Annotated in this window: 38 protein-coding genes, 1 tRNA gene and 2 pseudogenes (2 of these 41 cut by a window edge); 20 read left to right on the forward strand and 21 right to left on the reverse strand. The window is 71.4% G+C overall.

Annotated elements, in window-relative coordinates; all coding sequences use genetic code 11:
- Both katG and QQY66_RS43850 read right to left on the reverse strand, forming a co-directional pair.
- Positions 1–1,328: the 5' portion of a catalase/peroxidase HPI gene (gene katG, locus QQY66_RS43845; protein ID WP_301986026.1), read on the reverse strand. Its footprint begins 889 nt before the window's first position; the window shows 1,328 of its 2,217 coding nt (coding positions 1–1,328); its start codon is at positions 1,326–1,328; the stop codon falls past the left edge of the window.
- Positions 1,329–1,362: 34 nt separating this feature from the next.
- Positions 1,363–1,800, reverse strand: coding sequence for a Fur family transcriptional regulator (locus QQY66_RS43850; RefSeq protein ID WP_301986027.1), 438 nt, complete (start codon positions 1,798–1,800; stop codon positions 1,363–1,365).
- A gap of 148 nt (positions 1,801–1,948) precedes the next feature.
- Between QQY66_RS43850 and QQY66_RS43855 the strand changes: the two genes are divergently transcribed.
- A complete protein-coding gene (locus QQY66_RS43855) occupies positions 1,949–2,749 on the forward strand; it encodes a DUF899 domain-containing protein (protein WP_301986029.1) in 801 nt (266 codons plus the stop codon).
- A 224-nt stretch (positions 2,750–2,973) separates the two neighbouring features.
- Here QQY66_RS43855 and QQY66_RS43860 read toward each other — a convergent pair whose 3' ends face one another.
- The 4 genes from QQY66_RS43860 to QQY66_RS43875 all read right to left on the reverse strand — a co-directional run bounded on the left by QQY66_RS43860 (position 2,974) and on the right by QQY66_RS43875 (position 7,016).
- Positions 2,974–3,510 carry an NUDIX hydrolase family protein gene (locus QQY66_RS43860; RefSeq protein WP_301986030.1) on the reverse strand — a complete coding sequence of 179 codons (537 nt, stop codon included), beginning with the start codon at positions 3,508–3,510 and terminating at the stop codon, positions 2,974–2,976.
- Positions 3,511–3,525: 15 nt separating this feature from the next.
- On the reverse strand, positions 3,526–4,653 hold the full coding sequence (locus QQY66_RS43865; RefSeq protein WP_301986031.1) for an amidohydrolase family protein: 1,128 nt from the start codon (positions 4,651–4,653) through the stop codon (positions 3,526–3,528).
- A 1-nt stretch (position 4,654) separates the two neighbouring features.
- A complete protein-coding gene (locus QQY66_RS43870; RefSeq protein ID WP_301986032.1) occupies positions 4,655–6,040 on the reverse strand; it encodes a glutamine synthetase family protein in 1,386 nt (461 codons plus the stop codon).
- A 133-nt stretch (positions 6,041–6,173) separates the two neighbouring features.
- Positions 6,174–7,016, reverse strand: a complete 843-nt coding sequence (locus QQY66_RS43875) for an SAM-dependent methyltransferase (protein ID WP_301986033.1) — start codon at positions 7,014–7,016, stop codon at positions 6,174–6,176.
- Positions 7,017–7,276: 260 nt separating this feature from the next.
- Between QQY66_RS43875 and QQY66_RS43880 the strand changes: the two genes are divergently transcribed.
- Positions 7,277–8,692, forward strand: coding sequence for a cytochrome P450 (locus QQY66_RS43880; protein ID WP_301986034.1), 1,416 nt, complete (start codon positions 7,277–7,279; stop codon positions 8,690–8,692).
- Positions 8,693–8,698: 6 nt separating this feature from the next.
- Here the strand turns inward: QQY66_RS43880 and QQY66_RS43885 are convergent.
- A pseudogene (locus tag QQY66_RS43885) lies at positions 8,699–8,902 on the reverse strand (response regulator transcription factor); the annotation flags it as partial.
- Between the two features lie 180 nt (positions 8,903–9,082).
- On the opposite strand from QQY66_RS43885, the gene QQY66_RS43890 reads away from it, so the two are divergent.
- Genes QQY66_RS43890 through QQY66_RS43920 form a run of 7 tightly spaced genes read left to right on the forward strand, consistent with a single transcriptional unit; the run spans position 9,083 to position 16,002 of the window.
- Positions 9,083–9,721, forward strand: coding sequence for a helix-turn-helix domain-containing protein (locus QQY66_RS43890; RefSeq protein ID WP_301986035.1), 639 nt, complete (start codon positions 9,083–9,085; stop codon positions 9,719–9,721).
- 45 nt (positions 9,722–9,766) lie between these two features.
- A complete protein-coding gene (locus tag QQY66_RS43895; protein ID WP_301986036.1) occupies positions 9,767–11,104 on the forward strand; it encodes a Xaa-Pro peptidase family protein in 1,338 nt (445 codons plus the stop codon).
- A complete protein-coding gene (locus tag QQY66_RS43900; protein ID WP_301986037.1) occupies positions 11,091–12,068 on the forward strand; it encodes a thiamine pyrophosphate-dependent dehydrogenase E1 component subunit alpha in 978 nt (325 codons plus the stop codon). The genes QQY66_RS43895 and QQY66_RS43900 overlap by 14 nt, the downstream gene beginning before the upstream one ends.
- The gene (locus QQY66_RS43905) at positions 12,056–13,066 is read left to right on the forward strand and encodes an alpha-ketoacid dehydrogenase subunit beta (RefSeq protein ID WP_301986039.1); all 1,011 of its coding nucleotides are present in this window, start codon (positions 12,056–12,058) and stop codon (positions 13,064–13,066) included. Before QQY66_RS43900 ends, QQY66_RS43905 begins: the two co-directional genes overlap by 13 nt.
- A gap of 22 nt (positions 13,067–13,088) precedes the next feature.
- Positions 13,089–14,441, forward strand: coding sequence for an amidohydrolase family protein (locus QQY66_RS43910; RefSeq protein WP_301986040.1), 1,353 nt, complete (start codon positions 13,089–13,091; stop codon positions 14,439–14,441).
- A complete protein-coding gene (locus tag QQY66_RS43915; protein WP_301986041.1) occupies positions 14,438–15,313 on the forward strand; it encodes a cupin domain-containing protein in 876 nt (291 codons plus the stop codon). The genes QQY66_RS43910 and QQY66_RS43915 overlap by 4 nt, the downstream gene beginning before the upstream one ends.
- Positions 15,310–16,002: an SDR family oxidoreductase gene (locus QQY66_RS43920; protein ID WP_301986042.1), complete on the forward strand. Its 693-nt coding sequence runs from the start codon at positions 15,310–15,312 to the stop codon at positions 16,000–16,002. The genes QQY66_RS43915 and QQY66_RS43920 overlap by 4 nt, the downstream gene beginning before the upstream one ends.
- Before the next feature lie 6 nt (positions 16,003–16,008).
- Here QQY66_RS43920 and QQY66_RS43925 read toward each other — a convergent pair whose 3' ends face one another.
- Genes QQY66_RS43925 through QQY66_RS43935 form a run of 3 tightly spaced genes read right to left on the reverse strand, consistent with a single transcriptional unit; the run spans position 16,009 to position 17,106 of the window.
- Positions 16,009–16,341, reverse strand: coding sequence for a DUF3140 domain-containing protein (locus QQY66_RS43925; RefSeq protein ID WP_301986043.1), 333 nt, complete (start codon positions 16,339–16,341; stop codon positions 16,009–16,011).
- Between the two features lie 31 nt (positions 16,342–16,372).
- Positions 16,373–16,852, reverse strand: a complete 480-nt coding sequence (locus tag QQY66_RS43930; RefSeq protein ID WP_301986044.1) for a Dps family protein — start codon at positions 16,850–16,852, stop codon at positions 16,373–16,375.
- Complete coding sequence (locus QQY66_RS43935; RefSeq protein WP_301987697.1) at positions 16,849–17,106, reverse strand: WhiB family transcriptional regulator; 258 nt, start codon at positions 17,104–17,106, stop codon at positions 16,849–16,851. The genes QQY66_RS43930 and QQY66_RS43935 overlap by 4 nt, the downstream gene beginning before the upstream one ends.
- A 390-nt stretch (positions 17,107–17,496) precedes the next feature.
- Here QQY66_RS43935 and QQY66_RS43940 point away from each other — a divergent pair, with 390 nt between their 5' ends.
- Complete coding sequence (locus tag QQY66_RS43940; protein ID WP_301986045.1) at positions 17,497–18,273, forward strand: sulfite exporter TauE/SafE family protein; 777 nt, start codon at positions 17,497–17,499, stop codon at positions 18,271–18,273.
- Positions 18,274–18,352: 79 nt separating this feature from the next.
- On the opposite strand, the gene QQY66_RS43945 is transcribed toward QQY66_RS43940, so the two are convergent.
- Both QQY66_RS43945 and QQY66_RS43950 read right to left on the reverse strand, forming a co-directional pair.
- Entirely contained in the window at positions 18,353–19,156 is an 804-nt protein-coding gene (locus QQY66_RS43945) for an HAD-IIA family hydrolase (RefSeq protein WP_301986046.1), read from the reverse strand.
- 36 nt (positions 19,157–19,192) lie between these two features.
- Positions 19,193–20,575 (reverse strand): hypothetical protein, encoded by a 1,383-nt coding sequence (locus tag QQY66_RS43950; RefSeq protein ID WP_301987698.1) that lies wholly within the window; start codon positions 20,573–20,575, stop codon positions 19,193–19,195.
- A gap of 231 nt (positions 20,576–20,806) precedes the next feature.
- On the opposite strand from QQY66_RS43950, the gene QQY66_RS43955 reads away from it, so the two are divergent.
- Entirely contained in the window at positions 20,807–21,553 is a 747-nt protein-coding gene (locus tag QQY66_RS43955; RefSeq protein WP_301986047.1) for a cobalt-precorrin-6A reductase, read from the forward strand.
- A 90-nt stretch (positions 21,554–21,643) separates the two neighbouring features.
- Here QQY66_RS43955 and cobF read toward each other — a convergent pair whose 3' ends face one another.
- On the reverse strand, positions 21,644–22,420 hold the full coding sequence (gene cobF, locus QQY66_RS43960) for a precorrin-6A synthase (deacetylating) (protein ID WP_301986049.1): 777 nt from the start codon (positions 22,418–22,420) through the stop codon (positions 21,644–21,646).
- A gap of 69 nt (positions 22,421–22,489) precedes the next feature.
- Positions 22,490–23,011 (reverse strand): DUF309 domain-containing protein, encoded by a 522-nt coding sequence (locus QQY66_RS43965; RefSeq protein ID WP_301986050.1) that lies wholly within the window; start codon positions 23,009–23,011, stop codon positions 22,490–22,492.
- Positions 23,012–23,111: 100 nt separating this feature from the next.
- Between QQY66_RS43965 and QQY66_RS43970 the strand changes: the two genes are divergently transcribed.
- Positions 23,112–23,185, forward strand: a tRNA-Pro gene (locus QQY66_RS43970).
- Positions 23,186–23,426: 241 nt separating this feature from the next.
- On the opposite strand, the gene QQY66_RS43975 is transcribed toward QQY66_RS43970, so the two are convergent.
- A complete protein-coding gene (locus QQY66_RS43975) occupies positions 23,427–25,217 on the reverse strand; it encodes a hypothetical protein (protein ID WP_301986052.1) in 1,791 nt (596 codons plus the stop codon).
- A 555-nt stretch (positions 25,218–25,772) separates the two neighbouring features.
- Positions 25,773–26,360 (reverse strand): TetR/AcrR family transcriptional regulator, encoded by a 588-nt coding sequence (locus QQY66_RS43980; RefSeq protein ID WP_301986054.1) that lies wholly within the window; start codon positions 26,358–26,360, stop codon positions 25,773–25,775.
- 226 nt (positions 26,361–26,586) lie between these two features.
- On the opposite strand from QQY66_RS43980, the gene QQY66_RS43985 reads away from it, so the two are divergent.
- On the forward strand, positions 26,587–27,654 hold the full coding sequence (locus tag QQY66_RS43985; protein WP_301986055.1) for a hypothetical protein: 1,068 nt from the start codon (positions 26,587–26,589) through the stop codon (positions 27,652–27,654).
- A 162-nt stretch (positions 27,655–27,816) separates the two neighbouring features.
- Positions 27,817–28,111: pseudogene (locus tag QQY66_RS43990) on the forward strand (ISAs1 family transposase); the annotation flags it as partial.
- Between the two features lie 416 nt (positions 28,112–28,527).
- On the opposite strand, the gene QQY66_RS43995 reads toward QQY66_RS43990, so the two are convergent.
- Together QQY66_RS43995 and QQY66_RS44000 are read right to left on the reverse strand one after the other, a co-directional pair.
- Entirely contained in the window at positions 28,528–30,828 is a 2,301-nt protein-coding gene (locus QQY66_RS43995; RefSeq protein WP_301986057.1) for an MFS transporter, read from the reverse strand.
- Positions 30,825–31,283, reverse strand: a complete 459-nt coding sequence (locus QQY66_RS44000) for a MarR family winged helix-turn-helix transcriptional regulator (protein WP_301986059.1) — start codon at positions 31,281–31,283, stop codon at positions 30,825–30,827. Before QQY66_RS44000 ends, QQY66_RS43995 begins: the two co-directional genes overlap by 4 nt.
- 300 nt (positions 31,284–31,583) lie before the next feature.
- On the opposite strand from QQY66_RS44000, the gene QQY66_RS44005 reads away from it, so the two are divergent.
- Positions 31,584–34,421 (forward strand): LuxR family transcriptional regulator, encoded by a 2,838-nt coding sequence (locus tag QQY66_RS44005; RefSeq protein ID WP_301986060.1) that lies wholly within the window; start codon positions 31,584–31,586, stop codon positions 34,419–34,421.
- A 90-nt stretch (positions 34,422–34,511) separates the two neighbouring features.
- On the opposite strand, the gene QQY66_RS44010 is transcribed toward QQY66_RS44005, so the two are convergent.
- The 3 genes from QQY66_RS44010 to rfbB are packed head-to-tail and all read right to left on the reverse strand — an operon-like array spanning position 34,512 to position 37,618.
- Positions 34,512–35,744 carry a macrolide family glycosyltransferase gene (locus tag QQY66_RS44010; RefSeq protein ID WP_301986061.1) on the reverse strand — a complete coding sequence of 411 codons (1,233 nt, stop codon included), beginning with the start codon at positions 35,742–35,744 and terminating at the stop codon, positions 34,512–34,514.
- A gap of 15 nt (positions 35,745–35,759) precedes the next feature.
- Positions 35,760–36,629, reverse strand: a complete 870-nt coding sequence (gene rfbA / locus QQY66_RS44015; protein WP_301986062.1) for a glucose-1-phosphate thymidylyltransferase RfbA — start codon at positions 36,627–36,629, stop codon at positions 35,760–35,762.
- 20 nt (positions 36,630–36,649) lie between these two features.
- Positions 36,650–37,618 carry a dTDP-glucose 4,6-dehydratase gene (gene rfbB / locus QQY66_RS44020; protein WP_301986063.1) on the reverse strand — a complete coding sequence of 323 codons (969 nt, stop codon included), beginning with the start codon at positions 37,616–37,618 and terminating at the stop codon, positions 36,650–36,652.
- A gap of 367 nt (positions 37,619–37,985) precedes the next feature.
- Between rfbB and QQY66_RS44025 the strand changes: the two genes are divergently transcribed.
- From QQY66_RS44025 to QQY66_RS44045, 5 genes are all read left to right on the forward strand, one after another.
- The gene (locus QQY66_RS44025) at positions 37,986–39,011 is read left to right on the forward strand and encodes a methyltransferase (protein WP_301986064.1); all 1,026 of its coding nucleotides are present in this window, start codon (positions 37,986–37,988) and stop codon (positions 39,009–39,011) included.
- 10 nt (positions 39,012–39,021) lie between these two features.
- Positions 39,022–39,855 carry a hypothetical protein gene (locus QQY66_RS44030; RefSeq protein WP_301986065.1) on the forward strand — a complete coding sequence of 278 codons (834 nt, stop codon included), beginning with the start codon at positions 39,022–39,024 and terminating at the stop codon, positions 39,853–39,855.
- 184 nt (positions 39,856–40,039) lie between these two features.
- Positions 40,040–42,283, forward strand: coding sequence for a condensation domain-containing protein (locus QQY66_RS44035; RefSeq protein ID WP_301986066.1), 2,244 nt, complete (start codon positions 40,040–40,042; stop codon positions 42,281–42,283).
- Between the two features lie 189 nt (positions 42,284–42,472).
- A complete protein-coding gene (locus tag QQY66_RS44040) occupies positions 42,473–49,063 on the forward strand; it encodes a type I polyketide synthase (protein ID WP_301986067.1) in 6,591 nt (2,196 codons plus the stop codon).
- 44 nt (positions 49,064–49,107) lie between these two features.
- Positions 49,108–57,671 carry the 5' portion of a type I polyketide synthase gene (locus QQY66_RS44045; protein WP_301986068.1) on the forward strand. Its footprint extends 2,176 nt past the window's final position, so only the first 8,564 of its 10,740 coding nucleotides appear in the window; the start codon lies at positions 49,108–49,110; the stop codon falls past the right edge of the window.

Genomic DNA, 57,671 nt, shown 5'->3' on the forward strand with positions numbered 1-57,671 from the left:
AGCGGGTCCTGCCACAGCAGCGTCTCCTGCGGGACCTCCGGGCCGAGGTACAGCGACTTCGGGCCCATGTCGCGGTGGGTCAGCTTGTACCAGGCGCGGGCGAAGGCGTCCGCGAACTGGTCGGGGTTCTCGTGGAAGCGGCGCGAGATCTGCTCGTAGACCGGGTCGAAGCGCAGCGAGAGGTCCGTGGTGAGCATCGTGGGCAGACGCTTCTTCGACGGGTCGTGCGCGTCGGGGATGATCGCTTCGGCGTCCTTGGCCACCCACTGCTTGGCGCCGGCCGGGGACTCGGACAGCTCCCACTCGTAGCCGAAGAGGATGCTGAAGAAGTCGTTGCTCCACTGGGTGGGCTTGGTGGTCCAGGTGACCTCCAGGCCGGAGGTGATGGCGTCGCCGCCCTTGCCCGTGCCGTAGGTGCTCCTCCAGCCCAGGCCCTGCTCCTCCATGGAGGCGGCCTCGGGGTCGTTGCCGACGTGGTCGGCCGGGCCGGCGCCGTGGGTCTTGCCGAAGGTGTGACCACCGGCGATGAGGGCGACGGTCTCCTCGTCGTTCATCGCCATGCGGCGGAACGTCTCGCGGATGTCGCGGGCCGCGGCGATCGGGTCCGGGTTGCCGTTCGGGCCCTCCGGGTTGACGTAGATCAGGCCCATCTGGACCGCGCCGAGCGGGTTCTCCAGCTCACGGTCGCCGGTGTAGCGCTGGTCGTCGAGCCAGGTGGTCTCGGGACCCCAGTAGACGTCCTCCTCCGGCTCCCAGACGTCCTCACGGCCGCCGGCGAAGCCGAAGGTCTTGAAGCCCATCTGCTCCAGGGCGACATTGCCGGTGAGGATCATGAGGTCGGCCCAGGAGATGGACTGGCCGTACTTCTTCTTGACCGGCCACAGCAGACGGCGGGCCTTGTCCAGGTTGCCGTTGTCCGGCCAGCTGTTGAGCGGGGCGAAGCGCTGCTGGCCGGCACCGGCGCCGCCGCGGCCGTCGCTGATGCGGTAGGTGCCGGCGCTGTGCCAGGCCATACGGATCATCAGCGGGCCGTAGTTGCCGAAGTCCGCCGGCCACCAGTCCTGCGAGGTCGTGAGCACCTCGGCGATGTCCCGCTTCACGGCCGCGAGGTCGAGGCTCTGGAAGGCCTCGGCGTAGTCGAACTCCTCGCCGAGCGGGTTCGCCACGGCGGGGTTCTTGGCCAGGATCTTCAGATTGAGCCGGTCCGGCCACCACTGGCGGTTGCCGCCGCCCTGAGTCGGGTGCGCCGCGCGCTGGTGCGCGACCGGGCAGCCACCTACGCCCTCCGCCTTGGGGTCGGTGACGATTGCATCAGGGTTCTCAGCCATGGGAATCCTTCCGGACTTGCTGGATCTTCGGTGCTCAGGAACTGCGTGGGGTGGAACAGTCGGGGCACTGGCCCCAGTAGATGACCTCGGCCTCGTCGATCGAGAAGCCGTGGTCGTCGGACGCGGTCAGGCACGGTGCCTCGCCCATCGCACAGTCGACGTCGGCGACGGCACCGCACGACCGGCAGATGACGTGGTGGTGGTTGTCCCCGACACGTCCCTCGTACCGGGCCGGGCTGCCGGCCGGTTCGATACGCCGGATGAGGCCCGCCCCGGTCAGTGCGTGGAGGCCCTCGTACACGGCTTGAAGGGAGACATGGCCGACGCGGTCACGGACTCCGGAGGCGATCGCCTCGACACCGAGATGGTCGCCGTGCCGGACGGTCTCGAGCAGCGCGGCACGGGCCGCCGTCACCCGCAGGCCGGCACCGCGCAGCTCCTCGGCCGTGGTCGGAGTCTCGGATGCGGTCATGCCGCAGAACCTATCCTCAAGAACACGAACGATTCAAGAAAACGACTGATTCTAATTTCGTGTCGTGTCGGGGCACGGTGGTGGACGGGCTCGCGAGGGACAAGCATGGGGCGGGAGACCCGGCACGACAACAGTGAGGAGAGCCGCGATGACGACGACCGGAAACCTGCCCGAAGTGGTGTCCCGCGAGGAGTGGCTGGCCGCCCGCAAGACGCTGCTGGCCGAGGAGAAGGAGCTGACCAGGGCGCGCGACCGGCTCAACGCCGACCGCCGGCGACTGCCGATGGTCCGCGTCGACAAGCCGTACACCTTCGAGGGCCCGGACGGGACGGTCGGCCTGCTCGACCTGTTCGAGGGCCGGCCGCAGCTGGTCATGCATCACTTCATGTGGATCTACGACATCGACGCCGACGGCACGGAGCACCCCCGTGACCACGGCTGCTCCAGCTGCTCCTCCGCCGCCGACCAGATCCCCGCCCGGCTGCGTCAGCTGCACGTCCGGAACACCACGCTGGTCGCGGTGTCCAGGGCGCCGTACGCCAAGATCGCCGCGTACCGCGACCGGATGGGCTGGACGTTCCCCTGGTACTCCTCGGCGGGCAGCGACTTCAACTACGACTTCCACACCACCCTCGACGAGCGCGTGGCGCCGGTGCTGCTCGGCTACCGCACCGAGGCCGAGCTCGCCGCCGTGGGAATGCCGTGGGAGGCGAGCTGGCGGGGCGACTATCCGGGCATCAGCGCGTTCCTCCGCGTCGACGACGAGGTCTTCCACACCTACTCCACCTTCGGCCGCGGCATCGAGGAGTTCCACAACTGCGACAACTACCTCGACCTCACCCCGCTCGGCCGCCAGGAACCCTGGGAGGAGCCGAAGGGCCGCGCGGTCCCACTCGGCCTGGAGGTCGGGGGCCCGGCGATGCGGCTCCCGGACGAGTACGACGTCTGACTCACCGTGGTGATCGAGGTCCCGGCGCCAGTCCCCCCGCGACCAGGCGCCCGACTGTGGGCGCGCCCCGAAGGGGCGCGGGGCTGTATCGATTTGCGGCTCCGCCGCGTGGGCGCGACCAGCCACGACGAGCCCGCAGACAGCCAACGGCCCATCGCGGCAATTCCGGCGGCGCGCGCCGCACGCACCACCCCCGCGCCGACGATGACGACGGACACGACCGCTCAGCTCACGCAGCCCACATGTGCCAGTGCCTGCTTCAGGAGGACCCCCTGCCCGCCCGGCATGTCGTTCTGCACTGCCGGTGACAGGGCCTCCTGGGGGCTGAACCAGACGAGGTCGAGGGCGTCCTGGCGGGGGCGGCAGTCGCCGGTGACCGGGACGACGTAGGCGAGGGACACCGCGTGCTGACGGGGGTCGTGGTAGGGCGTGATGCCCTGGGTGGGGAAGTACTCGGCGACCGTGAAGGGCTGGAGGGACGTCGGGACGCGGGGCAGCGCCACCGGGCCGAGGTCCTTCTCCAGGTGGCGCAGAAGGGCGTCCCGGACCCGCTCGTGGTGCAGGACACGGCCGGAGACCAGCGACCGGCTGACCGTTCCGTCGGGTCCGATGCGCAGCAGCAGGCCGATGCTGCTGACTTCGCCGCTGTCGTCGACGCGCACGGGCACGGCCTCGACGTACAGGATCGGCATGCGGGCGCGCGCCATCTCGAGCTCATCGGCGGACAGCCAACCGGGCGTGGTTTCGGTCATGTCAGACATTGCTTGATCATACTTTCAGGAGTTGGCGGAAAACCGGTAGACCCGGCGGGCGTTGTCCCGCCCGGCCCAACGGGCGGCACGCAGCGCGTCCGGCAGACTCAGCTCGTCGGCGTCCACCCGGTCCTGCAGCAGCCCGGCCAGCCCCTGCCGGAAGGCCACCGCGCCGAGCAGGTAGAACTCGGCCAGACCATAGGCGTCGGAGCTGTACAGCAGCTTGCGGTACGGAGTGATTTCCAGGGCCTCCTCCAGGACCGCCCGGGCCCGGACCGGCCCGACGTGGTGCAGGGTCAGCCCCACATCGAGGTACACCTGCTCGAACACCGCGGCCAGATAGGCGGCCTGCCGCTGGTACGGCCAGCAGTGCAGCAGGAGGACGGGGATCGTGCCCTTCGTCAGGTGCAGCCAGTCGGTCAGGAGGGCAGGGTCCGCCCGATGCAGACGGATGTCGTCGTCGCCGAAGCCCGTGTGCAGTTGGAGCGGCAGCCCCAGCTCCACGGCAGTCCACAGCAGATGCCGTACGAGAGCGGGGTGCGCGAGTCGGCCACCTGCGCCGAGCCATTGACGGGCCGCCTCGGTGACCTCCGCGTCCGTGGGGCGGGCCGGATTCAGGTCGAAGCCGGTGCGATAGGCGGCGACAGACTTCACGGCCACCACGCCCGGACGTCGTACCGCCGACTCCGCCGCCGCTCGGAACATGCGCGCGTACTCGTCCGGTTCCACCCCCTCGGCCGCGACCGCCTCAGCGACGGATTCCAGTCGTACGACCTCGAAGGCGTCCGCGTCCGCCGCCTCCGCCAGCTCCGCCGGAGTGGTCAGCCGGGCCGGGGTGTAGCCGGTGTCGACACAGAACACCTCCGTCCGCGCGGCCGTGAGGAAGCGGCGGTTCACGTCGCACGCGCCCAGCTCCGTGCGCCGGGCCAGGTACGCGTCGGCGGGTGCGTGCCGGGGCAGGTCGAGGAGGGGAGCGCAGTGGCGGCGGACGGCCGTGCCGACGGGTGTGTCGAATGTCGAGATGCCCGGCCAGGTGTCGCCTTCGGTGAGCAGGGACTCGAAGCTCTCGCGATCGAGATCGGCCGTGGTGACGCCGTGGCAGTGATGGTCGAACAGGGGCAGCGCGGCCAACTCGTCCTGGACGGCGCCCATGTCAGTACTTCCAGCGGTACGCCGCCGCGATCCGCTCGTCGTCCAGTCCGGCGACGGCCGCGATCTCCCCGAGGCGTACGGCGGTCACCGCGTCGGCGAGGACCGGGCCCAGGGCGGTGCGCAGCCGTTCGTCCTCGCGGAACTCCTCGACCGACTCCGCCAGCGAGGTGGGCAGCCGGCGCACCGCCTCGCCCAGGCGTGCCGGGTCGCCGGTGATCTCCTCGGGCAGGGGCGCCGACGACGTCACTCCGTCCAGTCCGGCCGCGATCAGGCAGCCGAGGGCGAGATACGGGTTGGCGGCCAGGTCGACCGGCTTGACCTCGAGGTTCGCCGCCTGGTCGCGCAGGCCTGCCGTACCGGTGACGACGCGTACCGCCGCCTCGCGGGTCTCGTGGCCCCAGGTGGTGAACACCCCGGCCCACTGGGAGGGTTTGAGCCGCAGATGGCTCGCCGGGCTCGGGGCGGTGACGGCCGTGAGGGCGGGCAGGTGGGTGAGGATCCCGGCCGCGAAGGACTCCGCCTCGGCCGTCATGCCGTACCGGCCCGCGCCGCCGGAGTGCAGGTTCGCGCCGTCGCGCCAGCCGGAGAGGTGGATGTGGCCGCCGTTGCCGACGCCCTGCGCGGACACGGCCGGGGCGAAGGAGACGACCAGCCCGTGGCGCTGCGCCACCGCCCGGACGGTCTGCCGCACCAGCACACTGCGGTCGGCCGCCGCCACCGGGTCGAGCGCGCCCACCGAGATCTCGAACTGCCCTGCCGCGTACTCGGGATGGAGCTGCTCGACGTCCACGCCCTGCGCCGCGCACGCCGCCAGCAGGTCGGCCGTGTAGTCGCTCAACTCCACCTGCCGGACCGCCCCGTACGCCGGACCGGACACCGCGGGCACGAACTCCCCGTCCGCCGTGGGCCCCCGGCCCACCGCCCACTCGATCTCGACCGCCGCCCGGAAGGTGATGCCGTGCCGCTCGGCCGCGTCGGCGACGATCCGGCGCAGGAAGGTGCGGCTGCATGCGGGATGCCGCTCGCCGTCCTGGGTGATCCGGTCGACCGGCGCCCACGCCCAGCCGGGCTGTCCGGCCAGGGCGACCAGTTGGTCCAGGTCGGGGTAGAGACGCAGATCGCCGTCGGGCGAGCCGAGGACGTCGGTGGAGACGATGGAGTCGTCGGCCAGGAACGTGTCGAAGACCGGCGACATGCCGACGCCCCAGGCCGCCGCGGAGGCGAGCTTGGCGGTGGGGACTGCCTTCACCCGCCCGATGCCCGCCGTGTCGACGTAGGCCAGGACGACGCCGTGCACACCCCGGCCGGACAGCTCACCGCTCAGCGCGGTGGCCCGTTCGACATCCCCGGGACGCCCTCCGGGGACGGGGTCGGCAAGGGTGGTCATACGTCCTCCTCGGCGGACTCGGCGGCTAAACGCTCCGCTGAAGGCCGGTGCGTCACGTGCGGGTCCGGTTGTGGCTGGTCGCGCCCACGCGGCGGAGCCGCATATTGATACAGCCCCGCGCCCCTTCGGGGCGCTACCGAACTTCGCTAGACCGGTCTTGGGGCAGGGGTTTCACGGCCACCGCGCCGAACTGCGGTACCGCGGCGGGCAGGCCGGGCCCTGCGCGCCACTGGGAGCACGGCACCATGCCCGGGTCGAGCAGTTCCAGTCCGTCCAGGAAGGCGGCTATGTCTGCGCGGCTGCGGGCCGTGATCGGCGGGGTGGCGTTCTCGTTCCAGAACTTCATCGCCGGGATCTGGCCCTCGCCGCCCAGGTCCGCGTCGAAGGTGGGGTGCGTCAGGACCAGGAAGCTGCCGGAGGGGACGGCCTCCATGACGCGGCTCACGATGTGCCGCGCCTTGTCGGTGTCCAGCACGAAGTTGAGGATGCCCAGCATCATCACGGCGACGGGACGGGTGAAGTCGAGGTTCCGCGCGGCGCGTTCCAGGATCGCGTCCGGGTCGTGCACGTCCGCGTCGATGTAGTCGGTGACGCCCTCGGGGGTGCCGGTCAGCAGTGTGCGGGCATGGGCGAGCACGATCGGGTCGTTGTCGACGTACACGATCCGTGCCTCGGGCGCGATGCGCTGGGCGATCTCATGGGTGTTCTCGGCCGTCGGCAGCCCGGTGCCGATGTCGAGGAACTGCCGTACTCCACGCTCACCGGCGAGGAACCGCACGGCACGGCCGAGGAATTCACGGTCCGCGCGGGCGATGTCCCGGATCACCGGGAACATGGTCGCCACGTGCTCGCCGACCTGCTGGTCGACCTCGTAGTTGTCCTTGCCGCCGATCCAGTAGTTCCACACGCGCGCGTTGTGCGCCACTGCGGTGTTCAGCCTCGGCGACCCGCCCGGCGGGGTGTGGCTCTCGCTCAACTCTGCTCCTTCGCGCGCCCGCGGCCGTCGCCGCCATTGTGCCGTCCGATGATCAGCATGTCCCGGAAACGGCCTCAGCAGAAGAGCGCGTGGCATGGCCGGAGAGGGAGATCGGCCGAGCTCGCCCCCGAGGCATCTTGCTACCGGTGAGTACCCCGGCCGTGTGACGCGTGCGGCGCCTGAGGTAGGGTCCCCTGCGATCCGCAACCACTCACAGGCTGCAGACCGCTACAGGCGGTGTCGAAGGGGGCGGCAGCATCATGGAATTCCATCTGGTCGAGGAGGAGCCGGCGCGGGGCGGTGCACGGCTGGAAGCCCTGGCCCCGGAACCCCTGCTGACACGGGACTACGAGACCCGGCCCGCGCTCGTCTACGAACGGCTGCGCGAACGCCACGGCCCGGTCGCCCCGGTCGACCTGCTGGGCGTGCCCGCATGGCTGGTGCTGGGCTACCGCGAGTCGCTCCAGGTGCTGCACGACGACGCCGGCTGGCCGAAGGGCCTGGAGAACTGGCGGGCCCGGTCGGAGGGCCGGGTGCCCGCGGACTGGCCGCTGGCGCCCTCCCTCGAGGTCAACCACGTGCTGATCCAGGGCGGCTCGGGGCACCGCCGGCTGCGCAGCGCCTGGGACGGCGCCCTGCGGCCGTTCCAGGACCCGCGCCAACCGCAGGCCAAGCGGCTGAAGGCGGCCGTCACGACCTACGCCGACGAGCTGATCACCCTGCTCGGACAGGGCGGCGGCACGGGCCTGGCCGACCTGTCGGCGCAGTTCTCCCGCCCGCTGCCGCTGATGGCGGCGAGTCATCTGCTCGGCTTCCCCGGCTCGCAGGGCGACGACGCCCTGATGGACATGTGGCGGGTGCTGGACGCGGGCCCGGACGCCGAACCCGCCCTGGCCCGGCTGCTGCGGACGCTCACCGAACTGGCCGCCGCCAAGCGGGAGCAACGGGGCGACGACTTCCCCTCCCTGCTGCTGGCCGCCGACCCGGACCTCTCGGTCGACGAGCTCGCCCGCGAGCTGTTCATGCTGCTCGGCATGACCTCCGACCACGTCGGCATCCTCATCTCCAACACCGTCGTCGAGGTGATCTCCGGAGAACGCGAGGGAGGAGTGCGCGCCGTCCTGTCCGCAGGGATGATCCGGGAGACCATGAACCGGGTGGTCATGCGCAAGCCGCCGCTGGTCAACTTCGTGCCGAGGTTCGCGGCCGCGGACACCCGGCTCGGGAACTACACCATCCACGCCGGTGACCCCGTGTGGGTCTCCTCCGCCGCCGCGCACGCCGACCCCGTGTTCGCCGGACAGACGGCACCGGGCTCCTCCACCATCAGCAGCCGCGCGCATCTGTCCTGGGGAGCGGGCCCGCGCCAGTGCCCGGCCCGTGAGCTGGCGTCGACGATCGCGGCGGCGGGCGTGAGCCGCGTCTTCGAACGCTTCGCCCACCTGGAGCTGGCGCTGCCGGTCGACCAACTGCCATGGCGCTCCTCGCCGTTCATGCGAGGGCTGCGCTCGCTGCCCGTGCGCTACGAACTCGCTGAGCAGGCACCGCCGCGTTATGTGCCGGCGGCGGTGACTCCGGAGGCCGCGGCGCCCGAGGCGGACGTACCGGACCAGGCCACCCGTCGGCGGTCGTCGCTGTGGCGGTACCTGACGGGGCTGATCCGCCCGGGCGGCTGACGCCGGTCACGAGCCGGGCTGCACCTGCCCGCTCTGCCAGGCCCAGACGGCGATCTCCACCCGGTTCCGAGCGTTCAGCTTGAGCTGGATGCTGGACAGGTGGGTCTTGACCGTGGACAGGGACACATACAGTTCGGCGGCGATCTCGGCGTTGGCGCGGCCCAGGGCGACCAGGCGGACCACGTCGAGCTCGCGGTCGGTGAGGGGTTCCGGCAGCGGCGCGGCGCGGGGCGGGGCGACCGCCCCCTGGGCCGATCGGCCGATCCCCTGCCGCGGGCGCACGCCCCACCGTGATCGGTATGAAGGCCCTACGGCAGACCGCCCTGGCGTCACTCCCACCCGCGGCTGTTCAATGAACCTGCACACACGCCACCGGGAGAGGAGCCCTCAGTGTCACCAGCAGCCGCTCCGCCCGTCAGCGCGCGTATCCGGCAAATGCGTCTGGACCGCGGGATGAGTCTGCGGTCGCTGGCCCGGGAGATCGGGGTCTCGGCGAGCCTGGTGTCACAGATCGAGACGGGCAAGAGCCAGCCGTCCGTCAGCACGCTGTACGCGATCACGACAGCGCTCGGCATCTCCGTCGAGTCCCTCTTCGAGGCGCAGGAGTCCGTGCCGCGGATCGCGGCGGGCGCCGCCCCCGGCACCGTCCTGCACGCCCTCGCCGCCTTCGCCGCCGACCCTGGCCGGCGCATCGGCCCGCTGGTCACGCCGGGTGAGCGGGAGACGCTGGAGCTGGACTCGGGGGTCGTCTGGGAGCGTCTTGGCCATGTGCCGGGTACGGATGTCGACTTCCTGCTGGTGACCTACCGGCCCGGTGGCTCCTCCTCCAGCTCCGGCGGTCTGATGCGGCACACGGGCACCGAGTACGGCTTTCTCACCTCGGGTGAACTCGTCCTCACCCTCGGTTTCGACGAGTACCCCCTGCGCCCCGGCGACGCGGTCTGCTTCGAGTCGACGACACCGCACCGCTACCGCAACGATGGAGAGGAACCAGCCGTCGGCGTATGGTGTGTGTTCAGTAACACTTGACACTTCCGGCGGGTGGTCGTTCACTCCGAATCGGGGGTGGTCGCCATGACGATCCGCACATTCGGACCCAATGCCGTCGACTGGGAAGAGCGCGTCGACCTGGACCGGCTGCGCAAGCAGCGCCTGGCCCGGCTGAACGAACAGCTGAACCGCTCCGAGCTGGGCGCGCTGCTCAGCTTCGACTTCGCCAACATCCGCTATATGACGGCCACGCACATCGGCACCTGGGCGATGGACAAGCTGATCCGCTTCGCTCTGCTGACCCGTGGCGGCGAGCCGGTCGTCTGGGACTTCGGCTCCGCCGCCCGCCACCACCAGCTCTACAACCCCTGGCTCGACTACAGCGACGGCAAGGGCGGCCCGCCCACCGGCGCCCGCGCCGGCATCTCCACCCTCCGCGGCGCCTTCCACCCGGACGCGGGCATAGCGGAGGACGTCGCCCGGAAGATCGCGGCCGAGCTGCGCGAGCACGGCCTGGCCCAGGAACCCCTCGGCATCGACGTCGCCGAGATGCCCATCCTCACCGCCCTGCGCGCCGAGGGCATCGACGTCGTCGACGGCCAGCAGGTCTTCCTGGAGGCCCGCCGCATCAAGACCGGCGACGAGATCTCCCTGCTCACCCAGGCCTGCGCGATGGTCGACGCGGCGTACGAGGAGCTGTACGGCTATCTGCGCCCCGGCGTGCGCGAGAACGAGTGCGTCGGCGTCGTCAGCAAGGTCCTGTACGACCTCGGCAGCGAGTACGTCGAAGGCGTCAACGCCATCTCCGGTGAACGCTGTTCACCGCACCCGCACGTCTACAGCGACCGCCTGATCCGCCCCGGCGACCCCGCCTTCTTCGACATCCTGCACAGCCACCTCGGCTACCGCACCTGCTACTACCGCACCTTCGCCGTCGGCAGCGCCTCCCGCGCCCAGCGCGACGCCTACGTCCGCTGCCGGGAGTACATGGACGAGGCGATCTCCCTGGTCCGGCCGGGCGCCACCACCGCCGACATCGTCCAAGTGTGGCCGCGCGCCGAGGAGTTCGGCTTCGCGGACGAGACGGCGGCCTTCGCCCTCCAGTACGGCCATGGCGTGGGCCTGTCCATCTGGGAGAAGCCGATCTTCAGCCGTCTGGTCTCGCTCGACCACCCCGAAGTCCTCGAAGAGGGCATGGTGTTCGCGCTGGAGACGTACTGGCCCGCCGCCGACGGCTGGTCCGCCGCCCGGATCGAGGAGGAACTGGTCGTCACCGCCGACGGCTGCGAGGTCATCACCAAGTTCCCGGCGGAGGAACTGCTGGTGGCGGGACGCAAGTACTGGACGGTGGGCGGCGAGCTGAACACGCGCCGTGAGGCGCAGTCCCACCTGAACACGGGGACGGCCGATGGACGGCACTGAACTCCTCGCCCTGTACGAGCAGATGGCCGTCATCCGCCGTACGGAGAAGGCCGCCCACGACCTGTTCCTGCACGGCCTGGTCAAGGGCACGACCCACCTCGCCGCCGGACACGAGGCGATCGCCGTCGGCGCGAGCGCTGCCCTGCGCGACGACGACTACGTGTTCGCCACCTACCGCGGGCACCACCACGCCCTGGCACGCGGCGCCACCCCCGAGGAGTGCCTCGCCGAACTCATGAGCCGGGCCACCGGGCTGTGCAAGGCCAAGGGCGGCTCGATGCACCTCACCAAGGCGGCCACCGGCATGCTCGGCTCGTACGCCATCGTCGGCGCCCATCTGCCGATGGCGGCCGGCGCCGCATGGTCGGCCCGGTTGCGCGGTACCGACCAGATCGCGGTGGCCTTCTTCGGTGACGGCGCGACGAACATCGGTGCCTTCCACGAGGCCCTGAACCTGGCGGCCGTATGGAAGCTGCCGGTGCTGTTCGTGTGCGAGAACAACCTGTACATGGAGTACACGCCGATCGCCGACGTCACGGCGGTGGCACGCCCCGCCGCCGACCGGGCGCCCGCGTACGGCATCCCCGGCGAGGTCGTCGACGGCAATGACGTCGTCGCCGTCCAGGAGACGGTCGAGCCTCTAGCCAGGCGGGCCCGGGCCGGAGACGGGCCCGCCCTCATCGAGGCGCAGACCTACCGCCACTTCGGGCACAGCCGCGCCGACCCGGCGACCTACCGTCCAGCCGAGGAGGTCGAACGCTGGCTCAAGCACGACCCGCTGGACCTGGCCCGCGGACGGCTCGTCGAGCTGGGGGTGGCGCCGGAGACGGTCACCGCGGCGGACGAGCGCGCACGGGATGTCGTAGAGAAGGCGGTCGAGGCGGCGAAGGCCGCTCCCGGGCCCGATCCGGGTGAGGCGCTGACCGATGTGTGGGCCGACGGAGGTGCCGCATGGCGGACGTGACAGCCGAACGGGCCGTCGGCGCACGGGAGATCAGCTACCGGGAGGCGGTCGCCGAGGGCATCGCGCGGGAGATGCGGCGCGATCCGGCGGTGGTGTGCCTGGGCGAGGACATCGGTGAGGCCGGCGGGGTCTTCAAGACGACCGTCGGACTGCTGAAGGAGTTCGGCCCGGGGCGGGTGTGGGACACGCCCATCTCCGAACAGGCCATCGTGGGCGCGGCGATGGGCGCCGCGATGACCGGGATGCGACCCGTCGCGGAGATCATGTTCTCCGACTTCCTGGCCTGCTGCTGGGACTACCTCGCCAACGAGATACCCAAGGTCCGCTATATGACGGGCGGCCAGGTGACCGTGCCCCTCGTCGTGCGCACCGCCAACGGCGGCGGACTCGGCTTCGGCGCCCAGCACTCCCAGGCCACCGAGAACTGGGCGCTCACGATCCCCGGGCTGAAGATCGCGGCACCGTCGACGCCCGCCGACGTGATCGGCATGATGGCGGCGGCGATCCGCAGTGACGACCCCGTCGTCTTCTTCGAGCACAAGGGCCTGCTGGCGAGCAAGGGGACGCCTGCGCCGCCCGGTCATGTGGTCGAGCTGGGGAGCGCGAGGGTCGTACGCGAAGGCGCCGACGTGACGCTCGTGGCGCTCGCCTCGATGGTGCCGGTGGCACTCCAGGCCGCCGAACTGCTGGCGTCGGAAGGCATCCAGGCGGAGGTCGTCGACCTGCGCTGCCTCGTCCCGCTCGATGTCACCACCGTCCTCGCCTCGCTCGCCCGGACCTCGCGGCTCGTGACGGTCGAGGAGAACCCGTACCAGGGCGGCTGGGGCGCCACCCTCGTGTCGGTCGTCGCCGACGAAGGATTCGGTCTGCTGGACGCGCCCGTGCGCCGGGTGGCGGGGGAGTGCGTTCCGCTGCCGTTCGCCGATGCGCTGGAGGAGCAGGTCATCCCCACCGTAGAGAAGGTCGTGGCGGCGGTCCGCAGCCTCGCCGCGTATTGAACACCCCATGGGAGGAAGCACGATGACCAAGCGGACACTCCTGCGCGCCGGGCACGTCATCTCGATGGACCCCGGCATCGGAGAGCTGCCCAAGGGGGACGTCCTCATCGAGGACGGCCGGATCGCGGCGGTGCGGCCGGAGATCGACGCGGACGCCGAGATCCTCGACATGACCGGCCGTATCGTGATCCCCGGCTTCGTGGACACCCACCGCCACACCTGGGAGGCGTCGATCCGGGGCGTCGCCCCCGACGCCACCCTGGACGACTACTTCGTCGACGTCCTCGACACCTTCGCACCGCTCTACACCCCCGAGGACGTGTACGCCGCCAACCTCGCGGGATCGCTGGAGTGCCTGAACGCCGGCATCACGACCCTCGTCGACTGGTCGCACATCAACAACACGCCCGCCCACCCGGACGCCGCGATCCAGGCGCTCACGGAGACCGGCATCCGCGCCCAGTACGCGTACGGCAGCGCCAACACCTCGCTCGCCGACTACTGGTTCGACAGCAAGATCGCGATGCCGGGCGACGACGTACGGCGGATCCGCAGCACCTACTTCGCCTCCGACGACAGTCTGCTCACCATGGCACTGGCCACCCGCGGCCCCGGCTTCTGCACCAACGACGTCGTCACCGCCGAGTGGGCCCTCGCCCGCGACCTCGGCATCCCTATCACCGTGCATGTGGCGATGGGCCGGCTGGCGGGCCGCTTCGGCATGGTCAAGCAGCTGCACGACCTGGGGCTCCTCGGCGCCGACACCACCTACGTCCACTGCTGCTACTTCAGCGAGGAGGAGTGGCAGCTGGTCGCCGACAGCGGCGGTACGGTCTCGATCGCGCCGCAGGTCGAGGAGCAGATGGGGCACGGGTGGCCGCCCGTGATGAAGGCCATCGAGCACGGGCTGCGGCCGTCCCTGAGCATCGACGTCGTCACCACCGTGCCCGGCGACATGTTCACCCAGATCCGCGCTGCCTTCGGCGCCGAGCGAGCCCGCGTCAACGCCGACTGCTGGAAGGCCAACCTCCCGGTGCCCGACAACATGTTGACGGCACGTCAGATGCTGGAGATCGCGACCCGCAACGGCGCCCATGTCGCGGGCGTCGAGGACCGCACCGGCTCCCTGACCCCCGGCAAGCGCGCCGACGTCGTCGCGATCGACGCCACCGCGCTGAACGTCGCCCCGGTGCACGACGCGGCGGCAGCGGTGACACTGTCGGCGGACGTCTCCAACGTCGACACGGTCATCGTCGACGGCGTGGTCCGCAAGCGCGACGGCCGGCTCGTGGCCGACGTCGACCGGGCCCGGCGACTGGTCCAGGAGTCCCGCGACCGGCTCCTGGCCGCCAAGGAGGCGAAGAGCGCGGCATGACCAAGCACCTGGTGCGCCGAGCCGCCGACGTCCCCGAGCCGCCGTACGACGAACTCGGCCATCGGCGGCGGACGTTGGTCGGTGAGGACGACGGCAGCGTGCACACCGGCTTCGGCCTCTGCGAGCTACGGCCGGACGGCCGGGTCGCCGCCCATGTGCACTCGTACGAAGAGAGCTTCCACGTGCTCGACGGGACCGTGATCCTCGATGTGCCCGAGGGGTCCTACCTCCTCGAAGAGGGCGACTACGGCCTCCTCCCGGCCGGCGTCCCGCACGCCTGGCGCGGCACCGGGGACACGGGCGGACGGTGGGCCGACATGCTCGCCCCGGTGCCGCGGGCCCGCTACGGGTACGACACCCAGGCGGTGCCCGCGCTGCAAGCGCGCGACCCCGTCCGTATCGACGTCCGTGATCCGCGCACCCGGTCGTTCGGGCACTTCGAGCCCGGGCAGATGGACCCGGGAAAGCAGTCCCAGGATCTGCTCGCGGTCTCGGCGAGCATGCGCACCGCGCTGCTCGTCTACAGCGGCATCACCGTGAAGATGATGGTCGACAGCGACCTGGGCGCGGTCGCCTCGACGATGTTCATGGTGCAGTACGCGCCCGACGGCGTCGCGGGCAGCCACGACCACCCCTTCGAGGAGACCTATCTGATCCTGGAAGGCGTCGTGGACGCGACGTTCGACGGTTCGAGGTATCGGCTGGTGCCGGGCGACTGCGCCTGGGCGGGCGCCGGATGTGTGCACGGATTCGCCAACGCCGGTGCGGGACCCGTGCGTTGGCTGGAGACGCAGGCGCCGCAGCCGCCGGTGCGCCACTCCTACCGGTTCACGCGTGACTGGGACTATCTGAGGGAGGCCTTGGAATCATGAACAGCGTCCTCGTCGTCGGCGGTACGTCAGGCATCGGCCGCGAGTTCGCCCGGATGCGCGCGGAGCGCGGGGACGAGGTCGTGATCACCGGCCGCGACGCACACCGTTCCGACACGCTGGCCAAGGAGATCGGCGCGGCTCGCGGCCTCGCCCTGGACCTGTCGCGGCCGGGCGAGATCGCCGCGGCGCTGGCCGACGTCGGCCGCGTCGACCATCTGGTGCTCGCCGGGGTCACCCGCGACGACAACCTGGTGGACGAGTACGACATCGATGCCGCACTGAACCTGGTCACGCTGAAGCTGGTCGGCTACACGGAGGTCGTGCACGTCCTGCGGACCCGGCTGCACGACGACAGCGCCATCGTGCTGTTCGGCGGACAGGCCAAGGAACGCCCCTACCCGGGGGCCACGACGGTGGCGTCCGTCAACGCCGGGATGACCGGCCTGATGCGTGCCCTCGCCGTCCAGCTCGCCCCCGTCCGCGTCAACACCGTCCATCCCGGAGTGGTGGGCGACAGCCCGTACTGGCTGGCCAAGCCGGAGAAGGTGCTGGCGGCCCTGCGCACCGAGACACCCACCGGACGGCTCGCCACGATGGCGGACGTGGCGGACGCGGTGGACTTCCTGCTGCGCAACCGGTCCGTCAACGCCGCGGAGTTGAGCGTGGACGGGGGCTGGCTGCTGGGCTGAGCCTGTTCAGGCCTTGAGCGGGTCGTGGCCGATGGTCATCAGCCGGTGCCGACGCTGTGTCTCCTCCGGCTCCGGCTCGTTCTCCATGTCCGCCTGCTCGTTCACCGTGTCCACCACCTCGTACATCACCCGGATGTCGTCGTCCGTGAGGTCGGTGCGGCGCTTCTGCAGGATCGCCAGCACATGCTGCCCGGTCGGTGAACCGGCGTGTTCCGGAAGCGGTTCGGTCTCCTCGTCGGCGTCACTGACCCGGAGCCAGGCGGCCAGCTCCTGCGAGGTCATGTTCACCACGCGGTGGAACTCGTCCCACAGCGCGTCGAGTTCAAGGGCGTCGGTCATGATGCGCCTCTTCCGTGCGTGCTCTCGCCCGTCAGTCGCGCGGCCAGTTCTCGGCGTCGAACATCCACCGCTGCTTCTCCAGCTCGCGGGTGATGCCGATCAGCAGATCCTGGGTGACCGGATCCGGCTTCTCGGTCGCGTCGATACGCTCGCGCAGCCGTCCGATGGCCATCCCCAGCGCGTCGACGAGCAGTTGGACGACCTCCGTGTCCCGCAGCCAGCCGTCCTTCGGGCCCGGCAGCGTGAACGCCGAGGCGATCGTCTCGGGCCTGCCGTCCGGCGGCAGACCGAGCGCCGCGGCCCGCTCGGCGACCGTGTCGGCGTAGCCGCGGGCTGCCGCCACCACCTCGTCGAGCTGAAGATGGATCGAACGGAACCGTGGGCCCACGATGTTCCAGTGCGCCTGCTTCCCGATCAGTGAGAGCCCGAGCAGATCCACGAGCGTGCTCTGCAGCGCCTCCCCGGCGATCCCGCGGGCCGGTTCGGGCAGCGTGCTCGTCACGACGGTCATGGTGCGCTCCTCCTTGCGGCGTGGCGTCTGCTTCTACGGAGCAGTCGAATGCGTTCGTCCTCACCGGTGCCGCCCCAGACGCCCGAGGTCTGGCCGTTGTCCAGCGCCCACGTCAGGCACTCGTCGGAGACCGGACAGCGGGCACAGACGCGTTTGGCCTCCGCGACGTCCCGCAGCGCCGGTCCCGACGTGCCCACCGGGAAGAACAGCTCAGGGTCCTCTCCTACGCAGGCCGCACTGCGCAACCACTCCATGCGGGCGCGGGTGCCCAGGGCGAACTGGAGCAAAACACGACGAGACGAACAGGAACGAGCCACGGGAGAGCGCCGCGCGGCCGTATACATATGCGGCTCCGCCGCGATGGGGGTCCCCCCGCTCCAGCGAAGTCGAGAGTGGGGGAGCGACCAGCCACGATGGTGCCGCAGCGGACCGACGGCGCATCGCGGCACTTCCAGCGGAGCGCATGGCAGCCGCCCCGGCAAGTTCCAGTCGCCGATCACCGGCCCGGACAGGCCGAACACCGCGGCGCCATGCCCGGTCAGCACCTCGGCCAGCCCTTCGTAGCCGCCGATGTGCTCGCCGGGACCATAGGGCGAGATGGTCCTTACGGCCACCGGTTAGCTGCAACTAGCATCGGTCTCCGCATGGACACGATGACGCTCTGGCACATAACCGGCTGGGAATTCGCCGCCCTCGCCGCCGCCGCACTCCTCGTCGGCTTCTCGAAGACCGCGGTGAGCGGCGCCAACACGGTCAGCCTCGCGATCTTCGCGGCGGTGCTGCCCGCCCGCGCCTCCACCGGCGTACTGCTGCCGATCCTGATCGCCGGCGATGTGCTCGCCGTCCTCACCTACCGGCGGCACGCCCACTGGCCCACGCTGTGGCGGCTGTTCCCCGCGGTTGCCGCGGGCGTCGTCGGCGGCACGCTGTTCCTGATGTGGGCGGACGACGCGATCGTCCGGACGTCGATCGGGGCGATCCTGCTGATGATGGCCGCGGTGACGGTGTGGCGGCGGCGCAAGGCCGACGCGGAGGCGGAGCAGCCGGACTCGGTCGTCACCCGCTCCGGCCGGATCAAGGCCCGCTCGTACGGTGTCCTCGGCGGCTTCACCACCATGGTGGCCAACGCGGGCGGCCCGGTGATGTCGATGTACCTTCTCTCCGCGGGCTTCCGCAAGCTCGGCTTCCTCGGCACCTCCGCCTTCTTCTTCCTGATCGTCAACGTGTCCAAGGTGCCCTTCAGCGTCGGCCTCGGCCTGATCGATGGCAACTCGCTGCTCCTCGACGCCGCGCTCGTCGCGTTCGTCGTGCCCGGGGCGTTCATCGGCAAATGGGCGGTGGACCGCATCAACCAACGGCTGTTCGAGCGGCTGGTGATCGCGGCGACGGTGCTGGGCGGCCTGCAACTGCTCCTGCGCTGAGCTTCTATGCGGTCTTGGTGAAGTGCCCCGAAGGGGCGCGGGGAACTGCGCGACCAGCCCCCACCGGCCCGCGGATTTGTCACCGTTCCTCCAGCGGAGCGCCCAGCAGCGCCGGAAGGTCCGCGAACGAGTCGATCACATGGTCCGGCTCGCCACTCGCCGCCCGGTGCGTCTCCGGCAGATACTTGCCGGTCTTCACCAGCACCCCCGTGAGCCCGGCCCGCTGCGCCGCCAGTACGTCGGACTCGATGTCGTCGCCGATCATCAGCGCCTCGTCCGCGCCCGCACCCAGCCCTGCCAGCGCCGACGTGAAGAACGCGGCCGACGGCTTCCCGGTGACCTCGGCCTCGACCCGCGCCGCCTTCTCCAGGCCGGCCAGGAAGGCCCCGGCGTCCAGCTGCAGCCCGCCCTCGGTGCGCCAGTACAGATTGCGGTGCATGGCGACCAGCCGCGCCCCGCGCTGGACGTGCCCGAAGGCCCGGTTCAGCGCCGCATAGCCGAACTCGGGACCGGCACCGCCGACGATGACGACATCCGGGACGGTGTCCGTGTCCGCCTCGTCCAGCATCTCCACACCGCCGAGGTCCTCCCGGATGTCCCCGCTGTTCAGCAGGGCGCACCGCGCACCGGGACAGTGCTCGGCGAGATACGCGGCGGTGACCGCGGGCGCGGTCAGGATGTCGTCGGCGGACACCGGGAAACCGGCCTCCGCCAGCGTCCCGGCGATCGACGCGCGGGTCCTGGACGTCGTATTGGTGACCAGCGCGACCGGGAGACCCGCCGAGCGGATCTCCCGCAGCGCCTCGACCGTGCCCGGCAGCGGCCGCCAGGAGACGGTGAGGACTCCGTCGATGTCGATGAGTACGGCGCGTACGGATGCCATGTCCGTGACGATAGCGATCGAGCCGCCGGGCGCATCTCAGGGAGCGATCCCGACACCCTCGACCCTGCTCCAGGACTTCTCCTGCGCGGCCGTCATGGCGGGCCGGCGCAGCCCGCCTGGCCGGGGTTCGACCCGTGAGGCGTACGACGAAGGGCGGAAGTCAGGATCGTAGAAACAGCCGGTGCCGTACGTCCGGTCGAACGCGGCGCACGACGCCGACACCGACCGCGGGCTCGGCTTCCGCCCCGTACGCACCCAAGTGTCCAGCGTGGCAAGGGAGTTGGCGTACTCGGCATCGCTCAGCTCGCTGTGCTCCTGCTCCCGCGTGAACGTCTGCACCAGATAGCGGTCCCGGTGGGCGCCCTGAAGCGTCGCCCGGTACGCCGCCTCGTGCTCGACGAACGCCGTCGGGTCGTCGATCGCGTGCAGGGTCAGCACGGGGATCGTGACCTTGCCGGTGAGGTCGCTGTCGTACGACAGATCACGTACGGCGGACGGATCGGCGCCGAACCGCTCGACTCCGGCGTTCAGTGCCGCGTCGTCGTGGGAACCGGAGTACCGCACGCCCTGGTTGCCGAACGGATTCCGGCCGCCGAGACGGTCGTGCACGATGTCGCGGAACGTGAAGGTCGCGAACCGCAGATGCGACTCCAGGGTGCGCTCCGGGATCTTCGTGACGGCCAGGATGTCGTCGAGATTGCGCTGCTGCGCCGGGGTCCGGTCGGGCGGGGCGGAGGCGTAGCCGGTGCACTCCTGCAACCGCGCCCGCAGCCCCGCGGCCGTCATGGCCGAGTCGGCGCGCAGCCCCTGCCACAGCGGATACCGGGCTTCGCTCGGGCGCGGATGGTTGCGGCAGTAGTACTGGTAGACCACGCGCAGGTCGACGCGGTAGTCGTAGCCGCGGGAACCGCCCGCGAGGACGCCGTTGGTGAGCAGCGCACCGTCGTACGGCCCGCGCCGGGTGCCGTATGTCTCCACCACCTTGGCGGCGACGTTCCCGCCCCACGACTGGCCGTGCACATACGTCCGCCGCGGCTCGCCGAACTCGCCGACGAACAGCCGTCGTACGTTCTCGGTGTCGGCGGCGGCCATCCGGGTGCCGTAGCCGCCGCGGCGGTACGACGACCCCGCCCACGCATACCCCTCGTCGACCAGCACCGACCAGCGGCCCAGGTCGTCGAGGCTGCGGGCGGGGTCGGAGCCGGTGCCGAGGTCCGGGCCGCCGTGGGAGTGGACGACGAGCGAGCCGTTCCAGTCGTCGGGGACGGCGATGGCGTAGTAGGCGCCTTGGGCGTCCTGGCCGGTGTAGCAACGCGCCCGGTCGGCGAGGTCGGCCGGGCAGGCGACGGAGGCCGGGCGGGGCGGGCCCGCCTGGGCGGACGGGGCGGCGGTGAGCGTGCCGGCGGCGACCAGCGCCAGACAGGCGGTGAGTCCCGCCCATACACAGGACCAGCGGTTGCACGTTCTCGACCTGTACAAGGCACGGCTCCTTGTCCTAGTCGGCGCACCGTCGCGCCGTGCGCCGAGATGCTAGGAAGGCGAGGGGAGCAGGAGAACGGTCCGATCGGTTCTGTTCATAGTGTTCGCAACAGGAAGGGGAGTCACGAGGGGAGTTACGGGGGACCGAGGCCTCGGCCGTAGGCTCGCCCCATGTCCCCGCACATCCTCGTCCTCGGTGGTACGACCGAGGCCCGCCGCCTGGCCGCCGACCTGGCGGCACGGCCCGGCGTCCACGTCACCACGTCGCTCGCGGGGCGCGTGTCGAAGCCGGGGGCGGTCGAAGGGGACGTACGCATCGGGGGTTTCGGCGGCGCGGCCGGCCTGGCCGACTGGCTGCGCGCACACCATGTGGACGCCCTCGTCGACGCCACGCACCCGTTCGCCGAGTCGATCACGGCGAACGCGGCCGAGGCGGCAACGGCGACCGGGCTGCCGCTGCTCGTCCTGCGCCGCCCGGGCTGGCAGCAGGGACCCGAGGACCGCTGGCACGCGGTCACCTCGCTGGACGCGGCGGCCGACCTGCTGCCTCGACTCGGCCACCGCGTCTTCCTCACCACCGGCCGACTCGGCCTGGCGGCCTTCGCCCACCTCACCGACCTGCACTTCGTCGTACGGTCGGTGGACCCGCCCGAACCGCCCATGCCCCCGGACACCGAAGTCCTGCTGTCCCGCGGCCCGTTCACGGTCCCCGACGAGAAAGCCCTGCTGCACGTCCACCGCATCGACGTCCTCGTCACCAAGGACAGCGGCGGGCAGGCCACCGCGGCGAAACTCACGGCCGCCCGCGAACTCGCCCTGCCGGTCGTGGTCGTACGACGCCCGCCCTTGCCACGGGGCGTCAGCGCGGTGCCTGACGTGGCGGGTGTGTTGGACCGGCTGGGTCTCGGCGGGGCGTGACGGAGGTCCGGATGCGGTCGATGGCGTGCAGCAGGGGCGGGTGCGCACGCGGGGCGGGCTGCAGTGGTGGGGTTCCCAGTCGCCGCTCGCCTACGACTCCTCCGGCTTCCGGCGCCGCAGCAGATACGTGTCCATGATCCAGCCCTTGCGCTCCCTGGCCTCGGCACGCAGCCGCTCGATGCGGGGGGCGGCCTCGGCGATCGGGCCGGAGGCGAGGATCTCGTCGGGTGTGCCTATGTAGGCGCCCCAGTAGATGTCCATGTCCTGGTCGGCGTACTGCCGGAAGGCCTGGTGGGCGTCGAGCATCACGACCACGTCGTCCACGCCGTCCGGGAAACCTTCGGCGAGCCGCCGCCCGGTGGTGATCTGCACGGGCCGCGCCACCCGGTTCAGCCCCGTCCGGTGCCGGGCGACGAGCGCCGAGACACTGCTGATGCCCGGCACGACGTCGTACTCGAAGGCCACCGCGCCCCGCTCCAGCACCTCCTCGAGAATCCCGAGCGTGCTGTCGTACAGGGCGGGGTCGCCCCACACCAGGAACGCGCCGCTCTCGTGCTCGCCCAGGTCCTCGACGATCATCCGCTCGTAGATGTCGGCACGGGCGCTGCGCCAGTCACCGACGGCGGGGGAGTACGCCGAGCCGCCCGCGGACCGGTCCCGCTCCGGGTCGCGCGCCGCCACCACGCGATACGTCCCCTCGGGCACATGTGCGTCGAGTATGTCCCGGCGGAGCTGGACCAGGTCGGACTTCACCTCGCCCTTGTCCAGGACGAAGAACACGTCCGTGCTCCGCAGCGCCTTGACCGCCTGCAGGGTCAGCTGGCCGGGGTCGCCAGCGCCGATACCGATGACATGAATCTTTCGCACGCCCCCGAGTCTGCCGCACGCCACTGACAACGCATGCGGCACCTCCTGTGAGCCCCTACTCGGCCCGTCCTACGAGCCCCCGCGCAGCCGGGGCGCCCGCGCCCCCGCGTCGACGGCGACCCCGTCCCGCTCCACGTCGTCCGCCAGCCGCCGCGCCCAGACCACGACACCGGCGAGATCCATCCCGTACGGCCGCGGCTCCCCGCAGCCCGACGCCCACTCCTCGACGGCTCCGGCCCCACGCCGCAGCAGCCGGACCCCGCCGGTGAGATTCCCGCGGGCCGTGTGGGTGAGCCCCACGGCGAGCTGGGCCAGCCCCCGCCACAGGGCGCGCTCCGTCGCGGGACCCGATTTCCAGGCGTCCTCGAAGACCTCGTGCGCATGGAACGGCTTCCCCGCATCCAGCAGCTCCTGCGCCTCGGCCACGGTCCGCTCCGGACTGCGCACGACCCCCTCCGGCTGCCGCGCCACGCCTTCCTCGCCGTACGGCAACGGCCGCCCGAGCCCGTCCCGCGGCCGGGCATTGCGTGCCCGCCCCTCACGGTCCCGATCCCGCGCCCCGACCGGCCCTCCCGAAGATGTAGTGCCCATACCTCGATTCTGCCCCGCCCCATCCCCTTTCGGCGCCGCCCCCGACGTGCGGTAAAGTTCTGTCTCGCGCGCTCACGCGGATCACCGCGAGACAGCGCACCGGGACGTGGCGCAGCTTGGTAGCGCACTTGACTGGGGGTCAAGGGGTCGCAGGTTCAAATCCTGTCGTCCCGACGGTGTGAAGGGTCTTCGCAGGCGAGAGCCTGTGGGGGCCCTTTTCGTGTGGGTCGTTTCCGATCTTCGAGGTTGAGCATGCCGCTCATCCCAGCAGTGCGTTGGACACGGCGACTCGCGGTGTGTCCTGCTGGGAGAGCATCCGGCGGTTCGGGCGGCTGGTCGAAGGTGACGCAGCGGTCGCTGTCGGCGGGCCGGCGATCGGGCCGATAAGGCCGGCGACCCGGCGCCGTGTGCCCGCTCAGGAGGAGGCGTCGGCGGTCAGGGCCATGATGTTCCCTCGGTGCTCGACGAAGAGGTAGTTCCCTTCGGCGGCCACGGGATCCGGTTGGCCCGGGTCGCTCATCTCGAACAGCGGCTTGTCCGCCGGCCGGAGTGTCCGGGGATCGAGCCAGGACAGCCGCCAGGAGATCGCCTCGCCGTTGCCGCCCTCCTCGAACGTCTCGAACCGGTAGGCGGCGGCGTCGTCGGCACTGCCGTACCAACCGAGGAGGTGGAGGTTGCCGTCCCTCGTCTCAGGGATGTCGTCGGCCCAGGTCTGCAGCACCTCGCCGCTGTCGGCGTCCAGCAGGGCGTACTCGTCCCTGCGGCTGGTGGGGCGGGCGAGCAGGCGGCCCCCGAACGTGCCCCCCAGCGGCAGTTCGACCAGCGACAAGGTGTCCGGGTACGGATCCGTCCTGCGCCAGCGCACCTCCCCGGCCGCGGTGTCGACGGAGACGATGTCCCCACCGTCCGAGAGGGACCGCTGCACGACCGCCGTGCCGTCGGACCCCAGCACGGCCGCGTGGACGGGGCAGCTGGTGCCGCCCGTGAACAGCGGGATGGTGTCGGCCGGGGCGACCCGCGCGCCGGAGCGGTCAAGCGTGGTCAGCGCGGTCTCGTCGCAGCTTCCGGATGTCAGCAGCGCGGCCTCGTCCCCCGCGTCGGCGATCAGCCAGGTGTAGCCGGCGTCCCTGGCGGGCACGCGGCGGAGCTCGCGCACGTGGCCGGTCGTGAAGTCCAGCGCCGCGGCGGCCCGCACGCCCTTCTCCGGCTCCCCTTCCATCAGCAGGTAGCCCGGCGCGCGCACCAGCGGCCACTCGAACCCCATCGGGTGGCCCCCGATGACACGCCAGCCCTGCGCGGTCGGGGGCAGCTCGTAGGTCGCGGTGATGTCCCCGGTGGCAAGGTCGAGTCGGACGGCGACGTCGCCGGTGAGCAGGGCGATGGCGTTCCGTTCGCCATCGACGACGAAGCCGCAGCCGACGTCCGGTGATCCGATGAAGGTGGACCAGTGCTCCTCGCCGGTATCAAGGTCCACGGCGCTCAGCCGCGTTCCGGACGGGAGATACGTATTGGGCCCATCCGGCGGTTCGATCGCGCACAGCACCGCGAGGCCGACGTCGGGGAGCGGCACGGCCCACTGCGCCCGCGCGGTCCAGGCCAGGCCGAACCCGGCCGGCACGGACGCGTCGAATGGCGGCCCGTCGCGCTGGGCCGGCTCCAGGTCGGCGGGGACACCGGCCGGTCCTTCGGCACGGTCGAAGGCGGTCTGGGCGGTCCTTTCGCTCACATGGTCCGTGGCAGCCCCGCCCACGGCCAGAGACGCGGCGCCCAGGACAGTGACGCTCACGGCCCCGACGACGGCGTATGCCCCGGACCGCCAACCCCTCGCCGGCGCAGGCCCGTTGGCTCGCAGCGCGAAGGCGACGGCAAGCAGCGAGGCCGTCACGACCAGGACCCCGGCCGCGAAGTCACCGGCCTCCGGCAGCCCGATGCCGAGCAGTTGGTCGTCCAATGTCTCGGGCACGGGCGCGAACCAGGCCGCGAGCAGTACGACGGCCCCGGTGCCGGCGAGCACGACGGCGGCGAGCACGTGCGCCCACCGCCGCCGGACCAGCGGCAACGCGAAACCGACGAGCGCCGGGGCCAGGAACGTCTTGGGCAGGTTGCCAAGCACCAGCAGCACGCCCACCCCCACCCCGAGTGCGACGAACGCGCCTGTGCTCGGCCACAAGAGCCGGTCACCTGCTCGGCAGCTGTTACCCGTCATGCTGCCGAGTCTGCGGTCGAAGACCGGGACCCCTCCCGGAAGCAAACGGGTCGGCCGAGTTGTCCGAACCCGGCCCCTCGCCTCTGCCTGTTCCAGCGTCGCCAGTACGCCCCAGGAGGGCGTCACAGGCGGTCGACGGTTCGAGCGGATCGTCTCCGGACACTGGCGGCACTGGCGCCACGAGCGCTACTCCGAGGAACTCTGGCGTCGATGACACACCTGGGCGCCCTGTCGCTGCCGGGCCACGGGAGTGGACCGTCTGGTCCCGCGCCCATCGTCTCCTCGCCCGGCCGAACAGTGATCGCGGCCGTGGAACCGATGTACAGAGCACCCTCGCACTCCACCTCAGCGCCTGGGCACGCAAGAACCTGCTGGTCAAGACCGCGCCCGCAACCTACCGACTCCCCGAACAGCCAGTGACAGCCGCCCCCGCAAAGCCGCTAGCCGCCACGAACACGCCACCAGCCAGGGCTACCTGACAAACCAGCATGAATCATAGCTTTCTGGCATTGCCTCGCGGCCTCCGGCCGCGCCATGGAGCGGCGGTGAGGCGTGCTATACGCCTGCGACAAGGTCGACAAGCGTGGTGATCAGGGCTTCCTCGCTGACTCCGGCGGGCGGGTGTCCGAAGAAGCGGACCGACAGGTGGTAGCCGGTGAGCGCGAACGTGATGACTGCCGCGAGGGCCTCCGCGTCACGCGTCAGGATCGCCCCGGCTGCCATCCAGCCGGCTAGGCGCTGCGAACGGATACTGACGTTGCGGGCGACCAAGAGCTCGCCGAGATGGTCGACCGATGTTCCGAGATGGTCGCGCTCGCGTGCGACGAGCTCCATGAGCGGGTGGAGCCGCCGCAGATTGCCGAGTCGGCGCTCGAACTCGAGCGCGAGCGCGGCCCGCACGTCGCCTCCGGTCTCTTCGGGCTCGGGGCCGGTCTGCCGCTCGGCGTTGGTGCGGTCGACCTCGCGGTCGACGACCGCCTGGAGCACCTCCTTCTTCGACCGGAAGTGCCGATAGAAGCTGCCGCTCCCGGCTGACAGGCCCGCCGACGCCTCGATCTGCGTCACGGTCGTCCCGGCGAATCCTTCCCGCAGGAACAGATCCCACGCCGCGTCAAGGATCCTCGTCCGCGTTGGCACTGACATAGGCGCAATTGTAAGGAGAAGGAGGAGAGCCACTACGTGCCCAGGGCCTGGGTGATCTTCTTACGATGCAAGAAGGTTCTTGCACCGGCGCCGTCGAACTGCCAGGCTGCCAAACATGAGTACCCGTCACTTATTCTCACTCGCGGGATCGATCGCCCTGGCGTGCCTGCTGGTTCAGGTTCACGCGCAGCCGGTCAAGGCCGCGGACGCGAACACGTCTCCGGCCATGGCTACGGCTCAGCGGCCGATGCTGGACTTCGATCCGGACAAGGGCACCCTTGACGGCTCACCGGTCGACCACCTGCCCGACCACATCCGGCTGCTGGACATCCAGCTGCCGAACGGCGGCGCACCGCAGCGTGCCGATTGGTCTCCCGACGGGAAGCGCCTTGCTTTCCTCGACGCTCCGATCGGTGACCTCTGGGAGTACGACCTGGCGACCGGCGCGAGCCGCAATCTGACCAAGACGTCTGCGCTCCAGGGGGGAGTGCTACGGGCGCACCACCTGAGCAACGGCGACATCGTCATGTGCGCGGTGGATGAGCGCAGCGCCGACGACCCCGAGGGCGACCGCTTCCGCGGCGAACTGTGGGTGCTCCAGCGGCCTTTGGGCACACGTGCCCCGGTCCGTCTCGGCGAGAGCTGCTGGGAGGGCGTCGCGGTGTCCAAGCAATCCGGTTCCACCCGCATCGCATGGAACCAGTCGACCATCGACTTCACCAAGCCGGACGTGATCGTCGACGCCCTGTTCGGCCAGTCGAAGATCCTGACGGGTCGAATCGTCTACCGCAACGGCATACCGGAGATCGCCGACCGGAAGGTTGCCCTCGACAAGCGCGATGTCTCCCTGACCACACCCGCCGTCGAGGCTCAGGACTTCCGATCCCTGCCCGACGGGGATGCCGACCCCGACGACGAACTGATCTTCTCCGCCTACTTCCACAAGGGCGGACAGGCCATGGGCGTCAACCTCGACACCGGCGCCGTCAAGGACTACGCGCCGACCTCGCTGCTCTTCGACGAAGCGGAAGGCACTGACCCGGCCGGCCGTTACATGATGGTCGAGCGAGACTTCGCCATCTCCCTGTTCCCCGGCATGGTCGACATCTGGCGCCTTTCGCTGGATGGCTCCGGGACGTTCGAGCGGATGACCACGTTCAACCACTACAAGGGCTTCGGGGCCAACAACCCGGTCGTATCGCCCGACGGCACGCAAATGGCCTTCGGACTGAAAGTGGACGGCGGTGCCGAGGGCGAGGGCGACGGCATCCTCCTGATGGACCTCAGCAGCTGAGGCAGGGACCAGTTCGAAGGGGAGGTATCGGGCCAGGGCGCCGAGATGCCCCGGAGCGAACACGCCGCAGGCCGTTGTGAAGGTCTGAGTCGGCGTCGTCGTGCCGCACTGGTCCGTCAACGGGACCTCCGGTGTTGGTCTGTCCTGGTCGACGTCGAGGCGAAGACCGTCTACGCGGTCACCAGCCTCCCGCTCGACCAGGCCAGCCCGGCGCAACTCGCCGAACTCGTACAGGACCACTGGTCAGTTGAGGCCCTGCACCACATCAGAGACGTCACCTACGGCGAGGACGCCTCGCGAGTACGCACCGGCACCGCACCCCGCGCCATGGCCACCTTGCGCAACCTCGCCAATCGGACTCATGCGCCAAGCAGGCTGGACCAACATCGCCGCCGCAGCCGATCACTACCGGTCACGCCCTCAGCACGCGACAGCCATGCTCCGACTCACAGCCTGAGAACGCGTCGCCCCTGGGGTAAGGGGTCGCAGGTTCAAAACCTGTCGTCCCGACGGTGTGAAGGGTCTTCGCAGGCAGCAGCCTGTGAGGGCCCTTTTCGCGTGGGTCGTTGGATGACAGTGGGTCTGTCGAAGACCTGGTAGAGGCGGTCAAGGGCGGCAACGGGAACAGGGTGCCGGTCCTGATGGGCACCACCCGGGACGAGACGCCCGCGATGCTGCACTACACCGGCAAGCCGTACCCGCAGCACCGACTGCGGGGGCGTTCAAGGCTGACCTGTGCGAACGTGGCGAAAGCTCCGGCGCCGCCCACATGGAGCGGCTCCGGAGCCGAAGCCTTCCTCGCCCTCCGCGCCGTCATCAGCAACGGCGACTTCCTGGCCTACTGGACGCCGGACTGTGACAGGAGACGATGGGTCAGGAGTGGTGAGAGGGAGCGCCTTTGCGGCGGTCCAGATGGATGTCGTGCTGGTTGGCTGCCTCGGAGATGGTGAGTCGGCTCACCGTCGGCGGGTGGCCCGCCGCGATCATGAAGTAGCTGCCGACCGGTAGGTCCGCGAACCGGAAGCTGCCGTCCTCATTGGTAGTGGCGGTCAGCCCTGTGCCGGAGCCGTCCGTGAGAGTGAGTCGCACGTCGTTCACGGGCGTGCGCTCACTGTCGCTGACCACCCCGCTCAGACTGCCGAGACGGGTGTACGCGGTGAGGTCCGCGGTCACGGTGATCTGCCGCGCCTCGCCGATCTGGATGTCGATGGCCGCAGGCTGGTAGCCGTCGTGGTGGACGACGAGGACGTACGGGCTGTACGCGAGCTTGTCGATGAGGAACGAACCGTCTTCGTCCGTGGACAGGGAACGGATGAGGCGGCCGTTCACGTCGGTCAGTATGACGGACGCGCTCTTGAGGGGTATCCCATCCGCCTCGTCCTGCGCGATGCCGGTGACGACACCCTCGTCCTGGAAGGTGACCGTGTGCTCGATTGCCGAGGCGCCTGCGGTGAGGGCGAGCGGGGTGGCGGTCGAACGGTGGGTGTCCGAGCGGGCGATGAGAATGTACGGTCCGTGTCCGGGCGCCCGCAGCGCATAGGCGCCGTCGCCGTCAGCCGACGTGCGCGCGACCTCGCGGCCATCGTGGGTGACCAGGGTGAGCGCTGCTTCGGAGACCGGCACGTCCTCGGCCCGGACGACACGGCCGCAGATCGTGATGGCGTCGGTGTCCGGTGCACCGCCGGCTTCGGTGTCCGCAGTGGCCTGCTGTGCCTTGCGCGGATCGGCGTTGATCATGATCGTGCAGATGACCGTGCCGACGAGCAGTATGCCGCTGACCCACCATGCGGCGGCCGCGCTGCCGTGCACGATGGACTTGATCAGGAGCTCACCCTGCGCACCCTGGCCCTTGTGGTCGGCGTAGTAGGAGGCTGCCGCGTCGGCCGCGAGGGTGTTGCTCAGTGCGAGGCCGACGGCGCCGCCGATCTGCCGGGCCGTCGTCTGGAAGGCGGACACAGCGCCTGAGTCGCGTTCCGCCACCCCTGCCAGGGAGGCGTGTGTGGTGGGGGAGTAGCTCAGGCCCATGCCGATGCCCAGCAGGAGCCAGGCGGGGAGCACCCCGAAGAGATAGGAGCTGTCCTCGGAGAGCGTGGTGAACATCCACACTCCCGCTGCGGTGAGGGCGAGGCCGGGTCCGACCAGCCAGCGCGTCGGGATGCGTCCCATGACACGGGCGACCACCTGGGTCGCGGTCACCATGACGGCTCCGACCATCGGCAGGAACGCGAATCCCGCCTTGAGCGGCTTGTAGTGCATGACGCTCTGCAGGTGGTACGTGGCGAACAGCGAGATGCCCATCATGCCGAAGTTGAGCAGCGCGGCCCCGAGGAAGGACCCGGCACGGGTACGTTCGGCTACCACGCGCAGCGGCAGCAGCGGCTGCCGGATGCGGGCCTGGGAGAACAGGAAGGCGCCGATCAGCGCGACGGACGCGACCAGCAGTCCGGCCACCAAGGGGGAGTCCCAGCCGCGTTCCGGTGCCTCGGACAGCCCGTAGACGAGGGCGACGGGTCCCAGACAGCCGAGGACCGCACCGGTCGTGTCGAGGGTGATGTCACGGTGGCCCCGGTCGCGCGGCAGAGTGGCGATGCCCAGGGCGACCACGGCGACGGCGATCGGCACGTTCACATAGAGACACCAGCGCCAGCCCGCGTATTCGGTGAGCACACCACCGACGATCAGCCCGAGGGCGGCTCCGCTGCCGACGACGCCGCTGAAGAGGCCGAATGCCTTGGCCCGTTCCTTGGTGTCGGTGAAGGTGGTGGTCAGCAAGGACACTGTGGCCGGCGAGAGGACGGCGGCGAAGACACCTTGCAGTGTGCGGGCGGCGATGAGCGTTTCGGTGTTGGGTGCGGCACCGCCGATCGCGGAGACCACGGCGAAGCCGACCAGGCCCACGAGAAAAGTCCGGCCGCGGCCGAAACGGTCGGCGAGCCGGCCACCGATCAGGAGCAGGCCCCCGAAGGCCAGCGCGTACGCGGTGACCATCCACTGCCGGTCGGTGTCGGACATATGGAGCGACTGCTGGACGGAGGGCAGCGCGATCTGGACGATGGTGCCGTCGAGCATCACCATCAACTGAGCGGTGGCGATGACCGCGAGCACGTACCAGCGGTTGCGGTGGTCGCGCTCGGCGGACGCCTGGTCCTTCGCCGTCGCAACGCCTGCGCTCATGCCTGGGGCCCCTTCTCGCTCTTGGGCGCCTGGCGGAGCTTGTTGAGCAGGCGAGCGAACTCCACACGTTCATCGCGGGTGAGACCGTTGACGAGCTCGTCGGCGAGGGCCTGCCTGCCCCACTCGATCTCCTGCATCAGCGCGTTGCCCTTGTCGGTGACGCTGACCAGGACAGCGCGACGGTCGTCCGGATCCGCGGCCCGCTGGACGAGCCCACGGCGCTCGAGCCCGTCGACGAGAGTGGTGACGGTGCGCGGGGCCACATCGAACGTCTGGGCCAGCGTGCTCATGCGCTGGGGAGCGCCCTGTTCGTAAAGGTCGGTCAGCAGACTGGCCTGGGAGAAGGGGACCTGATTGCTGGCGAACACGGTCCCGGCGTGGCGCAGAAGCGGAGACAGCGTCTCCGTCAGAGCTGCGACGAGCTCAGAAGCCGTGACCTCGGGATCTTGCGTCACGGAGACCTCCATAGTGAGTCATGGAACATCTTGAGTGCAGGCTCAATATGTCAGCTGGCTCACCGATCGGCAAGTGGGTCGGGAGGGGTGCGGCCGACGGGTGGGGCTTTGAGTTGAATTTCGCAAATGTCGAAAATCTGGCATCTTCCTTGTCGTTTGCGCTCTTGCGGCGTTCTTTTTGCCTTCGCTTGAATAGTTGTGTGCTTCAATCGAATGGTTCGGAATGGATGTGTGGAGGAATGTGGGTCGGCCTGGTGGTCGGCGCGTTTGGTACAAACAAAGCAACGGGGGTTGTTTTCATTGGATTCGCTCATTGAGAGGAAGGGCGACATATTCGCCCTGCGTGGGCTGATCTCGGACGGGGAAACCGGGAACGGCGGAATTGCCGTCGTCAGCGGTGTGGCGGGCAGCGGGAAAACCGCCCTGCTGCAGGAAGCGGCCGACTGGGTGGTCGAACGGGGTTTGGTCGTCGTCACCGTCGCCTGTTCCCCGCTGGAGAGGGATGTGCCGCTGGCTGCGGTGCGTCAGCTCTTCGGCGCCCTCCCGCTCGGACCCGAACCGGCCAGGCGGCTCACCGCCCTGCTGGCAGAAGGCGTGCAGGTGGGCGTGGACGAGGTCACCACGGCCATCACGCCGGCGCACGCCAGGGTCGCCGAGGGGTTGTGGGGCCTCCTGGCCTCCTTCGCTGAACGCATCCCCGTCGTCGTTCTCGTCGATGATGTGCGGAATTCTGATGCACTTTCCCTGGCGTACCTGCTTTATTTCATTCGCCGGGTGCGCTCGGCATGCGTGACCATGGTGCTCGCGGACACGGAAGATCCACAGCCACGCTTCCCCCTCTTCCGGGCGGAAATCATGCGTCTCCCGGCGCTGCGTCATATTCGCACAGGGCCGCTCAGCCCGGTGGGTACCGGGGAATTGCTGGCGGAACGTCTGGGGGCGGAGAAGGCCGCCCTGCTCGGCGCGGAATTTCATGACGTCAGCGGTGGAAGCCCATTGCTGCTGCACGCTTTGCTGCGCGATCTGGCTGATTCCGGATCAACGGTCCGGGAGCAGCGGGAACCGGTGGTCGGGGAACACTTCTCGCAGGCCGTGGTCACCTGCCTGCGCCGGTCGGGACCGAAGACGCTGGAAGCCGCGCGGTGGGCGGCACTCCTCGGCGACAGCACCTGCAAGGAACTCCTGGCCGAGTGTCTCGATACCAGCCCGGAGTCTGCCCACCGGCTCCTGCGGATCCTCGGCACCGTCGGTGTGACCCACGGAGGACGCTTCCGCCACCCTGCGGCCAGAGTCACGGTCATGGACGGCATCCCGGAGGAGAACCGAGCGGGGATGCAGCTTCGCGTCGCCCGCCTGCTCTACGACATGGGGGCGCCCGCCACCCAGGTCGCCAGTCGCCTTCTCGGCCAGGTGGGGCAGGTCGAGTTGGGCACCGAGCAGGCGGCGTGGACGGTCTCGGTGCTCCGGGAGGCAGCGGACCGGGCTCTCACGGACAATCGGGTCGAGGAAGCCATCGCCTGGCTGAGGCAGGCCCACCGGCTCTGCACCGACAAGGCGGAGCGGGGCGCCATCCTCTTCCACCTCGCCCGCGTCCAGTGGCGGCACAGCCCGACGGCGGCCCTGCGCTGCCTCGACCAGGTGACCAAGCCGTTCGTGCAGGAGCGGTTCGGAACCCCGTACACCCTGCTTCTCGTCCGCTATCTGCTGCGCAGCGGTCGGCACCAGGAGGCGCAGGAGATCCTGCACCGGCTGCACCGCGAGTCCGACTCGCTCCCCAACGAGGTGTGCGCGGAACTACGGCTGCTGGAGATGTGGCTGGCGGTCTCCTTCCCCGCGGTGGCCGAGCACTTCCCGTACGACCACGGTCTGGTCGTACGGCGCAGCGGTCCGGTCACCGGTCGGGACGAACTGCAGTGGCAGGCCGCCAGGCTGCTGGTCGGGGTGCTGGGCGGTGGTGCGGACAGCGGATTCATCAGCGAGGTCGAACAGGCCCTGCGTCTCTACCAAGTGACCGAGGCCACCCTCGAACCGCTGGTGATGGGGCTGTCCGCGCTGATCTTCGCGGACCGCCTCGACAGCGCCGGTTCATGGTGCGCCTCGTTGATGGACGAGGTCGAGACCGTCGACGCCCCCGCCTGGCGCGCCTCCCTGGCGGCACTGCGCGCAGAGATCGCCGTGCGCCAGGGCGACCTGAAGGGCGCCGTCCGGCTCGCCGGGCAAGCACTCGATGACATCGATGCCGAAGGATGGGGCGTGGAGATCGGCGGCCTCCTCTCCACTCTCGTGCTCGCCCACGTGGCGATGGGGCGGACCGAGGAAGCCGACGCCCTGCTCCAACTCCCCGCGGCCGACCCCATGCACGAGAGCCGTTACGGCCTGCAGTACCGCTACGCGCGCGCCCAGCACCATCTCGCCGCCGACCGCCCCCACGCCGCACTGCGGGACTTCCTCGACTGCGGCACCCTGATGCGGCGGTGGAACCTCGACGCTCCCGGCCTCGCCCTGTGGCGAGCGGGAGCAGCCGAGGCCCTGCTGCGCATGGGCGATCACGCGCGGGCCAAGTCCCTGATGGACGAGCAGTGGGCACTGCTGGCCGGCAACCGCACCAGCCGTAGTGCCGGAATGGCCCTGCGGGTGTGCGCAGCGGTCTCCCGGCCGGAGCGGCGGCCGGCGCTCCTGAGACAGTCCGCGGAGATTCTCCAGGACTGCGGGGACCGCTACGAACTGGCCAGAACGATGGCGGACCTCGCCCACGCCCACGAGGCCCTCGGCGAGAGCGCGCGAGCACGGCACGCCTCGCGCAAGGCACTGCGGCTCGCGCAGGCGTGCGGTGCCGCGGGAATCGTCGCCCGATTGCACCCCGCACAGACCGCGGAGCCGACGGCCCAGACGGACCGGCAGCCGGAGTCCGAGGCGAGTCCCGCCCCGCAGAGCGAGGGCATCAACGAACTGAGCAGGGCTGAGAGCAAGGTGGCCGCCCTGGCATCGATGGGGTACTCGAACCGGGAAATAGGCGACCGCCTGCACGTCACCATCAGCACGGTGGAGCAACATCTCACCCGGGTCTACCGGAAGCTGAACGTCAACAGTCGCGAGGACCTGCCGACGGCCAGCCTCCAACCGCTGGTCTCCTACTGAGCGGTCCGTTCATGGCCGGGGATACGGGAAGGGCGGGATGAGAGCACGCGTCGGTGTTCCCCTCCCGCCCTGGTGCTTCGTGCGCCGCGGTCAGCTGGTGCCGAGGCGCTCCAGGACGTCCGCGGCCCGCGCGGTGCCACCCGCCTCCCGGATCCGCTCGCGCAGGCCGGCCACGCTCGCGTGCACCTGCGGGTCGTCCGCCACGGAACCCACGGCGTCCAGCAGGGCCGCGGCCGTGAGGTCCTCGCCGCCCGGCACCTCGGTGCCCAGGCCCAGCGCGACCGCCCGGCGCGCCACCATCCGTTGCTCTTGGGCCTGCGCGGCCAGCACCAGCGGCGTTCCGCAGGCCAGGGCCTCCATCACACTGCCCATGCCGGCCTGGCAGACGAACGCCCGCGCGTGCGGCAGCACGGCGAGATGCGGCAGCCAGCGGTGGACCTCCACCTGGGCGGGCAGGGGCCCGAGTTCGGCTGGATCGACCCCCGTGCGGCCCACGGTCAGGACCGCGTGCCAAGGGCTGTCCGCGAAGGCCTTCACACACGTGCGGAAGAACTCCGGGCGATCGCTGTAAGAGGTGCCGAGCGAGACCAGCACGACGGGCCTGCCGTCCGCGGGCGGCTGCCACGCGGCGGAGGGCGGGGACGGGTCCAGGCAGGGCCCGACGAAGACGTGCCGGTCGTCGAAGAGGTCGCCGCCCGGTTGGAAGTCGCGCGGGAAGAAGGCCATGCGCAGACCCCGGAAGCCGGTGACGAAGTCCAGCGGAGAGACGTCCGCCGCTCCGTACCCGGCCAGCAGCGCGGTCAGGTCCTCGCGGAACCGGCGCACCGCCGGCCTCTCGGCCGACCCGTCCTGCGGGGAGCCCTGCAGCATGGCCGCGAGGGAGAACCCCGGGTTGCTGGTGCGCTGGGGAAGGAAGACCGGGGAGAACTCCACTGCGGGCAGCTGCCACAGCCGTGTCAGCAGGCGGCCGGCCGGATTCATCGTCGTGTCGTACGCCACCACGTCCGGCCCTGCGTCGCCGAAGCGGTCCACGAGCGTCGCCAGCAGCGCGGAGGACTCGGCGATCGCCGCCGTCAGCGCGAGCGGGAGCCAGTCGGGGGAGTCGCCAGGCACGGCCCCGGCGAAGTCGGGCACGGCCGGGTCGTACAGCACGGTCCCGGCACCCGTCGCGCCGACCTCGGCGGCGAACGGCTCGGTCGTGGCGTATGAGACCCGGTGGCCGCGCCGCACCAACTCGGCGGCGACGGGGAGCGTGGGCCGCACATGCCCGTGGGCGGGGGCGGCGAAGAAGAGGTAGTGGCGCGCGGGGCGCTGTTCGGTCACGGGGACTCCTCGGATTCAGGTGCCGGCCAGGTCGATCACGTACCGGCCGTACTCGGTGCTCACGCCGGTCCGCCGACCGATCTCGAACAGCTGGTCGGCATCGATGAAGCCCATGCGGTACGCCACTTCCTCGATGCAGGCGATGCGTATGCCCTGGCGCTTCTCGATGAGCTGCACGAACGTCGCCGCGTCGAGCAGGCTGTCGTGCGTGCCGGTGTCGAACCAGGCACTGCCGCGGCCCAGGTTGACCAGGCGGGCCCGGCCAGCCTTCAGATACAGGGCGTTGAGGTCGGTGATCTCCAGCTCGCCGCGGGCCGAGGGGGTCAGCTCCCGCACCAGGTCCACGGCATCGTTGTCGTAGAAGTACAGACCGGTGACCGCCAGGTTCGACCGGGCCTTCTCCGGCTTCTCCTCCAGGGAGACGAGCGTCCCGTCGGCGTCCGTGACGGCGATGCCGTACCGCTCGGGGTCGGCGACCGGGTAGCCGAACAGGGTGCAGCCGTCGAGCCGTTGCCGCTCGCGCTGGAGCATCGCGGGCAGCTGGTGGCTGTAGAAGATGTTGTCGCCGAGGATGAGGGCGATCTCTTCGTCCCCCACGAAGTCCCGGCCGATGCGCAGGGCGTCGGCGAGGCCGTCGGGGCTCGGCTGCTCGGCGTAGGAGATCTCCAGGCCCAGCCATCGGCCGTCGCCGAGCAGATCGGAAAAGGAGCCGAGGAAGCCCGGGGCGCTGATGACCAGGATCTCCCGGATGCCCGCGTGCATCAGCACGGACAGGGGGTAGTAGATCATCGGCTTGTTGTAGACCGGCAGGAGCTGTTTCGAGGCGACGCGGGTGACGGGCCTCAGCCGCGTGCCGGATCCGCCTGCCAGGACGATTCCACGCATGATGTCCTTCCGACTCCGCGTCAGGGCAGCAGCGGCTTCCACCAGGAGGTGTTCTCCCGGTACCAGGCGATGGTCGCCCGCAGGCCCTCGGTGAACGGGACGCCGGGCCGGTACCCCAGAGCGCGGAGTTTCGAGTCGTCGAGTGAGTAGCGCCGGTCATGGCCCAGCCGGTCGGGGACCCGCTCGACCATGTCGGCACCTAGGCCGAATTCGGCCAGCAACAGCCGCGCCAACTCCGCATTGGTGAGTTCGGTGCCGCCGCCGATGTGATACACCTCGCCCGGTTCCCCCTTTTCCAGGACCAGGCGAATTCCAGCGCAGTGGTCGTCCATGTGCAGCCAGTCACGGACATTCCCGCCGTCGCCGTACAGCGGCACTCTGTGCCCTTCCATGAGCAGGGTCACAAAGCGTGGGATGACTTTCTCCGGGAATTGATAGGGGCCGTAGTTGTTGGAACACCGGGTGATGCAGACATGCATTCCGTATGTACGGGCATAGGCCAGTGCCAGATGGTCGGCGCCGGCCTTGGCCGCCGCGTATGGCGAGTTCGGGGAAACCGGGGACTCCTCGATCCACGAACCGGTGGCGATCGACCCGTACACCTCGTCCGTGGAGATCTGCACGAACCGCTGGACCCCGGCCCGACGTGCAGCTTCGAGAAGGGTGTGGGTCCCCAGGACATTCGTCCGCACGAACACCGACGGGCCCTCGATGGAGCGGTCCACATGGGTCTCCGCCGCGAAATTGATCACGACGTCGTGGCCCGGCAGCACCTCAGCGAGGAGTTCCCCGTCGGCGATGTCGCCCCGGACGAACGTGAAACGCGTATGGCCGGCGACCGGGGTGAGATTCTCCATGTTGCCGGCGTAGGTCAGCGCGTCGAACGCGGTTATCTCCATGTCCGGGAACACGGACCCGGAATGCGTGAGGGAGCTCCGGACGAAAGCCGAGCCGATGAAACCGGCTGCCCCGGTCACTAGGGCGCGCATTGGTATTCTCCCTGGTTGCCCGAACAATTGGGCGCCACTGTAATGGGCGGCCGGGCAGTGGTCCATACCCCTTATCCGGCATCACGCAGGGCGCCTTGGCTAGGGGGTTGTAAGGGTTCAGTTCGGGTGGGGGTGCCTCCGTAGGTTCTGTTCGAGGCGAGCCATGAAGCCGCCGCTGCAAGACGGGACGGCGATCCCGGCCCGTACCGGCCGACAAGCGGCCCCGGAGCACTCGTGAGGATCTCGCGAACGCTCCGGCACGGTCGCGGGGACGTGGCGTGGGACCGAGGTTCCCGCCACGTCGCCCGCAGCGGGGGCCGACCGCCTCACCGGTGCAGGGCCGTACGAACCCGACGAAGGGACGACAGTGGAAGTCAGCCTCATGGGCCTGGCGGGAATGGGATGGATAGCGAAGTCGCTGACCGCCGCCGCGGAACTCGGCCTCGCCGACCGCCTCGACGGCACGCCGATGACCGCGGAGGAACTCGCCAAGCAGACCGGCACCCACCCGGAGACGCTCGAGGCGCTGCTGCGGATCCTGTCCGCGCTCGGCGTCTTCCGCCGCGACGACGCCGGCGTGTACCGCAACTCCGCGCTGTCCGACCAGCTCCGCGACGACCACCCGCAGTCGATGCGGCACTACGTGATGCTCTCCGGCGGCCTGTACGCCGACACGTTCACCGCCGTCACCCACACGCTGCGCACCGGCGAGTCCGCCTTCCGCCACCTGCACGGCACCCGCATCTACGAGTACCTCGAGCAGCACCCCGCCGAGGCCGACCTGTACGACAAGGCCATGGCCGACCTGGCCCGGCCCGTCGCCGCGGCCCTCGCCGACGCCTACGACTTCGGCGCCGTCCGCAGCGTGCTCGACGTCGGCGGCAACAGCGGAGAGCTGCTCAAGGGGCTGCTCACCGCTCACCCGCACCTGACCGGCACGTGCCTGGACCGGCCCGACGTCTGTGCCCGCGCCGCCGCTGAACTGGAGGCCTCCGGCCGCAAGGACCTCGCGGAACGGCTCACCTACCAGTCGGGTGACTTCCTCCAGGAGGTGCCCGCCGACGCGGACCTCTACACAGTCAAGAACGTGCTGCACAACTGGAACCACGAGCACAGCGTCGTGATCCTCGGCCGCATCCGGCAGGCCATGGAGCGCACCGGCGCCGGCCGGCCCGCCGACGAGTGGCCCCGGCTGCTGGTCGTCGAGCCACTGGTCGAGACCGATCTCGACTGGATGCGCGTGCTGTTCCAGATGGTCGTCTGCGAGGACGGCACCCGCGGCCGTACCGACGAGGTCCAGCGGACCCAGATCGCCGAGGCCGGCCTGGAGGTGCTCGACACCCTCCGCCTCTCCACGGGCCACACCGCCCACATCTGCGCCGCTGCCCACTGAAGGAGCCCCCGTGACCATGCCGCAGCCCCTGCTGACCACCGCGCCGCCCGCGTGGAAGGTCCTCAACGAGGGCAGCAGTGCCGAACCCCTCGTGCTGGCTGTCGACTTCGCCGTCTCCGGGCGTCCGGAGTCCACGTTCGCAGACCTCGGCCGCCTCCTCGCTCCGAGCGTCCCGCTCTGGGAGACCCGGCAGCCGGAACTGGAGCGGGCCCGCACCTTCGACGGCGAGGACTTCGTGTCGTACTGGGTGCGGGGTGTGCGCGACACCGGGCGCCCGGTGCGCGCCGTTCTCGGCTACTGCGTCGGCGGCCTGTACGCGGCCCGCGTCGCGCAACTCCTCGCTGCGGAGCAGGATGAGGCGCCGACCGTCGTCCTGTTCGACCCCGAGCCGCCTCACCAAGCCGGCATGGTCGCGGACTTCCGGGCCGCCGTGGCACGGTTGTGCTCGGTGCTCAGCCCGGAGGAATCCGCGCTGGCCGGGCAGGCAGCCGTAGAGGCAGCCCAGCAGAGCGCCGGCCTCGCCGCGCTCGGCGCCGCGCTCACCGAGGTCTTCACCGGCATCACCGGCGCCGCCTTCGCCCGGGCGGAGCTGCCCGCCGAACTCGCCGGCGAACTCAGCGGCGCCTATGAGGCGTTCGTCGCCTACATCGCCGCAGCCGCCGTGTTCGACCCGGCCGTGTCGTGGGAAGACGCCACCGCGCTGACCACTCCCGCGGCCGACCCGCACGCCCGGTACGCCGGGCGGCTCATCCCCGTCGACGCGGCCCACGAGGACATCCTGCGCAGCCCCGCCACCGCCGATGTCCTCACCGGCCTGCTCACCCGGTCCCGTCCGCAGAGCTGAGCGCTCCGCTGGAAACGCCGCGGCGCCATCGTGGCCGGTCGCGCAGTTCGCCGCGCCCCCTTCGGGGAGCTGCCGAACCGCAGCCGACCACCACCGACCTGCCTCAGAGCCGCACCTTCGGATCGCGCCGGGCCCGGACCGTGCCGACCGTGACCATCGACCATCAGCGAAAGGGTGACCCACCGTGCAGTCAGCCGAGAAGGCGAAGCCGGCCGACGGCGCCGCGGCGGCCCTGCTTGCCGCACTGACCCAGAAGCGGCGGCTGGACGCGGCGACGCCCAAGGAGAGCGCACTGTGGTTGCTGGACCGGCTGCTGCCCGACGCCGGCGTCAACAACGTTCCCCTCGCCGTCCGCGTCGACGGACGGCTCGACACCGCCGCGCTCCAGGCCGCCGTCGACGCCCTGGTACGCCGCCACGAGGTCCTGCGCACGGTCTACCTCGACCGGCAGGCGGGCCTCGTCCGCGAGGTGCTCGGCGAGGACACCCCCGCTCCGCGCGTCGAGGTCCACGACATCGTCGCCGGCGTACCGGAGAAGGCGCTGCGGGAGTTCGCCGCGACCCCGATCCGGTGCGACGGCCGGCTGATGCTGCGCGTGGCCGTCTTCCGGGGACCGGATGCCGACACCCTCGCCGTGGTGGTCCACCACCTCGTCTTCGACGCGGTCTCGGTGCCGGTCCTGATCGCCGAACTCGCCGCCGCCTACGACGCCCGCGCCACGGGCCGCGACCTGCCCGACGAACTGCGCGCCCCCGCCCCGGCCCTGCGGGACGCCGCGCCCCGCGAAGAGAGCCTCGCCTACTGGCGCTCCGCGCTCGACGGCTTCGACCCGGCCGGTCTCGACCTGGACTGCACACGCCTCGCACCGGCCCGGGCCACCCTGGTGGGCGACACCGTCCTGCGCGTCCTGGACGACGAGACCCGGGACCTGGTGCGCGGGCTCCAGCGCACCTTGCGGGCACCCGAGGCCGTCATCCTCCTCACCGCCTTCTGCCTGCTGCTCGCGGCACACGGCGCCGGGCCCGACCTCGTCGTCGGATCCCCGGTCAACATCCGGCCGCCCGAGGCGCAGTCCGCGATCGGCTACCACGTCAACACCCTGCCGCTACGGCTGACAGTCGACTCCGGCCGCGGCTTCCGCGACCTGGTGAAGGAGGCGCGCACCGCCTTCTTCGGCGCGCTCGCCCACAGCGACGTACCTGTGGACGCCATCGCCCACGAGACCGTGCGCGAGACGGTGTCCTGGCGCGACACCCTCTTCCAGCACATGTTCAACTACGTGCCCGTGGAGCCGGCCCAGCCCCTCACACTGGGTGGCGTCCCGGCCCGGCCGCTGCACCTCGAGACCGGGTTCAGCAAGTTCGACCTGGAGCTGTTCGTGCAGTCCGGTGCCGACCACATCGGCCTGCGCGTCCTGTACTGCTCCGAGGTGCTCGACCGGGCCGACGCCGAGGCCCTGGCCCACCGCTACGCGACCCTGCTGCACACCGTCGCCGCCGAACCCGACCGGCCCGTCGGTGAGCTGGACGTGTGGAGCGCCGAGGACCGCGCGCTGCCAGGCCCGGGCACGGCACGGTCGGTGCCGGACACCGCGGTCGATGCCGACCGCGACCTCGACGCGTTCCGCACCGCCCCCGACGGTTCGGCGCTCGGCCTCGCGGACGCGGCGGCCCGCTGCGCGGCCGACGGCGGCTACCCCTATGTCGTCCACCCGCTCGACGCCCGGCACGTCGCCGTCGTCGGGCGGGCCGGCAACCGGCTCCCGGCCGGGGTGCGCGGCGAGGTGTGCCTCGTACGGCCCGACGGGGCCACGCATGTGGCCACCGGCTGGACCGGCAGCCTGCGCCGCGACGGCGCGCTGGAGCTGTACGGCCACGCCGAGCGCGCCGCTCTGCTGCACGGCCGGGTGGTGCACCCCGAGCGGGTGGAGGCCGTACTGCTGGCGCATCCGGAGGTCACCGGGGCGGCGTTGGCCGTCGCGGACGGGACGGCGCTTGCGTTCGTCACCGCAGACGAGCGGCCCGGTCTCGCGGACGACGTCGCCGGTCACGCCGCCCGGCTGCTGCCGCGCGCGGTGCAGCCGGCCCGGGTGATCCGCACCGACGTGCTGCCGCTGCGTCCTGACGGCGGCTGGGACACGGCGGCGCTGCTGGCGTCCGCCGCGGCCGAGCCGGAGAGCGAGCTGGACGACCCCGGTGGGCTGGTGGGTGACCTGCGCGGGCTGTGGCGCGACCTCCTCGACCTCGCGGAACCCGCCGACGCCAACGCCGACTTCTTCTCGCTCGGCGGGCATTCGCTGCTCGGCGCCCAGCTGGTGCAGCGCGTCGACGACGTGACGGGGACGCGGATCAGGCTGGCCGACCTGTTCGACAACCCGACGCCGCGCAGCCTCGCGCGCCATCTGCGGGCCCTGCGCGACGACAGCTGACCGACCGCGGGCCGGCCGATCGCCGGCCCGACCCGAAGACCTCTCGACCGACCGACCACTCCTGAGCGCCACGCAAGTGGCGGGGCCTCCGCCGTATCCCCCGGCGGCGGGGGCCCACCGGCCGCCGAGCCGCCGTCGGCCAGCTGTGCCGCAGACCTGTGTGAAGAGAACGACGACGGGAGCAAGAACGTGTCCGAACACCGTGGCAGCGCAGGTGGCTCCGCACTGTTCCCCCGGACGGGGACCGTGCTGCCCTGGGTCCTGACCGGCCCCGGCGCCGCCGCCGTACGGGCCCGCGCCGAGGCTCTGCGCACGCACCTCGGCGCGACCGCCGAGTGGTCGCCGGCCGGGGTCGGACAGGCCCTCGTCGCCGGGGCCGGGGCCGGCACCCACCGGGCCGTCGTGCTCGCCGGGGATCGCACGCAGACCCTGGACGCGCTCGCCGCGCTGACCGCCGGCGCCGACCACCCGGCGGTGGTCACCGGCACCCACGCGGACGCCTCCCCGGCCGGGCCGGTGTTCGTCTTCCCCGGGCAGGGCTCGCAGTGGACCGGCATGGCCCGCGAACTCCTCGACACCGCCCCGGTGTTCGCCCGCAAGGTGCACAACTGCGCCGACGCGTTCGCCCCCTACCTGGACCACTCCCTGCTGGACTCCGTGACGGGCGCGGCCGGTGGTCCCGAGCCGGCCGGCGCCGACGTGGTGCAGCCCGCGCTGTTCGCGGTGATGGTGGCGCTGGCCGACCTGTGGAGCGCGGCCGGGGTCACCCCCGGCGCCGTGCTCGGGCACAGCCTCGGTGAGCTGGCCGCCGCGCATGTCGCCGGGGCACTGTCCCTGGACGACAGCGCCCGGGTCGTGGCCCGCTGGAGCCAGGCGCAGGCCACCCTCGCCGGGCGCGGCGACATGGTGTCGGTGCTGCTGCCCGCCGACGAACTCGCCGGCCTGCTCGACCGGCGCTGGCCGGGCAGGCTGGTCGTCGCCGTGGAGAACAGCCCCGGCTCGGCCGTCGCCTCCGGTGACGTGGACGCGGCGGCGGAACTCGTCGCCCACCTCACCGCCGAGGGCATCCACGCCCGGCGCGTCGACGTGGGGCTCGCCGCGCACTCCCCGCACATCGACGCGATCCTCCCCCGCATCCGCGAGGACATCGCGCCCGTCCGCGCCCACGCCCCCCGCATCCCCGTCTACTCCGCGCTGCACGGCGGAGCGCTGGACGGCACGCCCTTGGACGCCGCCCACTGGTGCCGCAACCTGCGCTCCACCGTCCGCTTCGCCGACGCCACCCGCGCGGCGCTGGAGGCCGGGCACACCACGCTCGTCGAGGTCAGCCCGCACCCGGTGCTGACCACCGCCATGGAGGTCTCCGCGACCCGGGCGGCCCGTACGGCCACCGTCCTCGGCACCCTGCGCCGCGGCGAGGGCGGTCCGTCCCGCTTCCTCGCGTCGCTGGCCGAGCTGCACGTGTCCGGCGGTGCCGCCGACCTGCGAACCGTCCTGCCCGCTTCCGAGGCCGTACGACTGCCGGAGGCGGTCCTCACCGCCGGGCCGCGCGAAGAGTCCGCGGACGGCGGCGCCCCGCACGAGGCGCTGCGCGCCTGCCTGGCGCCGCTCGACCCGGTAGAACGCCACGCCCATCTGCTGGCCGTGGTGCGGGAGTGCACCGCCGCGGCACTCGACGGCGACGACGAGGGCTCCATCGACGACCGGCGCACCTTCCGCGACCTCGGCGTCACCTCGCTCACCGCCGTCGGCATCCGCGACCGGCTGCGCTCCGCGACCGGGCTGCGGCTCTCCCCGACCGTCGTCTTCGACCACCCCACGCCGAACGCGCTCGCCGCCCAGTTGGACGCCGAACTGTTCGGCACCATTGCCGACGCCGATCCCGCCCCGGCCGTCGGTAGCCGGGCCGCGCTGCACGACGAGCCCATCGCGATCGTCGGCATGGCCTGCCGCTACCCGGGTGGCGTGGGCTCTCCCGCCGACCTGTGGCGCACGGTCCTCGCCGGTGTCGACGCGGTCGGCCCGCTGCCCACGGACCGCGGCTGGAACATCGCCGACGGCTACGACCCCGAGATGGGCGGCCCCGGCCGGTTCTCCCAGCACGAGGGCGGATTCCTCCACGACGCCGCCGAGTTCGACGCGGAGTTCTTCGGGATCTCGCCGCGCGAGGCACTTGCCATGGACCCGCAGCAGCGGCTCGCCCTGGAGTCCGCCTGGGAGGCGATCGAGGACGCCGGTCTCGACGCGCACGCCTTCAAGGGCTCCCGCACCGGTGTGTTCCTCGGCCTCATCACCCAGGACTACGGCCCCCGCGCCGGCGAACCCACCGCGCAGGCCGGCGCGGTCGAGGGCCACCTGTTCCTCGGCTCCACCGGCAGCGTCGCCTCCGGCCGCCTCTCCTACGTGCTCGGCCTGGAGGGGCCGTCGCTGACCATCGACACCGCCTGCTCCTCGTCGTTGGTCGCCCTGCACGAGGCGTGCCAGGCGCTGCGCACCGGTGAGTGCGACATGGCGCTGACCGGCGGTGTCACCGTGATGCCGAGCACCGGCATGCTCGTCGAGTTCTCCCGCCAGCGGGGCTTGTCTCCCGACGGGCGCTGCAAGGCGTTCTCCGCGTCCGCCGACGGCTTCGGCCTGGCCGAGGGCGTGGGCATGCTCGTCGTCGAGCGGCTGTCGGACGCGCGGCGTCTGGGGCATCGGGTGCTGGCGGTGGTGCGGGGCAGTGCGGTCAATCAGGACGGTGCGTCGAATGGGTTGAGTGCGCCGAGTGGGCCTGCTCAGCAGCGGGTGATCCGGCAGGCGTTGGTGAACGCGGGGGTGCAGGCGTCCGAGGTGGACGTGGTGGAGGCGCATGGCACTGGGACTCGGCTCGGCGATCCGATCGAGGCGCAGGCTCTGCTGGCGACGTATGGGCAGGGGCGGTCGGTCGAACGGCCGCTGTGGCTGGGGTCGTTGAAGTCGAACATCGGGCATGCGCAGGCGGCGGCCGGTGTGGGTGGTGTGATCAAGATGGTGATGGGGCTGCGGGCCGGTGTGTTGCCGCGCACTCTGCATGCGGATGTGCCGTCGCCGCATATCGACTGGGCGGCGGGGAACGTGCGGCTGCTGACCGAGGCGCGGGAGTGGGCGGAGGCCGGGCATCCGCGCCGGGCCGCGGTGTCGTCGTTCGGCGTGAGCGGCACCAACGCCCACGTGATCCTCGAAGCCGCCCCCGAGACCGACGGTGCGCCCGAGGTGTCCGACGGCGTCCTGGGCAGCGCGCCCGGGATCGTGCCGTGGGTGTTGTCCGCCGCGTCCGCCGACGCCCTGCGCGCGCAGGCCGAGCGGCTGAGCGGGCACGTGGCCGAGCGTCCCGGACTCGCCCCCGCTGACGTGGCGTTCTCCCTCGCGACGAGGCGTACGGCGCTGGAGCACCGGGCCGTCGTCGTGGGCGGTGACCGCGACGAACTCCTCGCCACCCTGGACGCGTTGAGCGCCGGCCGTCCCGCTCGCGGGGCCGTGCTGGGTGACGCGGCCGCCCATTCCCGCCGTCCCGTGTTCGTGTTTCCGGGGCAGGGGTCGCAGTGGGTGGGGATGGCGGTGGAGTTGTTGGACTCGTCGCCGGTGTTCGCGGAGTCGATGCTCGCCTGTGGGGAGGCGCTGAGCGAGTTCGTGGGCTGGGATCTGCTGGAGGTTTTGCGGGACGGGGACGAGGAGCTGTCGAACCGCGTCGATGTGGTGCAGCCGGTGTTGTGGGCGGTGATGGTGTCGTTGGCCGCGGTGTGGCGTGCGTGTGGGGTGGTGCCGGCTGCGGTGGTGGGTCATTCGCAGGGTGAGATCGCGGCTGCGGTGGTGGCGGGTGGTTTGTCGTTGCGTGATGGTGCGCGGGTGGTCGCACTGCGCAGTGCGGTGATCGGCGGTCTGCTGGCGGGCAGGGGCGGTATGGCGTCGGTGGCGCTGGCGTCCGACGCGGTGCGGGAACGGCTGGGGTTGTGGGAAGGACGCCTGTCCCTGGCGGCGGTGAATGGTCCGTCGTCGAGTGTGGTGTGCGGACACGTCGACGCGCTGGACGAGTTTGTGAGCGCACTCGAACGTGACGGAGTGAGAGTGCGGCGTATCGCGGTGGACTATGCGTCGCACTCGGTTTTCGTGGAGCAGGTGGAGGAAGAACTCCTCGATGTGCTGGGGGATGTCTCTCCCCGGTCGGGTGAGGTGCCGTTCTATTCCACGGTCACCGGTGGAGTCTTCGACACGAGCGGACTCGACGCCGGGTACTGGTACCGGAATCTGCGGCGGACGGTGCGTTTTGAGGAGACGGTGCGGGAGTTGGCGCGTCGGGGCTTTGACGCGTTCGTCGAGGTGAGTGCGCATCCGGTGCTGGCGGTGGGTGTGCAGGAGACACTGGAGGCGGCCGGGGCGCGGGGTGTGGTGTGTGGGACGTTGCGTCGGGGTGAGGGTGGTGTGCGGCGGCTGCTTGCCTCGCTGGGCGAGGCGTGGGTCGCCGGGGTCGGGGTCGACTGGTCACGACTGACACCGGCCGCGAGCGCGGTAGAGCTGCCGACGTACGCGTTCCAGCACCAGCGCTACTGGCTCGACAGCACTGCCGCGAACACCGGTGACCGGCCCGCCGACGACCAGGACGCCGCGTTCTGGGAGGCGGTCCAGCACACCGACCTGGACGGTTTCGCCGCCGAACTGGACATCGCGCCCGACGCCCCGCTCGGCACCGTCCTGCCCGCGCTCGCCGACTGGCGGCAGCGCATGCGGACCACGGCAGCCGTGGACGCGTGGCGCTACAGGATCACCTGGAAGCACCTGCCCGACGTGCCCGGCGCCCCGGTCCTCAGCGGGCCCTGGCTGGCCGTCGTACCGGAACGGCACACGGACGCCCCGTCCGTCACCGCGTCCCTGGACGCCATGGCGAAGGCCGGCGCCGAGGTGGTCCGGGTGACGGTCGAGGACGCCGATGCCGACGTGGACCGGCTCACCGAGCGGCTGCGCGGCCTCGTCACCGGGCTCGGCTCGACACCGGCCGGGGTCCTGTCGTTCCTCGGTCTGGACGAGGAGCGCCACCCCGGCCATCCGGCCATGCCGAGCGGGCTGGCGATAAGCCTCGCCCTGGTGCGCGCCCTCGGCCGGGCCGGGATCGGCGCCCCGCTGTGGATGGTGACCCGGCAGGCCGTCGCGGCCGGCGAGGACACCCACCCGCACGCCCCGCTGGGCTCGCTGCTCTGGGGCCTCGGCCAGGTTACGGCCCTCGAACACGCCGACCGGTGGGGCGGGTTGATCGACTTGCCCGCCGTCTGCGACGCCCGGGTCGCGCGCATGCTGTGCGCCGCGCTCGCCGGGCACGGCGTCGAGGACCAGCTGGCCCTGCGTCCCTCGGGCACGTTCATCCGCCGACTTGTCCACGCTCCCGGCGAGCAGCGGGCCGCCCGGCGCAGCTGGCGTCCGCGGGGCACGGTGATCGTCACCGGCGGCACCGGTGCTCTCGGAGCCGTCCTCGCCCGGTGGCTGGCCGCGGAGGGCGCCGAGCACCTGGTGCTCACCGGGCGCCGCGGAGCCGACGCGCCCGGCGCCGAGCAACTGCGCGACGAACTCGCCGTGACCGGCGCCCGTGTCACCATCGCTGCCTGCGACATCGCCGACCGCAAGGCGGTGGCGGCGCTCCTCGACGAGCTCGCCGCCGACGGGGAGACCGTACGCGCCGTGCTGCACGTAGCGGGCGTCGCGGACCTGACCTCCCTGGAGGACACCGGCCCGGAGGCGTTCGCCGCCGGAGTCGCCGCCAAGGTCGACGGCGCCCTGCACCTCACCGAACTCCTCGACCACGGCGAGTTGGACGCCTTCGTCCTGTTCTCCTCCATCGCCGGCGTGTGGGGCAGCGGCGACCACGGCGCCTACGCCGCCGCCAACGCGTTCCTCAACGCGCTCGCCGAGCACAACCGGGCCCGCTCCATCCCCACCACCTCCATCGCCTGGGGCGTGTGGAACGCGTTCGGCGTCGAGGGCGCCGGCGGCATCTCCGAGGCCGTCGACCTCGACCAGCTGCACCGGCGGGGCCTGCCCCTCATCGAACCCGAGCTGGGCCTCACCGCGCTGCAGCGGGCCCTGGACCGCGACGAGACCGTGCTCACCGTGGCACCCGTCGCCTGGGAGCGGTTCTTCCCCCTGTTCAGCGCGGCCCGCCCACGACCGCTGTTCGAGGACCTGCCGCAGATCCGGGCGCTGTCCGCGCCGACGCCCGCGGGCCCGGCCGCCGAGTCCGGGCAGCGCGGCTCGGGGCTCGCCGACCTGCCGCTCGCCGACCGGGACAGCGCCCTGCTCGCCCTGGTCCGCGGCGAGGCCGCCTCCGTGCTCGGCTACGAGCGGCCCGACCAGCTCGACGTCGACCGCGCCCTGCGCGACGTCGGCTTCGACTCCCTCACCGCGATGGAGCTGCGCAACCGGCTGGCCAAGGCCACCGGCCTCACCCTGCCCGCAGCGCTGGTCTTCGACCACCCGACACCGCTCGCCATCGCCGCGTACCTCAAGACCGAGCTCTACGGGCCCGACGCCGGCGACGACAGCTCCGTCCTCACCGAACTGGACGCGCTGTCTCAGCGGCTGGCGGCCATCGACCCGGACACCAACACCCGGCTGGAGATCACCCTGCGGCTGCGCTCGCTGCTCACGCGGTGGAGCGAGCCGGACGGCGGCCGTACGACGGCCGAAACGGCCACGACCACCTCCGCCACGGCACTCGAATCGGCCAGCGCCGACGAGGTGCTGGCCTTCATCGACACCGAACTCGGCATCTGAGCAGATGCACTCCGCGCCAAGCGACTCACAGGGGGCAGGAACTGATGGCGGATCACGACAAGCTGGTCGACTACCTGAAGCGCGTCACGGCTGATCTGCAGCAGACCAGGCAGCGGCTGCGCGAGTACGAGGCGCAGAGCAACGAGCCCATCGCGATCGTCGGCATGGGCTGCCGCTACCCGGGCTCCGTCGCCTCCCCCGAGGAGCTGTGGCGGCTGGTGCACGGCGGCGTCGACGCCGTCGGCGGCCTGCCCACCGACCGCGGCTGGGACGTGGAGGCGCTGTACGACCCGGAGGCGCGGACCCCCGGCACGACCTACGCCCACGAGGGCGGGTACCTGACCGGCGCCACCGAGTTCGACCCGGAGTTCTTCGGGATCTCGCCGCGCGAGGCGCTCGCCATGGACCCGCAGCAGCGCCTCGTCCTGGAGGTCGCCTGGGAGACGCTGGAGCACGCCGCCATCGACCCCGCCACCCTGCGCGGCTCCAGCACCGGTGTGTTCGTCGGCTGCAACTACCAGGAGTACCGGGCCCGGCTGTCGGACGTGCAGGAGGGCCTGGAGGGCCACCTCGTCACCGGCAGCGTCTCCAGCGTGGTCTCCGGCCGGGTCTCCTATGTCCTCGGTCTCGAAGGTCCGGCGCTCACCGTCGACACCGCCTGCTCCTCCTCCCTCGTCACGCTCCACCTGGCCTGCGAGGCGCTGCGCCGGGGCGAGTGCACCATGGCCCTCGCGGGCGGTGTCGCCGTGATGAGCACCCCGCACACCGTCACCGGCTTCTCCCGGCAGCGCGGTGTCGCCGCCGACGGGCGGTGCAAGGCGTTCTCCGCGTCCGCCGACGGCATGGGCTTCGGCGAGGGCGCCGGCCTGCTGCTGGTGGAGCGGCTGTCGGACGCGCGGCGTCTGGGGCATCGGGTGCTGGCGGTGGTGCGGGGCAGTGCGGTCAATCAGGACGGTGCGTCGAATGGGTTGAGTGCGCCGAGTGGGCCTGCTCAGCAGCGGGTGATCCGGCAGGCGTTGGTGAACGCGGGGGTGCAGGCGTCCGAGGTGGACGTGGTGGAGGCGCATGGCACTGGGACTCGGCTCGGCGATCCGATCGAGGCGCAGGCTCTGCTGGCGACGTATGGGCAGGGGCGGTCCGATGAACGGCCGCTGTGGCTGGGGTCGTTGAAGTCGAACATCGGGCATGCGCAGGCGGCGGCCGGTGTGGGTGGTGTGATCAAGATGGTGATGGGGCTGCGGGCCGGTGTGTTGCCGCGCACTCTGCATGCGGATGTGCCGTCGCCGCATATCGACTGGGCGGCGGGGAACGTGCGGCTGCTGACCGAGGCGCGGGAGTGGGCGGAGGCCGGGCATCCGCGCCGGGCCGCGGTGTCGTCGTTCGGGATCAGCGGGACGAACGCGCACGTGATCCTGGAGGAGGCCGAGGCCGTCGAGGCTTCCGGTGAGGCGGACGGCGGGGCCGGTGACGCGGGGACGCCTGTTCTTTCCGGTACGGACGTCGTCGCCTGGCCGGTGTCCGCCGCGTCCGCCGACGCCCTGCGCGCGCAGGCCGAGCGGCTGAGCGGGCACGTGGCCGAGCGGCCGGGACTCGCCCCCGCCGACGTGGCGTTCTCGCTCTCCACCACCCGGTCCGCCCTCGCCCGGCGTGCCCTCGTCGTCGGTGGCGACCGGCACGAACTGCTCGCCGGTCTCGAATCCCTCGCCGCCGACCGGCCCGGGAACGGTCTGGTGAAGGGTCTCGCCGATCTCGGCACCAAGCCCGTGTTCGTGTTTCCGGGGCAGGGGTCGCAGTGGGTGGGGATGGCGGTGGAGTTGTTGGACTCGTCGCCGGTGTTCGCGGAGTCGATGGCAGCGTGCCAGGAGGCGCTGGCGGAGTTTGTGGAGTGGGATCTGCTTCAGGTTCTGCGCAGTGAGGACGCGTCGGCGCTTGAGGCTGTGGATGTGGTGCAGCCGGTGTTGTGGGCGGTGATGGTGTCGTTGGCCGCGGTGTGGCGTGCGTGTGGGGTGGTGCCGGCTGCGGTGGTGGGTCATTCGCAGGGTGAGATCGCGGCTGCGGTGGTGGCGGGTGGTTTGTCGTTGCGTGATGGTGCGCGGGTGGTCGCACTGCGCAGTGCGGTGATCGGCGGTCTGCTGGCGGGCAGGGGCGGTATGGCGTCGGTGGCGCTGGCGTCCGACGCGGTGCGGGAACGGCTGGGGTTGTGGGAAGGACGCCTGTCCCTGGCGGCGGTGAATGGTCCGTCGTCGAGTGTGGTGTGCGGACACGTCGACGCGCTGGACGAGTTTGTGAGCGCACTCGAACGTGACGGAGTGAGAGTGCGGCGTATCGCGGTGGACTATGCGTCGCACTCGGTTTTCGTGGAGCAGGTGGAGGAAGAACTCCTCGATGTGCTGGGGGATGTCTCTCCCCGGTCGGGTGAGGTGCCGTTCTATTCCACGGTCACCGGTGGAGTCCTGGACACGAGCGGACTCGACGCCGGGTACTGGTACCGGAATCTGCGGCGGACGGTGCGTTTTGAGGAGACGGTGCGGGAGTTGGCGCGTCGGGGCTTTGACGCGTTCGTCGAGGTGAGTGCGCATCCGGTGCTGGCGGTGGGTGTGCAGGAGACACTGGAGGCGGCCGGGGCGCGGGGTGTGGTGTGTGGGACGTTGCGTCGGGGTGAGGGTGGTGTGCGGCGGCTGCTTGCCTCGCTGGGCGAGGCGTGGGTCGCCGGGGTCGGGGTCGACTGGTCACGACTGACACCGGCCGCGAGCGCGGTAGAGCTGCCGACGTACGCGTTCCAGCACCAGCGCTACTGGCTCGATGCCACCACCGGCAGCGGTGCCGATGTCGCGGCGGCCGGGCTGGGGGCCGCCGGACACGGGCTGCTCGGCGCGTCCGTCGCCCTCGCGGGCAGCGGCGGCACCGTCCTGACCGGCAGGCTCTCCCTCGCCACGCACCCCTGGCTCGCCGATCACGCCGTGCGTGGTGTCGTCCTCGTGCCCGGCACCGGCCTGGTCGAACTCGCCGTCCGCGCGGGCGACGAGGTCGGCTGCGGACGCGTGGCGGAACTCACGCTCCAGGCTCCGCTCGTTCTGCCGCCCGAGGGCGCGGCGCAGGTCCAGGTCGTCGTCGGTGCCGCCGATGACGCCGGGGTGCGCAGCGTGGACATCTACTCGCGGCTGGAGGAGCCGGGCGCGGACGGGCCGTGGACGCTGCACGGGACGGGCACGGTGGCGCCCGTCGCCGGTGAACCGGCCGGCGGCCGGGCCGACCTCGCCGTGTGGCCGCCGCGTGAGGCCGAAGTCCTCGACACCGACGGCTTCTACGAGACGATGGCCGGCCGCGGCTACGAGTACGGCCCCGCCTTCCAAGGCCTGCGCGGCGTCTGGCGCCGCGGGGACGAGGTGTTCGCCGAGGTCGCCCTTCCCGAGGAAGTCACGGGTGCCGCCGGGGAGTTCGGGCTGCACCCCGCGCTGCTCGACGCGGGGCTCCAGTCCGGGCTGCTCACGCTCTTCGCCCCCGCCGACGGCGGTGCCTCCGGGATCCGGCTGCCGTTCTCGTGGCGTGGGGTCGCCCTGCACGCCGTGGGCGCGACCGCCCTGCGCGTGCGCATGGCCCCCGTCGCCGGTGATCCGACGACGGTGACGCTCGACGTGGCGGACGCCTCCGGTGCGCCGGTGGCCTCGGTGGACGTCCTGGCGACGCGTGAAGTGTCCGAGGAGCAGCTCGCGGCAGCGGCACCGGGGGGCGACGACTCGCTGTTCCGGGTGGAGTGGGTTGCCGCAGCCGATGATGGCTCGGCCGAGGCTGCGTCCTGGGCGGTGCTGGGGGAGTCGCCTCTGGGTGACGATGGTTTCGCGTTCGCGGATGTGGATGCGCTGGTCGCGTCGTCGGAGGACCTACCCGGCACCGTGGTGCTGGAGTGCCCGGCGGGTGAGGGCGCGGGTGCGGTGCCGGAGGTCGTACGGGCGCGGCTCGCCGAGGTGCTGGGCGTGGTCCAGCGGTGGGTCTCCCACGAGCGGCTGGCGTCCTCACGGCTCGTCGTGGTGACGCGGGGCGCGGTGTGCGTGACCGCCGGTGAGACCGTGGATGTGCGGGTCGCGCCGGTGTGGGGTCTGGTGCGGGCGGCTCAGGCCGAGCACCCGGACCGGTTCGTGCTGGCGGATCTGCCGGCAGGTGCCGGTGCGCAGGAGCTGGCCGCCGGCCTGGCCTGCGGCGAGCCGCAGTGGGCCGTGCGGGACGGTGCCGTACGCGTCCCCCGTCTGGTGCGGGCGCAGGCTCCGGCCGGTGAGGCTCCGGGCTTCGGGGACGGTCCGGTGCTGGTCACCGGCGCCTCCGGGGTGCTCGGCGGTGTCGTCGCCCGGCACCTGGTCGCGGCCCACGGCGTGCGGGAGCTGGTGCTCGTCAGTCGGCGTGGTCCGGCGGCCGACGGCATGGACCGGCTGGAGGCGGAGCTGGTCGCACTCGGCGCGACCGTCGAGAACGTCGCCTGCGACGTGGCCGACCGCGACGCCCTGGCTCGCGTGCTCGACGGCCGTCGGCTGACCGGTGTGGTGCACGCGGCCGGTGTGCTGGACGACGGTGTGCTGGAGTCCCTGGATGAGGCCCGGTTCGACACCGTGCTGCGGCCCAAGGTCGACGCCGCCTCGCATCTGGACGAGCTGACCCGCGACCACGAGCTGTCGGCGTTCGTGCTGTTCTCCGCCGGCGCCGGGACCCTCGGCAACGCCGGCCAGGCCAACTACGCGGCCGCCAACGTCTTCCTCGACGCCCTCGCCCAGGCCCGCCGCGCCGAGGGCCTGCCCGGTCTGTCGCTGGCGTGGGGTCTGTGGGCCGAGACCAGCGCGATGACCGGCCGGCTCGGCGAGACTGACCTGAACCGGCTCGCCCGGCTCGGCGTCGCCGCCATGGAGACCGGGCATGCCCTCGCCCTCCTCGACGCGGCTGCCCGCACCGACGAGCCGTACCTGCTCCCCGTACGGCTGGACCTCGCGGCCCTGCGGCGGCGCGCGGCGGCCTCCGGGGTGCCGGCGCTGCTGAGTGCCCTGGTCCCGCAGCGCGTCCGCCGACGGGCGGCCGGTACGGGTGCCGGTGCCGCGTCGGCCGACGGCGGCGACCTCGGCGGGCGGCTCGCCGTACTGCCCGCGGACCGGCGCGAGGAGTTCCTGCTCGACGTGGTCCGCGGCGAGGTCGCGGCCGTCCTCGGCCACGCCTCCCCCGACGCGGTCGAACCCAAACGCGCCTTCAAGGACCTCGGCTTCGACTCCCTCACCGCCGTCGAACTGCGCAACCGGCTCGGCGCCGCCACCGGGCTGCGCCTGCCTGCGACCCTCGTCTTCGACCACCCGAACGCCGCCGCCGTCGTCCGCCTGCTGTGGTCAGAACTCGGCGGCGCCACCCCGGCCGCCGACGCCCCGGCGACCCGCCCGAGCACCCCGGCCGACGCCGACGAGCCCATGGCGATCATCGGCATGAGCTGCCGTTTCCCCGGCGACGTGGCGTCCCCGGAGGACCTGTGGCGGCTGGTCGCCGAGGGCCGCGACGCGATCGACGTCATGCCCGGCGACCGCGGCTGGGACGTCGACGCCCGCTACGACCCGACCCCGGGCGTGCCCGGACGGATCTACTCCCGTGAGGGCGGCTTCCTGCGGAACGCGGCCGAGTTCGACCCGGCGTTCTTCGGGATCTCGCCGCGCGAGGCGCTCGCGATGGACCCGCAGCAGCGGCTGCTGCTGGAGACGGCGTGGGAGGCGTTCGAGCGCGCGGGCATCGACCCGGCCACCCTGCGCGGCAGCCGTACGGGCGTCTTCGCGGGCGTCATGTACCACGACTACGGCGCCCGGCTCGGCGCGGGCACCGTGCCCGAGGACGTCGAGGGATACGTCGGCAACGGCAGCGCCGGCAGCATCGCGACCGGCCGCATCGCCTACACCTTCGGCCTGGAGGGCCCGGCGGTCACCGTCGACACCGCCTGCTCGTCGTCCCTCGTGGCGATGCACCTCGCCACGCAGGCGATCCGACAGGGCGAGTGCTCGCTCGCGCTGGTCGGCGGCGTCACCGTCATGTCGTCGATCGAGATGTTCCTCGAGTTCAGCCGTCAGCGCGCCGTCTCGCCCGACGCCCGCTGCAAGGCGTTCGGCGCGGGCGCGGACGGCGCCGGCTTCAGCGAGGGCGTCGGCATGCTCCTCGTGGAGCGGCTGTCCGACGCCGAACGCCTGGGCCACCCGATCCTTGCGGTGGTGCGGGGCAGCGCGGTCAACCAGGACGGTGCGTCCAACGGTCTTACGGCGCCCAACGGCCCGTCCCAGCAGCGGGTGATCCGGCAGGCGCTCGCCGTTGCGGGACTGGGGCCCGGGCAGGTCGACGCGGTGGAGGCTCATGGCACGGGCACGACTCTCGGTGACCCGATCGAGGCGCAGGCCCTGCTGGCGACGTATGGGCAGGGGCGGTCCGATGAACGGCCGCTGTGGCTGGGGTCGTTGAAGTCGAACATCGGGCATGCGCAGGCAGCGGCCGGTGTAGGGGGCGTCATCAAGATGGTGATGGCGCTGCGGGCCGGTGTGCTGCCGCGCACCCTGCATGCGGACGAACCGTCCCCGCACATCGACTGGTCGGCGGGGAACGTACGGCTGCTCACCGAGCCGCGCGAGTGGCCCGAGACCGGACTGCCCCGCCGCGCCGGCGTCTCCAGCTTCGGCGCCAGCGGCACCAACGCCCACCTCATCCTGGAGCAGGCCCCGGCCCGCCCCGCCGAGGACGCCGCCGAGGAGCCCTCCCTCCCGTTCGTCCCGTGGCTGATCAGCGCCAAGTCGGAGACGGCCCTGAGGGCTCAGGCGGAGCGGCTGCGCTCGTTCGTCGCTGAGCGGCCCGAACTGCGGCCGGTGGACGTGGCGTTCTCCCTCGCGACGACGCGCGGGGCGCTGGAGCACCGCGCTGTGGTGGTCGGCGCCGACCTGGACGAACTCGCCGAGGGACTGGGCTCGTTGACGGAGTCGGCGTCCGTCGTCTCGGGACGTACCGGGTTCCTGTTCACGGGGCAGGGTGCTCAGCGGTTGGGCATGGGGCGGGAGTTGTACGACGCCTTCCCTGTGTTCCGCGAAGGGCTGGATGACGTGTGCGCTGGTCTTGATCCGTTGCTGTCGCGTCCGCTGCGGGAGGTGATGTGGGGTGAGGACGCGGAGGTGTTGTCGCGGACGGAGTTCACGCAGCCGGCGTTGTTCGCGGTGGAGGTGGCGTTGTTCCGGCTGTTGGAGTCGTGGGGGATCCGGCCGGATGCGGTGGCCGGGCACTCGATCGGTGAGATCGCCGCCGCGCATGTGACCGGGGTGCTCTCCCTGGCGGACGCGTGTGCGCTGGTTGCTGCGCGGGGCCGGTTGATGCAGGCGTTGCCCGCTGGTGGCGTGATGGTCGCGGTGCAGGCCGGCGAGGACGAGGTGCTGGCCCTGCTGGCAGAGGTGTCCGACCGGGCCGGTGTCGCCGCCGTCAACGGGCCTGAGTCTGTGGTGCTTTCGGGTGCCGACGCCGAGGTGGAGAAGGTAGCGGGAGTCTTCGCCGCTCAAGGGCGTCGCGTGAAGCGACTGGCTGTGAGCCATGCATTCCACTCGCCGTTGATGGAGCCGATGCTGGAGGAGTTCCGGGCTGTCGTGGAGGGACTGACCTTCCGCGACGTGCCGTCGGTGCCGTTCGTGTCGACGGTTACCGGTGCGGTCGTGGGCGCGGAGATCGCCGAACCCTCTTACTGGGTGCGGCATGTCCGGGAGGCCGTCCGGTTCGCGGACGGGCTGCGGGCGCTGCACGCCTTCGGAGCCAGGCGGTTCGTCGAGATAGGCCCGGACGCTGTCCTGACCGGGCTTGTCGAGCAGACTCTCGAGACGGACGCCGTGGCCGTACTGCGGCGACGAGTCCCCGAGGTGCGGGCGGTCGTCGAGGCGGCCGGGGGTCTCTTCGTGCGGGGTGGTTCGGTCGACTGGACGGCGCTGCTGGCCGGTGGGCGGCGCGTCGACCTGCCGACGTACGCCTTCCAGCACGAGCGGTACTGGCTGGACGCCCCCGCCGCGACCGGCGATGTCACAGCGCTGGGGCTCCAGCGGGCCGAGCACCCGCTGCTCGGCGCGGCCGTGGAGCTGGCCGGGTCGGACCGGGTGGTCTTCGCGGGGCGGCTCTCTGCGGCCTCGCAGGGCTGGCTCGCGGACCACGCGGTCCACGGCACCCTCCTCGTGCCCGGCACCGCGCTGGTCGAGCTGGTGCTGCGGGCCGGTGACCGGGTGGGCTGCGGTCGGCTCGACGAGCTGACCCTCCAGGCGCCACTGGTGCTCCCGGAAACCGGTGGCCTGCAGCTTCAGCTGTCCGTGGGAGATGCGGACGCTGAGGGCCGCCGGACCGTCGAGATCCACTCGCGCCCCGAGCGTGACGCGGCCGAGGCGGCCTGGGCCTGCCACGCGCTCGGCACCCTCACAGATGCCGACGCGCACCCCGCCCCCGCCGCCCTCGTGGGCGTATGGCCCCCGCAGGACGCCCAGGCGGCCGAGGTCGGTGACTTCTACGACGGACTGGCCGACCGGGGCTACGACTACGGGCCCGTCTTCCAGGGCCTGCGTCGGGTCTGGCGGCGCGGCGACGAGGTGTT

This window comes from Streptomyces sp. DG2A-72 (assembly GCF_030499575.1).
Lineage (GTDB): Bacteria > Actinomycetota > Actinomycetes > Streptomycetales > Streptomycetaceae > Streptomyces.

Coding starts and splice junctions, on each gene's coding strand:
- QQY66_RS43850 (WP_301986027.1), bottom strand. CDS start 1,800: ATGACCGCATCCGAGACTCCGACCACGGCCGAGGAGCTGCGCGGTGCC.
- QQY66_RS43855 (WP_301986029.1), top strand. CDS start 1,949: ATGACGACGACCGGAAACCTGCCCGAAGTGGTGTCCCGCGAGGAGTGG.
- QQY66_RS43860 (WP_301986030.1), bottom strand. CDS start 3,510: ATGTCTGACATGACCGAAACCACGCCCGGTTGGCTGTCCGCCGATGAG.
- QQY66_RS43865 (WP_301986031.1), bottom strand. CDS start 4,653: ATGGGCGCCGTCCAGGACGAGTTGGCCGCGCTGCCCCTGTTCGACCAT.
- QQY66_RS43870 (WP_301986032.1), bottom strand. CDS start 6,040: ATGACCACCCTTGCCGACCCCGTCCCCGGAGGGCGTCCCGGGGATGTC.
- QQY66_RS43880 (WP_301986034.1), top strand. CDS start 7,277: ATGGAATTCCATCTGGTCGAGGAGGAGCCGGCGCGGGGCGGTGCACGG.
- QQY66_RS43895 (WP_301986036.1), top strand. CDS start 9,767: ATGACGATCCGCACATTCGGACCCAATGCCGTCGACTGGGAAGAGCGC.
- QQY66_RS43900 (WP_301986037.1), top strand. CDS start 11,091: ATGGACGGCACTGAACTCCTCGCCCTGTACGAGCAGATGGCCGTCATC.
- QQY66_RS43905 (WP_301986039.1), top strand. CDS start 12,056: ATGGCGGACGTGACAGCCGAACGGGCCGTCGGCGCACGGGAGATCAGC.
- QQY66_RS43910 (WP_301986040.1), top strand. CDS start 13,089: ATGACCAAGCGGACACTCCTGCGCGCCGGGCACGTCATCTCGATGGAC.
- QQY66_RS43915 (WP_301986041.1), top strand. CDS start 14,438: ATGACCAAGCACCTGGTGCGCCGAGCCGCCGACGTCCCCGAGCCGCCG.
- QQY66_RS43920 (WP_301986042.1), top strand. CDS start 15,310: ATGAACAGCGTCCTCGTCGTCGGCGGTACGTCAGGCATCGGCCGCGAG.
- QQY66_RS43925 (WP_301986043.1), bottom strand. CDS start 16,341: ATGACCGACGCCCTTGAACTCGACGCGCTGTGGGACGAGTTCCACCGC.
- QQY66_RS43930 (WP_301986044.1), bottom strand. CDS start 16,852: ATGACCGTCGTGACGAGCACGCTGCCCGAACCGGCCCGCGGGATCGCC.
- QQY66_RS43935 (WP_301987697.1), bottom strand. CDS start 17,106: ATGGAGTGGTTGCGCAGTGCGGCCTGCGTAGGAGAGGACCCTGAGCTG.
- QQY66_RS43940 (WP_301986045.1), top strand. CDS start 17,497: ATGGACACGATGACGCTCTGGCACATAACCGGCTGGGAATTCGCCGCC.
- QQY66_RS43945 (WP_301986046.1), bottom strand. CDS start 19,156: ATGGCATCCGTACGCGCCGTACTCATCGACATCGACGGAGTCCTCACC.
- QQY66_RS43955 (WP_301986047.1), top strand. CDS start 20,807: ATGTCCCCGCACATCCTCGTCCTCGGTGGTACGACCGAGGCCCGCCGC.
- QQY66_RS43965 (WP_301986050.1), bottom strand. CDS start 23,011: ATGGGCACTACATCTTCGGGAGGGCCGGTCGGGGCGCGGGATCGGGAC.
- QQY66_RS43975 (WP_301986052.1), bottom strand. CDS start 25,217: ATGACGGGTAACAGCTGCCGAGCAGGTGACCGGCTCTTGTGGCCGAGC.
- QQY66_RS43980 (WP_301986054.1), bottom strand. CDS start 26,360: ATGTCAGTGCCAACGCGGACGAGGATCCTTGACGCGGCGTGGGATCTG.
- QQY66_RS43985 (WP_301986055.1), top strand. CDS start 26,587: ATGGCTACGGCTCAGCGGCCGATGCTGGACTTCGATCCGGACAAGGGC.
- QQY66_RS43995 (WP_301986057.1), bottom strand. CDS start 30,828: ATGAGCGCAGGCGTTGCGACGGCGAAGGACCAGGCGTCCGCCGAGCGC.
- rfbA (WP_301986062.1), bottom strand. CDS start 36,629: ATGCGTGGAATCGTCCTGGCAGGCGGATCCGGCACGCGGCTGAGGCCC.
- rfbB (WP_301986063.1), bottom strand. CDS start 37,618: ATGCGCGCCCTAGTGACCGGGGCAGCCGGTTTCATCGGCTCGGCTTTC.